Origin of the sequence: Dielma fastidiosa, from assembly GCF_003475485.1 — a bacterium.
GTDB lineage: Bacteria > Bacillota_I > Bacilli_A > Erysipelotrichales > Erysipelotrichaceae > Dielma > Dielma fastidiosa.
In genome coordinates this window covers 113,647-171,317 of sequence record NZ_QRQL01000001.1, presented here as the reverse complement: position 1 = coordinate 171,317, position 57,671 = coordinate 113,647, and the positions used below count along the sequence as shown (strand labels likewise).

Sequence of the window (57,671 nt, the reverse complement as noted above, 5' to 3'; positions counted from 1 at the left end):
GTCTTGGTAAAGACAAAAAGAAAGTTTCTGTTTACCCACAAGCATAAAAAGTCCCCGAAAGGGGATTTTATTTTTGAAGCAAGAAAAGAGGTGCGAACATGTTTGTTGATCGCGTAAAGTTAAAAGTAAAAGCTGGCAAGGGCGGCGATGGTATCGTTGCGTTTCGCCGTGAAAAGTATGTACCGCTGGGCGGACCAAGCGGCGGGGACGGCGGCAAGGGCGGCAGTGTTATCTTTCAGGTAGATACCGGAAAGTCGACATTGCTGGATCTTCGTTATAACCGCAAGATCGTCGCTGAGGACGGCGGCAAGGGCAAGCCAAAGAAAATGCATGGCGCTGACGGTAAGGATACCATTATCAAGGTACCGCCGGGAACGTTGGTAAAACGTGAAAATGGCAGTATTCTCGCCGATTTGACCCGGCCGAATCAGCAGGCGGTCATTGCTGCCGGCGGTAAAGGCGGCCGTGGTAATTTCCATTTCAAATCAAGTGTTAATTCAGCACCTGAATATAGTGAAATGGGTACCTTTGGTGATGAATATGATATTCAGGTAGAATTAAAGGTATTGGCAGATGTCGGCTTAGTCGGTTTCCCATCCGTTGGTAAATCAACGCTGCTTTCCGTTGTTTCAAAAGCCAAGCCGGAAATCGCTGATTATCATTTTACGACCATCACGCCCAATCTCGGTTTAGTTCAGGTTGCTGACGGCCGCAGCTTTGTTATGGCAGATTTACCGGGCTTGATTGAAGGAGCCAGTGAAGGCAAGGGGCTTGGTATTCAGTTCTTAAGACATATTGAACGCTGCCGGGTAATTATTCATATCATTGATATGGGGGCCAATGACGGCCGTGATCCTGTTGAGGATTACCGCATCATTAACAATGAATTGGCTTCCTATGAATATCGTCTGATGGAAAGACCGCAGATCGTGGTTGCTAACAAGATGGATTTAGACGCCGCTGCGGATAATCTGCGCCGGTTTAAAGAAGCCTATCCGGATGTTGAGGTATTTGAAACCACAACGATTATTGCGGAAGGCTTGGACCCAGTATTGTATCGGGCTGCTGATTTACTTGCCGTGACTCCGGAATTTCCAATGCACAGCGAGGTTGAAGATCAAGAGAGCGAAGGGGTGCTTTATAAATTTGAAGAACCTGAAAAACCGTTTGAGATTCGTAATCTCGGCAATGGCAAATGGCAGATTGCCGGCGAAGAAATTGAACGTGCATTTAATGCGACACGTTTTAATTCTGAAGAAGCCGATCAGCGTTTTGCTCGCAAGATGCGTGTACTCAATGTCGATCAGGCACTGCGTGATGCTGGCTGTCAGGACGGCGATATTGTAGTTATCTGCGATACAGAATTTAATTTTATCGATTAAGGGTGAGCAATCATCCTTTTTTATTGCCTGAAAGCGAAAGAAACACTTAAAAGGCTATGTAAGTTTTTGCGGGGCGTCCCGCAAACCTGCATGAAATCAGGGGATGCGCGCGGACAAATGGGGCCTTGCGGAGACCAAACCTTGGGGGCCTGCATGCTTATCCCGAACCCAAGGAAATGAGCTTCTATCGTTCCGCATGACCGCCTCGGCGTGAGACTGGCCCCGTCTCATGCCGGGGCTATTTTCATGCGCGGCGGGAATTCCAATCCCACGATTGAAAACAACTAGATAGCATAGTGCGCCAAATGATGTGTGCTTAAATCAGCCTGACAAACTGGAATTTAGAGTCTTATTTGCTCAATAATATGTTTTGTGTTTTCTCCTATGGACTTTGTTCCATCCACTCGTATAATAGGACAGTTTAAAGATTGCAGCCATTCTTCAACAACATTTTCATCTCTAAATTGAACAAGATTAAAGAAGTTGTTTTCCTGCTCATATAAATCTCCACCCGGCAGCATTCTATTACCAAATTTCTGAAAAGAACGGTTTTTAACGCGTTGTAACCGAACATCTTTCGGAACATCAATCAAAACGGCATACTGTAAATAGGGATAGAACCATTCTCCGTAATCCCCTTTTACTGAAGCAAGAACAAAATTTTCATATATTTTAATTTCATCGAAAAGGAGCTTTGTAGCTTCTTCGCGGGTGCGTGGATAAGCATAAATATAATGATGATCCGCCATAGGAAAATACAGGCTTTCGTTATCAATAAAATGAAAATTTAATTTCTCTGCTAAGACTTTTCCCAACGTACTCTTTCCAGTCCCGTTTAGACCACATACAATTATTCCTGTTCCCACAAATTTCTCTCCATTAAATTCCGATTTGCTGAATACGCCTTATAAGCCAAAGGTGTATTTGTTTACATTCTAAAGCTACACCTCATAAAAGTCAAATTTAGAGCGGCATAGTTAAAAACTGTTACTTGTTTCTACAAGCCTTTATAACGCTTTAGTAAATATGGGCGGCATTTGGGCTGCAAATCGTCCAATATATAAACTATACATTTGGCTAAAACCCAGTAACCATGCGCTTTCCAGCTTATTGGGAAGCCTTAACCTGCTGGAAAAATATCTATTTTTTATTACTATCATGGAGTGTAAGATATAAATTATAATGTACAAATTAGCTGTAACAAGATTGTAAATAAATTTCATTTCAAATAGTGAAATATCATAATATATAATTATTAATAGTAAATAAATATTAATTATCATTAAAAGTTGTTGATTTAAATACCTTTATGTGAAATAATTAATTTGACGGAGGGAAAGTCAATGAAAAACAAATTAATCAGTATTCTATCAGTATCAGCCTTAGTGCTAGGACTAAGCGCTTGTTCGACAGAAAACAAAGATCCTAAACCAGAGATTGAGGTCAAGGAGCCGGCTGTGGAAACATTTGCGGCAGAGTATGAAATGAAGGGTACGACATCCAGCGGCAAGCCTAAAAATGATACGTTCATTTTTGAAGGTAAAACTGAAGATGGCATCATCACAGAATTGAATTTTGATATTATCCGCAACAAAGGCAGCGAAGGTGAGTATTCGAAAAAAGATATTATGGGATATTTAATGAATATCTCTGATGCGGCTGTAGAAAAGACAGCAGACGGCTATAAGCTGACAACTTTAACCGCTTATGGTTATGATCCTGCTTATGGTGAAGGTGCGCTTGCGCAGTTCATGGTTTCAGCTTCATGCGATAATCTGACTGACACAACAACATTTAAGGAACTGAATTTCAGGGATGACGCCTTGTCTTCACCGGATAATGCAGTATCTGTAGCGATGGATAAAGCGTTGTTAGCCTATGGCTATCTTGCAAAGGATGGCGGCATCGAACTGAATGAAGAGACATTGGTGAAAGATATTCTCAGCATGCATGGTTTATATGCTGATGGTTCTTATCAGGAAGGATCTAAACGTATCTCATTTGCCGGCTATCATGGCGGCAGAAGCTATGGCGAACAGATGGCAGCCATTGAAGCTTATATTTTAGAAAACAAGATGACATTAGAAGATGTCTACGAAATGTTTAAAACAACAAATCAGGCCAGTGAGCCGATTGAAGAAAGAGACACCATTTCCGGAGCGACAATTACCTTTGTCGGTGATTTCCAGAGAATGGTTTATCTCGCAATTCATGGTGAATTATTTGAAGGTGTGGTAACTCATACAACGACTGACGGTAATACTAAGGTTGAGGTTGTTACCCAAGGCTACGGCGGTGAAATGGAAACCCATATCACTTTTGATGCGGAAGGTAAAATTACCGCAATCAATGTCAGAGATGCTCAGGAAACCGAAAATGTCGGCGGTGTATTAACGGCTGAAAATTCTGATTTCATCAATGCTTTAATCGCTGGTCAAGACGATTTAAGCAAGGTAGATGCAGTGTCAGGCGCTACGGTTACTTCCAATGCAATGATTAAAGCTGTCGAATTGGCTGTAGAATATTATAAAGGTTTATAGAAACAGGAACTCTCCGCACACGCGGGGAGTTTTTATTATCAAGGAATTTTTCTTGTAAATAATGGGTAGAAATCGTATATTATAATTAAAGAGAGGATTATTGGGCTTGACGATAATATTTAAAACAATCTATGTATGTACATGGAGAAAGGGGCATTTTTATGAAAAAACTGTTTCTCGTTTTATGCCTAATCTTATCAGGCTGTACAAAATACGAAGACCCATCTATCAGTGAAAGTCACAAGCTGCCGGAAGAAACCGCAACAAACAGTGAAATTGAAAATAATAATGAAACCATTATCGCACCATCAGCGGATAGTGAGAAAATAGATTATAAAGCAATGCTGGATGCGTTAATTCATGATGAACGCGATCAAAGAGCGGCTGATTTATTTGATGAAATGGTCTCAAGCCGTTATGATAATGCGGTATTCACGGCTGTTTTTACTGACCAGCAGACACAGGTGCAAAGCTTTGATATAAATCAAATCACCCGATTTTTCAGTCTTTTGAAAAATGGTGAAATCATTGCCCTTAACGAATCACAAACGGTAAAGGATAATGACTTAAAAATTGATCTTATCGCATCTAATGCGATGAATCAGCATATTCATTGTCAGTATATTTTTAATGAAACTGACCCATTGCTGATATTAATGGATAATACGGATGAATATCAGATCCATTTAAAATCGGCATTGGATGAGCCGATGTATAATTATTTTCAATTTCTGAAATTAGGAATCGATGTAGATGCTGGTGATGCTGATAATTATGAAAAACAATTTATTAATGAAACCGATATAACAGCAGAATATGATAGAACAGCATATTTATTTAAAGAGGAGCTAAGCTTATCCGAGGGGTTAATCAGAAAATCACACAGTGATACTTATGATCAAAACCCAAATGATCTTAATCGGATTTTAGCGATGTTATTCTATACTGGAGAAATGTCGTCAGCGCCTTCTTTTGATGAGGGAATATTTCGATATATTATCCTGAATCATGAATCAGAACGCATCATCGGCGGTGATGTGGAAGCTCTTTCTGAAATAACTTTTATGCGTGATGGCGTCAAAGAAACAATCAGTTTAGATCGGCCGATTGCCGGGTACAGTATTCTGATGAATGGTGAAGTTTTCCGATCCGCATATCGTCAATTATTCAATCAGGAGTTCAATTGGGATGAATCAAAGTCATATCACAGCGGTGCTTTGGGCCGTGACGGTTATGGCTACTTTGCAGATCATGATCTCTATTATTATGCGTGCTATTGCTTGGGTGCTGTAGGCGGATATGCTGGCTGGAATCTGCTGATTGAAGATGTGTTGGAAAATGATTCTACAGTTAATATCAAGCTGCTTGATTTTTATACAAACTATGATTGGATTAGCAATGATAATTATGCCAAGCTTTATGATAAAGATTGGCAGCCGGTAAGCACTGCGGAGTTAGGGTGGGCAGAAGGCTTACCGCTCAGAAATTTTCTTTTGGATCATCGTGACCGTTTTTTACAATGGGAGGTAAAATTGCTGCATCGAGAGGATGGCAGCTATGCTTTTCTATCAGCGTCGTGCCTCAATCAAAATGAACCTTATATGATGAATGAATCAATGATTGAAATTGTAAAGAAACCAATGGGTCGTATATCGTCAAGTGATTTATATTTGATGCCGCAGTTTACAATATCGGGATTGGATGCTTATTTGATTAATCAAGAAATTGCCGACAGCAGTTCTTCAGTCCGCGGCTTCATAGTCGAAAACGATGATAAACAAGTAACCGTAAAGGGCATCGACCGCTATTTATTACCATTCAAGGATCAGTATCTATATTTTGTGAAGGCTTCTTATACTTACGATAAAACGACTCAGGCATTTATTAATGCAGAGAAGATTTTAGCTTGGAAGCAATACTACTAAATCGAAAAGGGGGATTGTCATGTGGAAACTGCTGCTTTTGCTTGCGCTGTTTATTGGCGGCTGTTCAGGATCAATTAATTCAAATCAAAGAAAAATTGAAAATCATGACTTAAACATGAAAATTGCCAGCCGCTGGATTCAAAAGAATTCTGATATCGATGGATATTCGGATTTTAACTTAGTAAGGGCAACAATTCATTCACCGATTCTGATGCCTGAAGATAATGCTTATTATTTCAGCGATGTGGATTGTTACCGTGATTTTATAGGTTTTTATTGGCGTGATGAACCAAGCAATTTTGACCTGGCCATATATAGTTTTTTCTATACCGGTGAATTTACCAATCAGCCTGAGGAAAATACGTTTAAGTTCATATTTAAGACTACACCATATAATATAACTATGGATAATTCCTATAACATGATTACTGATATCAGTTATCTAGAAAATGGCGAAGAAAAAAATTTTCAATCCGATATTGAAATTGGCGCTGACAGCCGTTTGATAAAGGGAGATGTATTTCGCAATCGCTACTTTGAATTGTTTAATTGTGACGCTCCCTTTGATGAATCACAGAGCTGGTCACTGACAGATTTAGGTACAACCTATGGTTATATTCATGGCGCGGATATGTACTTTTACAGTCACATTGCGGCAGGGTTCGTAATGCCGGGATATTCCGGCTACAATCTTTTAATTGATGAAATGAATGAGACCGGTAATGAAATTGAAGTATCGGCCCTGCTGTTTTACAGCGAAACAGAATTAAATGAGAAAAATGATTGGGATTCGGGAACACATACCATTATTTACAAGGCGGATGGCTCAAGACTCACGCATGCCGATACGCAAAACTGTAATGAAGAATCGCTGAAGGAATGTGTCCTTGCGAATAAGGAAGCTTTTAAACAGGTAACATTGCATATCCTGCATCGTGAGGATGATACGTATGCTTTGCTGTCAGCCAAGATTTTTAATGAAGTTCTTGAAAGAGTAGAGCTGAATGATCCATCTCAGCCCATTATTATGGTTTATCGTGATGCACAAGATTCATGTTTAATCCCGAGTTATAAACAGGCTGTTCCACAGTTCAATCTAAGCGGCAGTGCCGCTTACAATGTGAATAATTATATCAAGAATACATCAGAATATATTGGCTATGAAATAGAAATAAATGATCAACAAGCGATTCTGCGCTGTTATGCGGAAAATGATTATAATACCCCAAGTAACAAGGCGCTGATAGTGAAGCATGAATATATCTATGATCTAACAACAAAACAGCTCCATGATCAACAGGGGTTTGTATATGACATAAAAACGTTTAAGGAATATCTTGAATATAGTAAAGTGCGTTAGGGGGAAGTATGAAAACATTAAAAATGATCCTATGTTTATCCTTATTATTGATTGGCTGCGCTAAAGAGAAAAGTCAGCCGGTCATGAAATATGGCAGCTCACTGACCGAATTGATTGAAAATGATACGGATCAAAGGACCGCAGAGCTTTATCAGCAGCTTGCAAATAAAGAATATGTCTCAACTGCTTTCAGTTATTTTAACAGCGGCATGATGAACAGTGTTGAATTTGATAATGCCGATAAGCTAACCGAACTCTTTGATTTGATTGAATCGGCAATCGTTGATTTGAATTATTATGGCCCCGGCAGAACCATTCAAGAACTGGATGCAACCAATTCCTTCTTTATCATCAGTGCAGTTGATGCGATGGGTGAAACCTCTCAATTTACCCTTTATGCCATTGTACCTCATGTGCTGAGAATTAAAGATAATTCTAAAGATTATCTGATTGATTTAGGCGCAGATTTTAACTTATACTCTTTTTTTGATTTTGTTTATGTAGATACCCAACCGAAGTCAAATGAATTAATGGGTGAATGGATCTGGGCAAATGCCGATACACCAAATATCTACGACAGTGGAAAGGCATTTAAAATTGATGATTGGCAAGCAAATAATTTTTATCTACAGGAAAAAGATTTTAACTATGACAATGATTTAGATTCTTTTGATAAGGCAATGAATGCAATTATCAATTTAGGCAGTGTGCCAATCCCGCCAGAACCCTCTTTTGAGCTGTTTATTTATATCATGAAAAACTATCCGAACATACACGCAATATATCCCGATTTGACGGTTACCAGTGATGAAATTCATTATCTTGATGGTGATGAGGAAAAAATCATTCACTTAGCCGAACCGATTCCTGCAAACTCTACAATCATGAGCGGCGAGCAATTCAGGGCTGCTTATCGTGAATTGTTTGACCGTGAATCAAGCTTTGATGAATCTACTTCATGGTATTATTCACCCCAATGGTTTGTAAGCGGACAATATATTAAGCATGAGGATCTATATGTGTACTATGTTTATGCTGACGGTGCAGTATCTAATGATTATACAGGCTGGATCATGAGGATCAACGATCAGCAGGAAAGCCAGGATATTGTTACAATCAAAGCATCAGTGGCTTATACTGAGATAAAAGGCAATGTTCAAGGCAAAAGTGACTGCTTTCTCTATCGGCAGGATTACTCTTTAATTGATGCTTCAACGATTGATTTATCCCTCAATAAGCTTGATGAGCTTCTAAATGTTTTTAGAGATGATTTATTACTGCTTGAAATTAAATTAAAAGCTCATGCTGATGGAACCTACTCGATTATGTCCATAGAAACATTGAATGAGCGGGATGTAATGCAGGTTATTGATTCCAGTAAGCCAATCATCAATGTCTATAAAGTCTCAGATAATGATTGGACACCAATTCCACAATTCAATTTAAGCGGTACGCTTGCCAGAGAGGTTAATGAACAATTATATTATCACAGCAATTATCAAAAGGATAAATATAAATTAAAAGCTTATGAAGACGATCAACAGGCATATATTGCTGAATATGATAAAACTAAGATAAACGATGAGCCAATCGGCGGCTATCGTTATGATAAAATTACACAAGAGCTTACCGATTTTAATGGTACAGCCATCACTTTTGGTTATCTTGACCAATTCGGTATTACAGAAGATTATCGTTTATATCATGATTTTAATATCGATAACTGCCGTCGATAAGGGGGAATTGACATGAGGAAAATAATGCTGTGTTTACTGCTTATTCTATGCGGCTGTCAGCACCAGAATGAGAAAATTGATGATCCGCAGGATACGAAAGATATTTCTAATGATGAAAACATTCAGCTTAATGCAACATCAAGTGACAGTGATATTGAGAATCAGAACGATGAAAAATCAGAGATATCGTTAGAGGATTGTATAAAAAATGATTTTGACCAACAAACCTTGGATTTATTTAATGATATCCGAAGATATGAGTATGATGAACTCACCTTTGAATTATCAATAGGTAATCGAAAAAAAGCTGAAACCATTGCTGATCCTGAAAAAATCAATGATTTCTTTAAACTGTTTGATATCGCTGAACCCATAAGTTTTAATCAATACTTTCCGGATTATTATAATCAAGATAAAAAGATTCATGCCGATGTAAAATTGCTTACTCAGGATAACGAAGAAATTAATTGCCGGCTCGCGATTGGTTTAGGCTATCCAAGTTTTATCATGCGTGATGCTTCCAATACTGAGTATTTCATATCTTTTTCCAATGAATTTCAAAAAACATTTGAAAATTATTTTGATTTTATTAATCTGGGCGTGAGTTTAAAAGGACCAGGAGAAGTGGGTGCTTATGAAAATCAATTTGCCGAGGCATCAGCTAATACGCCTTATCTAATCAATCAAGATGAAGTTTATCCTCAATTAAACATCGGCGGTGATCTGATTATAGATAATACATTTACCTTTGATGAAACTGATCCGCTGCGAAAAGCTTTATCTTCAGTTTTTATAACAGGAAGTTTTAATGGTACTTTTCATGATATTGGCAAGGCTTATCAGTTTATCATGCTTAATTATCCAACAATACCAATTACCAGCAATTGTTATGAAAAATATGGTGAGACGATAGTGATGGATTTGGGTTATCTGTTGTCTGATCAAACACGAATTATGCCGGGTGATGAATTCCGTGCGCATCTAAAGGAAGTAACCGCACAGACATTTACTGAAGCTGAAATGAGGTTAGCAGGCTATATTGAAAAATATGATTGTTATGAAATACCTCATGATAATGTATTTAGTTATGAAAACTGGCAGATTCTTGTCACTCAGCAAAGCGTTGAAAATGATTTTATATTTGTTGACGCCATAGCTTTCTATACTGAACCAATCATGCTGAACGATCAGCCGCGCATCCTGATTTATGATCAGAATTGGAAACCATTAAAACGTTCAGAATTCAATTATTATGAAGGAATATCGTATGGGGAAGCATTGCTTGCTAATCAAGATCGATTTACGCATTGGACATTTAAAATAAAACAAAAGGAAGATGGTGAACTTATTATGGTGGAGGCGGCTCATGACGCAGTGAACACCAAAAGCGGTTTACTAGATCCTGCTTTGCCCATAGTAAATGTTTACCAAAGTAATGGCTTATATGAAGGGAAATACACATATCCTTCTAACTACCAACAAGCGATGCCGCAATTTAATCTAAGCGGTTATTCAGCCTATTTAATCAATCATCAAATTCAGATGATGCGTGGAACAATTAACGGTTATATCATTGATGAAGATGAGGCAAAAATCGAAGTAAAAGCGATTCGGCGTGATTTAAAGGGCTATGACAACGGCAGTGAATTTGTCTATTATCCCGCAGCGGTATTCATTTATGATAAAGCCAACGGACAGCTGACAAGTGACTTGGATTTGGAGGCTATGAGGAACGTTGAGGTTTTACAATAATGTTTGCAGTTAATCTTATGCAGCGCTCAAAATGTTAATGATAAACCTATAACTCAAAGAGCATTTAGTACCTATTTCACTGCACTTTATAGTATAATAAAATCATTACTTGGAGGTTTTGTTATGAAATTAGTCAGTTGGAATGTCAATGGGCTTCGCGCCTGTGTAACGAAGGGTTTTTACGATGTGATGAAAGCGTTAGATGCTGATATTTTTTCCATTCAGGAATCTAAAATGCAGGAGGGCCAGCATGACTTTGCGGCAGATGGTTATCACATTTATATGAATAGTGCTGAAAAGAAAGGGTATTCGGGAACGATTGTTTTCACTAAGCAGGAGCCGCTTTCTGTAAGCTATGGAATTGGTATTGAAGAACACGATCATGAGGGCAGGGTAATTACCTGTGAATATGAAAAATTCTATCTGGTGGACTGTTACACGCCAAACTCAAAGGAAAAGCTTGCCCGTCTTGATTACCGCATGGTTTGGGAAGATGCCTTCCGCGCTTATTTAAAACAGCTGGAAAGTAAGAAACCAGTTATTTTATGTGGGGATCTTAATGTTGCTCATCAGGAAATCGATTTGAAGAATCCATCAAGCAATCGTCAGAATGCTGGTTTCTCTGATCAGGAAAGAGATAAATTCAGCGAATTGCTGGCGGCTGGATTTATTGATACATATCGCTATCTTTATCCGGACAAGGTTGAATATTCTTGGTGGAGTTATCGCTTCAACGCGCGTAAGAATAATGCCGGATGGCGAATTGATTATTTTGTGATTTCAGATTGCTTAAAGGATGCGGTTAAGGATGCGAAAATTCATACGGATATTGTCGGCAGTGATCATTGTCCCGTTGAATTGGAAATCGATCTATGAGTTTTCTGCATATTTTTGATATGGATGGCACCTTGCTTGATTCTATGCATTTGTGGCGTGATATAGATCATCGTTATTTGGCGATGCATCACATTACTTATACAGATGAACAGCTGGATGTGATTAAGAACATGACCAACCGTGAATGTGCCGATTATTTTATCAAGACCTTTCATATCGATAAAGCCCCGGAAGTGATGATGGCTGAATGGGCGGCGATGGCAAAGGCCAGTTATGAGCATGAACTGCAGCTTAAGCCATTTGCGGCTGATTATTTAAAGCTCATACATCAGCGGCAGGATCGAATGATTGTGGCAACTTCCTGTGATGTCCAATTTGCGTCAGCCGCTTTAAAAAGACTGCATGTGCTGCATTATTTTGAACGCATCATAACTACTCATGAGCTTGGTATCGGTAAAGATAAATCGGCTTTTTTTACTCAATGCGCTAAGCTGATGAACACTGAGCCAAATATGTGCATTGTCTATGATGATTTGAATACAGCCATCTGCAGTGCGGCCGCCGCTGGTATGCAGACGATAGGTGTTTATGATGCCAGTTCTCATGATGACCAGCATTTATTGAAGGAAAATGCGGCAAGGCTGATAAAAAGCTTCAAAGAATTACTATAAGGCGTGGAATGCGCCTTTTCATATTGGGACAAAGATAGACTGTAAAGGCACCTAGTTTCATGATATAATAAGGCAGGTGATAGCATGATAGCATTTGTAAAAGGAATCGTATTCAGAACCTTAAAAGACTATGTAATTTTAGATAACAACGGCATCGGGTATCAGATTTTCACACCCAATCCGCAAAGCTTTCAGTATGGCAGTGAGGTAACCTTATTTACTTATCAGCATGTTCGTGAGGATGCAATCCTGTTGTTTGGTTTTGCTAAATGGGAGGAATATGAGCTGTTTCTCAGATTGATTGAGGTAAAGGGTTTAGGCCCTAAAACCGCGGTTAACATTCTCAGCGTCAGCTCAGCGGCCCGATTGGTTGAAGCCATTGAACAAAATGATGTGGCTTATCTTAAATCGATGCCAGGCATCGGCGCTAAAACAGCCCAGCAGATCGTATTGGATCTGAAGAATAAATTAGTTGTCGTAGAAAGCGAACTGGGCGGTAAAAAAGAAGTGCTCAGCGACAGCCTGCAGGATGCGAATGACGCTTTGTTGGCATTGGGATATAAACAAAGTGAAATCAATAAGGTATTAAAACAGGTGTCAGCCATGGAATATGCAGGCAGTGATGAGGCAATCCGTTTATCACTGAATCTGCTGGCAAACAGAAAGTGAGAGACTTATGGAAGAAAGATTAGTATCAGCTGAAGAAAGCAGTTTTGATGAAGATGCGTCACTGCGGCCTAAAACGTTGGATGAATATATCGGCCAAAAGGATCTGAAACAGAATCTGACGATATTTATTCAGGCGGCGCTGCAGCGGAATGAAGCGTTGGATCATGTTCTGCTTTATGGTCCGCCGGGGTTAGGCAAGACGACGCTTTCTTATATTTTGGCAAATGAAATGGGAACCCAGATTCGTACAGCCAGCGGTCCTTCTATTGAAAAGGGCGGTGATCTGGCGGCGATTCTGTCAACGCTTCAGCCAGGTGATGTTTTATTTATTGACGAGATTCACCGGCTGCCAAAAGCAGTAGAGGAAATTCTCTATCCGGCGATGGAGGATTTCTGCATCGATATCGTCGTCGGCAAGGAATCAACGGTGCGTACAATTCGATTGAATCTGCCGCCTTTTACCTTAGTCGGCGCGACAACACGTGCCGGTGATCTGACAGCCCCTTTGCGTGACCGCTTTGGGATCGTATCCCAGCTGCAATTTTATGATTTGGAGGATCTGTCACAGATCGTTCGCCGAACAAGCCGGGTGATGGGCAATGCTATTGATGAACAAGCTGTATTAGAAATAGCCCGCCGCAGCCGCGGTACACCGCGTATTGCTAATCGGCTGTTCCGCCGTGTCCGTGATTTTGCACAGGTGATGAATAATGGCATCATCGATCAAAAGATTGCCGCTATGGCTTTGGACCGGTTAAAGGTTGATCATCTTGGCCTAGATCATGTCGATCATCAATATCTTAGAGGCATTATTGAACGCTTCAGCGGCGGCCCGGTAGGACTTGAGGCAATCGCTGCTTCTATCGGTGAAGAAGCCATGACGCTTGAGGATGTCTATGAACCGTATTTGCTGCAGATCGGTTTTATTAACCGCACACCGCGCGGCCGTGTTGCGACACCTAAGGCTTATGAGCATCTTGGTATTTCCTATCAAAAAGATCTTTTTGGTTTTGATGACTAAAAAGATCTTTTTTCTTTATCGGTTACTGATAATCATTCCCAAAATACAGCCGATACACAGACAGCAGCACTTTAATATTACGCCAAGAATCGGAAAGAACGCTTTCTCACTGATCAGCAATAATATGATGAGCAGAACCGCCGCTGCCGACAATGCATAGAGGAAAGGCTTGCGGTTAATTTTGATACCGATTATTGATCCGGCACCAAGATAGCATAAACAACCAAGAATCAGTGATGTAAGCTTCATGCTTTTTGGTGAAAAAAGGCCAAAATGGAATAAGAGTGCAAAAATCAGCGATAATAAAAATGTAGATCCAAGCAGGATGCCAAATGAAATTGAAATAGTTATTGCTTTTTGTTTCATGATTCACCTCATTGTAGGATATGAAAAGAAAAATCAATTTATGCTGGGAGGACGTTTATGAGCGAATATTTCACCTTAATCTGGAAGTGTTTCTTCTTTTATTTTGTTATTATTTTTGCCCTGCGCTTAATGGGCAAGCGTGAAGTCGGCGAATTAAGTGTTTTTGATATCGTTATCTATTTAGTTATGTCAGAATTACTGGCATTATCCATCACTGAAGCTGATGATTCCATTTTTAAAGCACTGGTGCCTTTGTTTACCTTGGCCTTTCTGCAGATTCTTTTATCGCAGATACTATTGCGCTTTCAAAAAGTCCGCGACTTTGTCGATGGCAAACCGGTAATTCTGATTGATCATGGCGTAATTAATCAAAAAGCCATGCGCAAGGAGCGTTACAGTATCGATGATTTAATGACCCAATTGCGGGATAAGAATATCGGCACCCCGGAAGAAGTTGCTTTTGCGATTCTTGAAAACAGCGGTTCACTTTCTGTACTGCCCGCCAACTGCAATCATATGAAATATCCTTTTCCTTTGATTCAGGATGGCGTTATGCATCATGAGGTCATGGATACCTTAGGTGTTAATGAAGCCGAGTTATTAAAGCTCTGTAAGGCAAATGGGATTGATAAGATCGAAGATTGCTTTATCTGTCTCTATCAGAAAAATGGTTATTTTATGCTGAAGAAGGCTCCTTCCACAAGTAAAAACTAACTCTGATTGCATGCATGAAAGTAGTAATCAGCATGGAGGCAGTCAATGCCAGCGGCAGCGCTGCTTCATTTAATACAGGTGTTAAAAAGGTAATGATTAAGAGGCGAATGACAGACCCGCTCAGGGTATCAATCATCGCCTTTTTACTTTGTCCAAACGCGTGCAGCATGCTGGATAAAACCGGCTGCAAAGCATAGAAGGCAAATGGCCATGCCAATGATTTTAAATAGGCGGAGCCCAATGTATTATGATAAAACAGATTAAGGCATTGATCGGTAAAAAAGAAGGAAATGGCCGAGCAGCTGAAACCGATCAGCAAACAGATCCAGAAAATAACATTGAAGATTTTCATACCGCGCTTGCGGTTGCCATGGCTTGTCTCATACGTAAAAGAGGGCAGCAACGTGTTGGCCAAGGTGACAGTAATGAATGAGGGCATCGTTAAGATTGGCAGCACATAGCCGTTTAACTGTCCATAAGTGGCAATGATTGACGATGCATTGCTGACACTGAGCACCATCAGCATCGGTTCAAGAAAAAAGGTCAGTGAGCCGATTAATCTTGAGGAAGTCATTGGAATCGATACCCGCAGTATCTCATCAAAGCTGGCCCTATTCAGCTTTAAGATCAATTCGTTAACCGGAAAAGCAGCCGTCCTTTTAATCATGCAGAAGATAAACATATAGAGTGAAGAACCGCATTCACCGACAAATACGCTGAGCATTGCAATTTCGGCCATTCTTACCGGCGTCATAACCGGCGCGTTGGTAAAACTGATCAATAGATAAATAATGCGGAAGATTTCCTCAAACATTTGGGAAGCACAGGCGCTGACATGTTCCTGCTTGCCCTGCAGATACCCTTTAAGCAAGCCGGACAGCGTCACCATCGGAATCATTGGCAGCATCGCTTTCATGACTGGAATTATTTGAGCATCCTTTAAGATGATCTGCGCTAAAAAAGGGATCAGCAGCATAAATAATGTGATAACAATAATATTATTCACAAGTGAAAGGATGATGCTGGTCAGCAAAGCAGATGTTGAGGATTTACTCTGCGCGATCACTTTTGATAAAGCGGCCGGAATTCCCATTTGAGCAATGGTAATAATGAAAACCAGCGTTGGTGATGCCAGGGAATAGATATTCATCGCATCCGCACTCAGCGTCCGGGCCAGATAAATTCTTACAAAAAAGGACAGTACCTTAGCAATCACTGAAAAGATGATTAAAAGAATTGTTGATTGAATTATTTTATTTTTCAAAATTACCACTCCACATTTATGAGTATATGCTATATAATAGACAAGTATGATTGGAGGGGCTTGAATGGAGAAGTTTGATCTTCAGCAAAATTCACAGATTGATTTAGCAATCGCGATTAAAACAAATCAGCTGCGCCGTGAATATCTCGAGTCGCTTACCGCCAAGCAAGTCAGAGATACTTTATTCGGCTTTATATGGTCTCTTCATACGCCTAAGACTTTAAGTGAAGCTGTTGATGACATCTTAAAATTAAATGTCAATGAGGTTGTTGCCTTCCTGTCAAATCAGGCAGTCGTACTGGGAGCGCAGATGAGTTTGGATGAATTCAGTGATTTATTCGAAAGTTCAGGCATTCAGAAATGAATGTTTTTTCTTTTGTGTTAGAATAGAATCAGAGGTATTTATGAAAATAAACAATGAATTAGTAAAGATCGTATTAGATACATATGATCTTGATGAAGAAAAACTGAATGAAATATTTAATGAGCCTGTCTTATCAAATCCATATGAAGCAAAGGGTATCCTAGAATGCGGCCGGATTTTGAAAAAGGTAAAAGATGAAAAAGAAAAGATTCTGGTCTGCGGTGATTATGATGCGGATGGCATCTGTGCGACAGCGATACTGGTAATGGCTTTGAAAAAGGCGGGCATTGAATGCGGCTATTATATACCTGATCGCTTAACTGAAGGCTATGGGCTGAATGTCAACACGGTGAACAATGCGTTAGCAAAGGGCTATAAGTATTTTATTACCGTAGATAACGGGGTAAAGGCCGTTGAGGCGATGCAGGCAATCAGGGCAGCCAATGCAACCTTGATTCTCACTGATCATCACAATTATGATGAAAGTGAAATTCTTTGTGACTGCTTAGTGCATCCTTTTAAGATGGATTCGAAGTTTCAAACGCTCAGCGGTGCTGGTGTCGCCTGTCTGATTGCTCGAATGCTGATGAAAGAGAGCCGGGAGGCGGTCATTCTTGCCTGTGTGGCGGCGATTGCTGACTGCATGCCGGTCTGGGGTGAAACCCGCTCACTGATTCGGCTTGGTTTAAAATATTTGAATCAGGGCTGTTATCCGGCCGTCAATCGATTGAAAAACAATCAGTTTGAACGCTGTGATGAAACGACGATCGGTTTTCAAATTGCTCCTAAATTAAACGTAACCGGCCGTTTGGCTGACCGCGCGAAGGCGAATAATACAGTGCGTTATCTGTTAAGCAATGATGAACGGCTGATTGACAGCGGGGTTGTTCAGATTAATGAATTGAATGAGATCCGCAAACAGATTACGATGGAAATGGTCAGCATTTCTGAACGCCAGCTGAGTGAAGCCTTCTTTCAGATCGTTCATGATGATACATTCCATGAAGGGGTTGTAGGTTTAGTCGCCGGCCGGCTGGCAAATCAGCTAAACAAGCCTTTTATGGTTTTAGCGCATAAGGATGGATTATATAAAGGCAGTATCCGCAGTGTTGAAGGTCTTGATCTGACCACCTTCTTTGACGGCTGCTTAGATTTATTGGAGGCTTATGGCGGACATGCGATGGCGGCGGGCATCAGCTTTAAAGAAGAAGCCTATGAAGAAGTATGTCATTATATTGAAGAAAACAGTCATGATTTTGTATATGAAAAGCCGGTTTTGAACACAATTAAGGTAGATGAAACCATGCTGACATTGGAAAATATTGATGCATTGAATTGTTTAAGACCTTTTGGCACTGGCTTTGAAGCACCGATTTTTGAAGTAAAGGTACAGATTAAAGAAGTGAAAACCATGGGCGGCAACGCGCATCTTAAGATTATCAGTCAGTTAAATAATGAGTATATTTTATTTAATGAAGGCGCGGGCGCTGAGCAGTATCGTCAGTGTACAGAAGTTGGTTTTATGGGAAATGTTTCAATCAACAGCTTCAGAGGCAGGCGCACAGTGTCAATGAATGTCATGGAATCTGTATTTTATTGATGCAAAGCCGCTTAAGTTTTGATATAATGTAGAATATTGAAGGAGGCAGTTTTTATGGATTTAAAAAATTATATTGCAACCATTCCTGATTTTCCGCAGGCAGGAATTTTATTTAGAGATATTACACCTTTAATGGCGGATGGTGAAGCTTTTGCCTATGCGTGCAATGAACTGATTGAATTTGCCCGTCAGGTAGGCGCAGAAGTAGTCGTAGGACCTGAGTCCAGAGGCTTTATCTTTGGCTGTCCGGTATCTTCTGAATTGAAAATCGGCTTTGTGCCGGTACGCAAGCCAGGAAAACTGCCAAGAGAGACGGTTTCTTTAAAATATGATTTAGAATATGGCAGCAATGAACTGCATATGCATGCTGATTCAATTAAAAAGGGACAGAAGGTATTGATCATTGATGACCTTCTGGCTACTGGCGGTACTGTTGATGCGACGATCAAGCTTGTGGAAGCAATGGGCGGGGAAGTTGTAGGCTGTGCTTTCCTGATTGAATTAACTGGTTTAAAGGGTCGTGAAGCATTAAAAGGTTATAATGTTAAATCGTTAATGAGTTACGAGTAAAAGGGGCTTCCCCTTTTTTTCAAAATAGAAATGTGAGGTGACAGGGATGGAAAATAAAAAAGCGACGTTTGACGATATTATGAATGAAGTTAAAAAATATATGGTCAAACCGGAAAATATCGATTTAATTACGAGAGCTTATGAATTTGCCAATAAGATGCATGAAGGTCAGTTTAGAAAAAGCGGGGAGCCGTATGTCATTCATGTAATTCAGGTTGGCTACATCCTTGCCACCCTGCGCTGCGGTCCGCAGACCATAGCGGCTGGGTTGCTTCATGACGTGATTGAAGACTGTGAGACCAGTGATGAAGAAGTCAAAGCGATGTTTGGAGAAGATGTATTAAATCTTGTCGAAAGTGTTACTAAGATCGGTAATATTGAATTCCGTGATGAAAAGGAATATCAAGCCGCCAATCATCGTAAGATTTTCATCGCGATGGCGAAGGATGTCAGAGTTATTTTAATCAAGCTCGTTGACCGGCTGCATAATATGCGTACGCTTCAGTACATGACAGAGGAGAAGCAGCAGCGGATTGCCGCCGAAACGCTTGAGGTATATGCACCGATCGCGCACCGCTTAGGTATCAGTGAAATCAAAAATGAGCTTGAAGATTTAAGCTTCATGTATCTGAATAAGGAAAAATATTATGAGATTGCTCATTTGGTTCAGGTTCGCAAGGCTGAACGTGATGAACAGGTCAAGCTGATGATCAATGATATATCGGCGCTGCTTGATGAGCATCATATCCAATACCGTATCTTTGGCCGCAGTAAGCATCTTTACAGTATTTATAAAAAGATGACCAATAAGCATAAACGGTTTGAAGAAATCCTCGATCTGCTGGCGATTCGCATCATTACCGATAATGAAACGAGCTGTTACGAAATTCTCGGTTATATTCATGCGACCTACCGGCCGATTCCAGGCAGGTTTAAGGATTATATCGCCATGCCGAAGATGAATATGTATCAGTCGCTGCATACGACCATCGTCGCTGATGAGGGCCATATCTTTGAGGTTCAAATCCGAACGGAAGAAATGGATGCTATTGCTGAAAAGGGTATTGCTGCGCATTGGCGCTATAAAGAGTCGCTGAACGGCGGCAAGGAAGTTCCGCAGAAGGAAATTGAAGAACAGCTGGCATGGCTGAAGGAATTCTCTGTAATGACAGGGGAGGGTGTCAGTGAAGATGCCATGGAATATATGAATCTTCTGCAAAAGGATATTTTTGAAGCGAATGTCTATGTGATGTCGCCGAAGGGCAGAGTTATCGCACTGCCTAATGGCTCAACGCCGATTGACTTTGCTTATCGTATTCATACCGAAATCGGCCATAAAACAATCGGTGCCAGTGTTAACGGCGGCATTGTACCGTTGAACTATGTTTTGAAAACCGGTGATGTCGTATCGATCCGTACCAGCAACCAGTCTGCCGGACCAAGCGAGGACTGGCTGAAAATCGTTAAGTCTACGCATGCCCGCAATAAGATCCGTCAGTTCTTCATCAAACAGGAAAATGACCGCAAGCAGGCGGACGTTGATAAAGGCCGCGAGATGCTGAGCGATGAGCTTGTTAAGCGTAATCTTGACCCGGCACTTTACATGGATAAAAAACATTTGGAAGCCTTGGTAAGCAACCTCACCTACGCTTCACCGAATGACATGTATTATGCAATAGCTACGAAGTCACTGTCTGCTTCAACGTGTGTTGAACGGATGCTGACACATAAAACCTCGACGATGGGTAACGATGATCTCGTTAAAATGTTTAACCGTCAGGAAACTAAACGCCGCAATCCATTAAATAAGACAGGCGTTAAGGTAGCCGGTATTGATTCAATCTTAGTATCGCTGGCTGCCTGCTGCAACCCAGTGCCTGGTGATGCCATTGTCGGTTATATTTCAAAGGGGCAGGGTGTGAAGGTACACCGTGCTGACTGTCCGAATATTGCCAACGAAACAAGGCTCATCGATGTTGAATGGGAAGATGTGATTGACAATAAGGAATATGAAGCTAAGCTTGTTGTTCATTCCACCGACCGCAATTATCTGCTGAGTGATATTGTGACGGTGGTATCCCAATGCAAAGCGGGTCTGCTGCACGTTGATTCAAAGGTAGATGATGATAAAGTGACTGCCACTACTAAAATGAGTGTTGTAGTCAAGGATAAGGAACATCTGCGCAATCTGATCGCCAATCTGCGGAAAATCAACAGTGTGCGTACCGTTGAACGAGTGATTCAATAATTAAAGCTTTCTAAGGCAGTACTGAAAAAGTGCTGTCTTTTTCTTTGTATAAATGATTAAAAAGCCGCTATGCTAATTAAAAACCGATAATTCTAAAATATTTACATATATTATTGATATTGTACGTACATTTTAGTATAATACGGGTAAATAAGAAGCTGAAAGGATAAAAACATATGAAAGAATATCTAGATTTATTTCTTATCTTTGCACGGATCGGCGCGGTAACCTTTGGGGGCGGTTATGCGATGCTGCCTATTCTGCAGAAGGAAATCGTACAAAGCAGGGGATGGGCAAGCGATGAGGAGATTATGGATTATTATGCGATCAGTCAGTGTACACCTGGCATTATCGCGGTTAATACCGCTATCTTTATCGGTTATAAATGCAAAAAAGAATTCGGCGCGATTGCCGCCGCCTTAGGCATGGTGTTTCCATCAATTGTGATTATTTTAATCATCGCGATGTTTTTAAGCAATATTATGGCTTATCCAATGGTGCAGATGGCTTTCTCAGGTGTGCGGATCGCGGTGGGTGTATTGGTTGTTCATGCGACGGTAACGCTGTATAAAAAGGGCGTTGTTGATCTTGCTACCTTCATTATTTTCGCTTTAGTCTTCCTTGTTTTAATGTTCACCTCGATTTCACCAATACCGGTTGTTGTCACCTCAGCAATCCTGGGTATTTTGCTGCATGGCAGAAAGGATAAACAATAATGACACTTATCACTTTATTTCTTGAATTCTTTAAGATTGGTCTGTTTTCTGTCGGCGGCGGTTTAGCAACACTGCCATTCCTCTATGATTTAGCGGATCGTTATGATTGGTTTACCCGCGTGCAGCTCATTGATATGATTGCTATCTCTGAAAGCACACCCGGTCCAATCGGTGTAAATATGGCCACCTTTGCCGGTTATAATACAGCGGGTATCATCGGCGGCATCACTGCCACAATGGGCATCGTTGTGCCGGCGCTCTTAGTGATCATCACGATTGCCAAGGTTTTGGATAAGTTTAAAGACAATAAGTATGTACAATCCGCATTCTACGGCATCCGGCCGGCTGTTGCGGCTTTGATTCTGGCATCTGCATGGAACGTTATCCAGTCTACACTCTTTCATGCGGGATCTGATCTTTTGGCGTTTTTTAATTGGCCGGCACTGGCTTGCTTTGCCATCTTATATATCCTGCTTGTAAAATACAAAAAGCATCCAGTTATTTATATTGCCCTAGCTGCAATAGCGGGTATCTTCATCCCATTTTAAATTAAAAAGATTCATCACGTATAAAATGATGAATCTTTTATTTTGCTTAATTAAAAGATGAAAATGTATATTCATAAAGATCGGAACGATAAAAGGAAGATGTGTAATAGAAGGGAATCGTAGTATCAACATAACGAATCGAAATACTGTTCAGGATCGCCCGATTGGTAGTCTGCAGAATTCTAAGCTGATCCTCATTTCCTTCCATAGCCCGAAGTCTTGTCAAGAAGCCAGTTATATCATAACCCAGCGATTCAATATAGCTTTCCAGTGATTTATCCAAAACGCTTAAATCAAAATGCTCAATGAACTTACGTGGAATATACGTATATTGCAGGGCAATCGGCGTATTATTGCCGGTTCTGAGCCGGACTAATGCATATAGTTCCTCACTGGCTTCAATTTTAAGCTCTTTGGCCACCTCAGGAACTTCTTTTGCCTTAATAATTTTAAATTCTAAAAGCTGACTGCCCGGAACCATGCCGATACTTTGCATATCCTCAGTAAAGCTTTTTTTCTTTTGAATATTGCGGTTAACCGGATGCCGGGATACAAATGAGCCTTTGCCGGGGGTTCTTTCGATAATGCCCATCAGTGCGAGATCAGAGAGGGCAGAGTGAACGGTCTGCCGGCCAAAATTAAATTTCTTTGATAATTCTAATTCCGATGGGATTTGATCGCCGATTTTGAAATGCCCATTGACGATTTCGGTCAGCAAATAATTTTCGATGATTTGCTTTTTAGATGTTTTCTTTGTTGTATTCATATTCCCTCCATAAACTTATATATCTATTTTAACCTATTTACACTTAAATTTATAGGTTTATTTGTAATTAAGTAAGGGTTTTCAAATATTCGTACATTTATTGTGCGTAATTATGATAAATGTATGGACATATTAAAAAATTAATGCTATGATTTGATTAAGCAAAGGATTAGACAATGAAAAAGAGGAGGATAGCAGGGGTTGACAAGACAAGGATAATTCTTTGATAGACGTAATTATACGGAGGTAAAATATGAGTATTACTACAACTTTTATTATTAGCTTAATTACCGGCCTAGCCTATTTACAGCGAAGAGTATTAGGTGACTGCCAGTTAGAGAGACCTTTGGTTTTAGGACCAATCATCGGTTTGATTTTAGGTGATTTCGGCACCGGCTTATTTGTCGGAGCTTCATTAGAACTTGTCTTCATGGGTGCTCAGGCCATCGGCGGCTCAGTACCTTCAAACGTAGCGATTGCCAGTGCTTTAGGTACTACCGCGGCTATTTTGAGCGGTACTGGTTTAGAGGGCGCCATGGTCGTAGCGCTGCCGGTTGCGGTAGTCGCCAGTACCTTTGAAACCTTTGCCAAGGCTGCCTGCGCATTCTTCATGCATGCTGCTGATACTTATGCCAATAAAGGTGATTGGAAAGGTATCTCAATGATGATGTGGCTAGGCAATGGCTTGCATTTCTTAGCTTATTTCATTCCAACTTTCTTAGGTTTATATTTTGGCGCTGAATATGTTACCAACATCATGAACAGCATTCCTGCCAACATCATGGCGGGGATCAGTGCCGTAGGTGCGTTATTGCCGGCTTTAGGTTTCGGTCTGCTGCTGAATAATCTGAGCACTAAAGAATATATGGGATATTTCTTTATCGGTTTTGCGATGGTAGCGTATATTCCAGCCTTTGGCGTAATGGGTGTAGCCTTCATCGGCATCGCATACTGCGCGGTCTATGTATTTAATAAATTGAATAAAGCGGAAGGAGATCTGTAAGATGGGAGAAAAAGTTACTTTAACAAAAAAGGATTTAAATAAATTATTCATCCGTTCAAATGCGATTCAATCCGCCTTTAACTTTGAACGTCAGCAGGCACTGGGCTTTGAATGGGCAATGATTCCTGTCATCAATAAATTATATCCGACAAAGGAAGAGAAAATTGCCGGTTATAAACGTCATATCGGTTACTTTAACTCACATCCATGGACCTGCGGGCCGATCTTTGGTATCGTGGCATCAATGGAAGAGAAAATGGCAAATGGCGATGAAATCAGTGAAGAAAATATCCAAGCCGTAAAGGGAGCCTTAATGGGACCGCTGGCGGGTATTGGTGATTCCTTGTTATGGAGTACCCTGCGTCCGATTACTGCCGGTATCTGTGCTTCCTTGGCATTGAGCGGCAACGGCATCGCACCATTGGTATTTGTTATCATTATGAATGTGATTCACTTTGGTATGCAATACTGGGGCGTTCATATGGGCTATAATCTTGCTGATCAATTTATGGATAAGATGGAAAGCATGCAGATCAAAGTATGGATGGAAGCGGCAACGATTCTTGGCTTATTTGTTGTCGGCGGCTTAACTGCTACATGGCTGAATGTTACAACTAAATTAACTTATAATGTTGGTGACGCTGCCATTTCTTTACAATCAACGCTTGACGCGATTCTGCCTAAAATGCTGCCATTAGTATGCACACTGGCCGTATTCGGACTGCTGCGCAAAGGCAAGAGCACGACTTGGGTGATGATGGCCATTGTGGTTGTCGGTTTAGTCTTAGGCTTCTTCGGCATCCTGTAATTATAATTAAACACGGAGGACAAATATATGGGTATTGAATTAGTGAGAGTCGATGATCGGCTCATCCATGGACAGGTAGCTATTGGCTGGACACGGTCAAGAGGAATTAATACAATTCTGGCAATTGATGATCCAACTGCCAAAAATAAGATGCAATGTCAGTTAATGAAAATGGCTACGCCTCCGGGTGTTACGCCATATTTCTTAACAATTGATGAAGCAGCTGAAAAAATTCTAAATGATACATACAAGAATAAAAAAGTCATGATCCTTGTGAAGGGGCCTGCTGAATTAGCGGCATTGATTGAAAAAGGAATCGAAATGAAGGAAGTAAATATCGGTAATCAGCGTTCAGGTGAAAACAAGCTTCAGTTAGCAAGTCAGATGTTTGCGACAAGGGAAGAACTTGAAATCTGGAAGGGAATTGCCCAAAAGGGAATTAAATTATATGCCCAAGGCGTTCCCGGCGGCGCTTATGTCGATGTTAATGACGCATTAAAGAAATACTAACAAAAGATAGGAGATGTAAAATGAAGTTTAACGCAATGGATCAGCCCTATCAGCTAAGCCGTTACAGTGTTACGGCCCAGCATGGTATGGTTTGCAGCAGTAGTGCGTTGGCATCTTCTGCAGGATTGGAAATATTAAAAAAGGGCGGGAATGCCGTCGATGCCGCAATTGCGGTGGCGGCTGTTCTCACCGTCGTAGAACCCGTCAGTAATGGACTGGGCGGCGATGCCTTTGCGATTGTCTGGATGAAAGATAAAATGGTTGGCTTAAATGCATCTGGTTATAGTCCAAAGGAAATCTCCATCGATAAACTCAAAGCAGCCGGTTATAATAAAATGCCAAAGCACGGCTGGCTTCCGGTCACAGTTCCTGGTCAGCCTAAAGCATGGGCAGCGCTTTCCAAACGCTTTGGCAAGCTGAGCCTTGAAGACGTGTTAGCCCCCGCTATCCGTTATGCTGAAGAAGGCTACCCGGTTTCTGCTGTAGTTTCCGTTTTGTGGGACAAATATGTTCGTCAGGATTCTAAACTGTTTAAAGATAATCCCATTTTTGATGAATGGTTTAAAACCTTTACCAAAAATGGTGAGCCTTACCAATTTGGTGAGATCGTTAAATTTAAGAATCATGCGAAGACTCTGCGTTTAATTGCGCAAAGTAATGCTGATGCTTTTTATAAGGGTGAAATAGCCGATCAGATTGATGCGCAAAGCAAACGTGACGGCGGTTTTATCCGCAAGGAGGATCTGGCTGAATATGATGTTGAATGGGTCGATCCGATTCATGTCAGCTACCGCGGTTATGATGTTTGGGAAATCCCGCCGAATGGTCAGGGAATTGTTGCCTTAATGGCATTAAATATACTGAAAAATTTTGAGTTCACATCAAGGGATGACACCGATACCGTTCATAAGCAATTCGAAGCGATGAAAATGGCTTTCTCAGACGCTTATGCGACAGTTACGGACAGTAAGGATATGAAGGTTGATTATCGTTATTATCTCAGTGATGAATACGGTAAGAAACGGGCGGCTGAAATCACTAATCAGGCTCAGCAGCCAAAACCGGTAGAACCGCCGAAAAGCGGTACGGTTTATCTGTGCACTGCCGATGATGAAGGAAACATGGTCTCCTACATTCAAAGCAATTATATGGATTTTGGCAGCGGCGTTGTCATTGAAGATTACGGCATCGCCTTACAGAACCGCGGGCATGATTTTTCCTTAGATCCTGCCAGCATTAATGCTCTGGCACCAAGAAAACGCAGTTATCATACAATCATTCCGGGTTTTCTGACCAAAGACGGCAAGGCCTTGGGACCTTTTGGTGTAATGGGCGGTTATATGCAGCCGCAGGGTCATGTGCAGGTTATGATGAATCTGATTGATTTTCATCTGAATCCGCAGATGTGTCTCGACGCGCCGAGGTGGCAATGGAAAGAGGGCATACGTTTCGATGTTGAACCGGATGTTCCTGAAGCATTGATAGAAGCGCTGAAAAAGCGCGGGCATCAGATGGTTGCGGCGGAAAATAAGCTGTCTTTCGGCCGGGCTGAAATGATTTTAAGAATGGAAAATGGTGTCTACATCGGTGCCTGCGAATCACGTACCGATGGCAGTGTCGCCAGTTACTAAGAAAGAAAGACTTTAAGAGTCTTTTTTTCAAAATAATCAATCTTTGATAAAGGATGTGAAACGATGAAAGAAATATTTAAAGCCGGCAGAATTTACACTGAACAGCGGATCATGGATGATGCTTATTTGGTTGTTGAAGACGGTCGGATCAGTGAACTGCTTGATGATTATACTGGCATGCTGCCGGTGCATGATCACACGGATAAAATTATCATTCCAGGTATCATCGATATTCATTCCCATGGCTGCATGGGCTATTCCGCAACGTGTAAAGACATGGATGAGGTATATGGGTTTACCAAGGCCATTGCCGCAACTGGTGTCACTGGCGTTTTCGCAACCACTCAGGAATTTGACAGTATGGCTAAGGTTGCCGATGTGATTGATTCCGGGATTGTTAAGGGAGCGCGCATTCTTGGCATACAGGCTGAGGGGCCTTTCCGCCATCCTAAATATATGGGTGCCAGCAAAGGCTTTAACTGGCCTAAGCCAAGCGTTGATTATGCGAAACAAATGAGAGAAGCGGCCAAGGGTCATTTGAAATATATGTCAGTATCGACAGACCTTGAGGGAATTGAAGCCGTTATGCAGTATTTACAGAGTCAAAACATTCGTATTGCTGCCGGTCATACCGATGCTGATTATGAAGAAATGAAAAAAGGTTTTAAAATGGGTGCTACCAGTATCTCTCATTTCGGCAATGCGATGCGGCCGATTCATCAGCGCAGCGGCGGTGCCATAACCGCCTGCTTATTAGATGAAGATATCATTCTGGAAATCATCTGCGATCATGTGCATCTGGCTCCGGAAATCATCGATTTATATTTCAGAGTCAAAGACAGTGAGCATTTTATTCTGATTTCTGATTCTTCAGAGCTTGCCTGTATGCCGGCGGGCCGATATTATGCAAGAGGCAAAGAACGCATCGTAACCGAAGCGGGGCACATTGTGCTTGATGACGGCACGATCAGCGGCAGCGGAAAGTATGTTTTATATGATATGCGCAATCTGATCTTTAAACACCAGATGCCTGTGGATAAAGTGATTAAAATGGCTTCGCTGCAGCCAGCCAAATATTTTCATTTAGAAGAAAAGAAAGGCAGTATCGCAATCGGCAAGGACGCTGATTTTGTCATTCTCGATCAGGATTGGCATGTTGTTCAAACATATGTCGAGGGAATAAAACAGTATGATAGTCAAATCGATACACAACTGATCAATCCTGCCATGAAGAATCTGCTGGCTGTTTAAAAACCTAAAAATTAATCAAATTTAGGGTTGACAATTCTGAAAGCGCATACTATTATAGACAATGTAAATAGGTTAGTTACTCTTTGAGGCTTGTCCTAGAACACAAATATTTTTTGTGTTGCTGGCGGCATCGAAGAGTTTTTTTTATAGGCGGGTGAAACTATGAGAGTGATTAAAAATATTCATAACAATATATCTTTATGCCTTGATTCTAAGGGGAATGAAGTAATCGCATTTGGTAAAGGGATCGGTTTTAGAAAGCCGCCTTATGATATCCCTGTTTCGCAGATTGAACGTACTTTCTATAACGCGAATCCCATTCTTGTCGATACTTTATCACAGATTCCAGAAGCAATTATTCAAGTCAGTACCGATATTATTGACTACGCAAATCAATTGCTGAACGGTAAATTTAACGATAATCTGATATTTACACTGGCAGATCATATTATGTTCAGTATGAAACGTCAGAAAGAGCATATCAATATCAATCTGCCGCTGGCCCATGAGGTCAAGCATATGTATCCAACGGAAATCAAAATCGGTGAATATGCGTTAAAAGTCATAAAAGAAAAACTAAATGCCGAGCTGCCGAAGCAGGAAGCGGCGATCATCACCCTGCATGTGATTGATTATGGTCTGGTTGATAATCAGCTGACCAACAGCAATAGTCAAAGCAGAATCGATCAATGCGCGGAAATCGTAGAAGAATGTATGAATTTAAAAATCGATAAGGAAGGGTTTAATTATTCAAGATTTGTTTCGCATATGTATTATTTATTAGATCGTGTCGCAAACAACAAAGAAATTAAAACACAGAATCAAAAGATGTTTGATCAATTGATACTTGAATATCCCCAAACTTATGAATGTGCAATAAGAATATGTAAAGCATTGGAAATTAAACTCAATGATGAAGAATTGCTGTATTTAATTCTGCATGTAAATCGTTTAAGCAGCAGAGAAGAAACCCTTTAAGTTTTTTACGAACCATTGGCGCCGATGAATTCGAAAAAAATAGATAGCTGTAAGGAGGAAACACAAAGTGGCTAAAAAGAATTATGATGAATTATCTGAAAAGATTCTGATCGGAGTAGGCGGCAGGGAGAATATTGCCCGTGCTTATCACTGTATGACGCGTTTGCGTTTAGATGTAAAGGATAAAGGCTTAGTTAATACAGAAGCGTTGGAAAAGCTAAGCGGTATTGCCGGCTGTCAGTGGAATGGCAGTCAGCTGCAGATCATTGTCGGACAGGAGGTCGATGATTTGTATGTGAATTTCTGCAAGACTGCCGGCATTGACGCGGAAAGAAAAATCGAAGAGAATTTAGACAAAGAAAAGAAAAAATTCAGCATCGGTTTAATCTTTCAAACATTATCCGCAATTTTATTACCGGTCATTCCTGCTTTAGCCGGCGCTGGTATGATCAAGGGTCTGTCTACGATTTTAACTTCTTATTTAGGGGTAGATGCAGCCTCAACATTTATTACAGTCATGAATATGGCGGGCGATTGTGCCTTCTATTTCTTACCGTTCTTAGTTGCCTGGTCAGCATCAAAGCGTTTTGAAACCAATACGGCATTAGCCATTTCACTGGCAGGTGTACTCTTATACCCAACGATGACAGCCGGTAATACAGCCGGTGCAGAAGCAATGAGTTTGTTTGGTATGCCGATTCCATTTCCAAGATATTTTGGCAGTACGATTCCTATTATCTTAACGGTGTGGGTGTTAAGCTATGTATATAAGTATATCAATAAATTTATGCCAAAGAGTCTGCGCATCGTATTTACACCTACACTTGTCTTATTGATTATGACGCCATTGACCTTAACCGCAATCGGTCCGCTGGCGATGTATATTTCAACACTGCTAGTTGGCTTATTCAATTTCCTATATGGCTTATCGCCGATTATCGCAGGAACAATTATCGGCGGTACACGATTGTTTGTCGTTATGACCGGTATGCATTTATCGTTAAGCACAATTTGTTTAGGCAATATTGCAGAGCTTGGCTATGACTGGCTGCTGCCGATGCATACAATGGGAACTCTTGCACTATTCGGTGCTTGTATGGGTGTCTGGGTAAAAGCTAAAAATACAGAAAACAAACAGATTGGTGCTTCCACAGCGATTTCATCCTTTATCGGAATTACCGAACCTGGTATTTATGGAGTTTTCCTGAAATTTAAAAATGCGATGCTGGCGACAATTGTCGGCGGTGCTGTCGGCGGCGCTATTGTCGGTATGTTTGGCGGCCGTGCCCTGGCATTCGTTAATTCATGTATTCTGTCAACACCGGTATTTATGACTGAAAACTTCTGGTGTGTAGCACTTGGCATGTTTGTCTCGGCGGCCATTGCCTTCTCCATGGTTATGGTTCTGGGCGTTAATGACGATAAATAAAACTTAATGATTGCGGGAAGGAGGAGAGCTATGAGTTTGTTAGGTTTATTTAGTAAAAAAGAAAAACTGCCTGAAGTATCCAATCAAAATCTAGTTGCGGTCGTGAAGGGAGAAATGATCGCGCCGGATCAGATTGAGGATAAAGTCTTCGCGAATGAAACATTAGGCAAAACAATTGGTTTTATTCCAAGTTCAAATGAATTTGTATCACCCTGCAATGGTACCTTAGAGGTAATGTTTCCAACCGGTCATGCTTTTGCGATCCGGATGCAGGACGGCACGGGTGTGCTGGTGCATATCGGTATCAATACCGTTGATTTGCAGGGCCGCGGCTTTAAAGTATTTGCTAAACAAGGAGCCAAAGTACAAGCGGGGCAAAAAATCGTTGAGGCTGATTTAGCCGCAATTCAAGCTGCTGGTTATTCAATGACCACGATGCTGATCATCACTGAACCAACTAAAGATGAATATGTATTTTCATCATTCGGTCTTAAAGAAAAAGCTGAAATCATTTTATAAAAGGAGGAGTTAAATGTATACCAATCAAAGCGAATTAAAATTTCCTCAGGGCTTCCTGTGGGGCGGCGCTACGGCCGCAAATCAATGTGAAGGAGCATGGGATATCGACGGCAAGGGAATGACGATTCAGGACTGTCTGGAATTCAGAGCTGGCAATATTTCCAATATGACTAAACAGTTTGCTTTTACTTCTGAGGATTTAAACAAAGCGCAGAGCGTGAATACAATCAATTATCCTAAACGCAGAGGTATTGATTTTTATCATCATTATAAAGAAGATATCGCTTTATTCGCGGAAATGGGTTTTAAAGTTTATCGTATGTCGATCTGCTGGTCAAGAATCTTCACTGACCCTGAAGATGAAACACCCAATGAAAAGGGAATTGAATTTTATGTTAATGTTTTAAAAGAATGTAAAAAGTATAACATTGAACCTTTGGTGACCTTATCACATTATGATGTACCTGTCGCATTAATCAAGAAATACCGCGGCTGGTACGGCAGAGAATGTGTCGGTTTATTCGTTAAATACGCGAAGGTATGCTTTGAACATTTCGGGCCCTATGTCAAATACTGGTTAACCTTTAATGAGGTTGATGCGATGCTGCGCCATCCGGTAACCAGCGGCGGTCTGATTGAGGATCAGTTTGAGGATGTGCCGTTTGAACAGGCGATGTATCAGGCAATGCATCATCAAATGATTGCCAGCGCGTTAGCGGTTAAAGCCGGTCATGAATTATACCCTGACGCGCAAATCGGCTGTATGATGACCAAGCTGTGTTTTTACCCTTATACGTGCAAGCCGGAGGATAATCTGGCGACTCAGCAGCGAATGAGAAGTATTTACCGATATGTAGACATACAGGTATTTGGTGAATATCCAATCTATCTGAAGAAAGAAATCAGCAATAAGGGATATACGGTTAAATTTGAAGAAAATGATGAACAAATATTAAAAGAAGGAATTGTAGATTTTGTCAGCTTTTCTTACTACATGACCTCCTGCTGGGCCGCGGATACGAATGGCTTGGAGCTTTCGCCGGGCAACACGTTTAACGGTGTTAAAAACCCATATCTGCCAAGCAGTGAATGGGGCTGGCAGACAGATGCTTCCGGCTTGCGCTATTCTTTAGTGGAATTATATGATCGTTTCAGGAAACCGCTTTTCATTGTTGAAAATGGGTTAGGCGCCAGAGATACGGTTAGCGAAGATGGTCATATCCATGATCCTTACCGTAAAGCCTATCTGAAGGAACATGTCTGCGCGATGAGTGACGCGATTAATCTAGATGGCGTTGACTTGATGGGCTACACATGGTGGGGCTGCATCGATCTGTTATCGGAATCAACAAGAGAAATGTCAAAGCGTTATGGCTTTATCTATGTTGACTTGGATGATTATGGCAGCGGTACCGGCAAGCGGATCAAGAAGGACAGCTTTGATTACTACAAGCAGGTCATCGCATCCAATGGAACGATGCTTGAATGATGAAAATATTTGTCAGTGATCTGGATGGTACGCTGATTGATCAGTCGCTGCAAAACAATGATGCAGTGAAAGCCTGTGTGCAGCAGATCCTGCATTCAAAAAATGAGTTAGTAATTGCCACCGGCCGTTCAATGCATGGTATAAAGGTTTTGAATTTTTATGACGCGCCGATTTATTTCATCATCATGAACGGCGCGATACTTTTAGACCGCAATAAAGCGGTGCTTTATAAAAAGGCGATTGATGAACGGGTGGTACGTGCTGCTTATCGCCGATATCCCAATGATAATGTAGAATATATCACCCAAAACAAAACATTTATGGCCATCTCAAAAGAAGCATATCTGATGAATTATGGCCAATGGGATGCCTGGCAAAAGAAAATGAGCGGCAATGATGAACAGTTCCAGTTCATGTTATCACACTATGTCTTTGATGCGGATATCAGCCAAATTAAAGATCAAGTGGTGAAAATAAATATTTTGGAGATGGATGCGAAAAAATATAAAGAGAAAGAAGCTTTTTTCAAAACCTTTGATGAGGTCGTCAACAACCCTTTTGATACTCATGTTTTAGAACTAACCGCAGCCGGTGTCACAAAGCAAAGCGCGATGGATATGCTGCTTCAGCTTACCGGTTGGCATAAGGATAACATCTATGTCTTTGGTGACGGCGATAATGATGCGATGCTGTTAGCGGCCTATGATCATTCCTATGCCGTCGATAATGCGTCTGAAAAAGCAAAAAACAGTGCTAAATATATTATTGGCAGCTGTAAAGATAACGCTGTTATCAATCAGATTGCTCAAATTATGACCTTGTAATTTTCTTTTCTTTGGCTGTGTGCAGCCTTAATGATTAAGTCTTGACAAAACCTTCAAAGATGGTAAACTTATAGTAAATCCTATGAATAAGCGTGTTTTAGAAGTCATGCGAAGAGAGAAGGCGGTTGGTGTAAGCCTTTGTTGAGTTCTGAAACTGGACACTTTGGAGGAGCTGTTCTGATAAGGTTCAGCCGTTAATTCCGCGTTAGGGAACAAAGTTGCAGCATTCGTGCTGAACTAAGGTGGTACCGCGCTTATGCGTCCTTAGATGAGGGCGCTTTTTATTTACCAAAAAGGAGAAATAGTATGAGTAATTATCAAATGCCAAGAGGCACTCAGGATATCCTGCCGGCAATGTCATCGAAATGGCACAAGCTGGAAGACTTACTGCGTCAGTTCTGTTATGTCTATGATTACAGTGAAATCCGCACACCGATCTTTGAACACACAGAAGTATTTAAACGCGGCAATGATTCATCAGATATGGTGAACAAGGAAATGTATACGTTTATGGATAACGGCGGCCGTTCGTTAACTCTGCGGCCGGAGGGAACGGCTGGGGTTGCCCGCAGCTTTGTAGAGAATAAACTGTTTGGCAGTGCGGATCTGCCGGTTAAAATGTATTACATGGGACCGCAGTTTCGTTATGAACGTCCGCAGAAGGGAAGACAGCGCATCTTCAATCAGTTTGGTGTTGAGGTAATCGGCGCTAAAAATCCGCTGCTTGATGTTGAAGCCATCTCTTTAGGCTGGTCAATCCTGTCTGCCTTAGGCTTGTCAGATTTGAAAGTCTTATTAAATACATTGGGTGATGACGAATCACGGGATGCCTACCGAACAGCTTTAAAGGAACACTTTAAAAAGGATATTTCTTCCATGTGTTCTGACTGTCAGCGCCGTTATGAACAAAATCCGTTAAGAATTCTGGATTGCAAGGTTGACGCTGAAGCTGAAATTATGAAAACCGTACCTAAGATTCACGACTATCTGACCCCTGAATCAAAGGCGTATTTTGATGCTGTATGCGCTGGCTTAGATGCGCTGGGAATTCCCTATGTAATTGAAGACCGCTTAGTGCGCGGTTTGGATTATTATACACATACAGTCTTTGAGGTTGTTTCCGTGAATGAACAGATGGGTTCACAAAGCACTGTCTTAGCCGGCGGCCGTTATGATGGTTTGGTAGAATATTTCGGCGGTCCGCAGGGCATGTCCGGCATTGGCTGGGCAATGGGCATGGAACGAATCCTGATTGCTCTTGAAGCAGAAGGCATCGATATGAGTGATCCTGAGGAATTAGATGCCTATGTGCTGTGTCTTGATGAAAGTGCTGCCTTAGAAGCCTTTAAAATCACGACTGAATTAAGAGCTGCCGGATATCGCTCAGATATGGATTATCTGAACCGTTCCTTTAAGGCTCAGTTTAAAACGGTAGACCGCAAGAAGGCAAAGGCTGCTATCTTGATCGGTGAAACTGAAGTTAAAAATCAAAGTGTCACGATTAAACGCATCGATGATCAAACACAGGTCAGCGTGCCGATGAGCGATTTAATTGACGCCATGGATTCAATGTTTGCCATGGAGGATGAACACGAACATACTTGCACATGTGGCGAGGGTAACTGCACATGCGGCAATCATGAATAGGAGGATCAATAAATGAAACGTACACATAGCTGCGGCGAATTAAGCATGCTTGAAGCAGGACAAAATGTCACTCTGATTGGCTGGGTAGCCAAACGAAGAAATTTCGGATCATTAGTTTTTATCGATTTAAGAGATCGTACCGGCATTACACAATGTGTCTTTGATGAAACGATTTCTGATCAGATTACATCTGTCCGCAATGAATATATCTTGGAAGTAAGCGGCAAAGTCTGCGAACGTAAGGATAAGAATCCTAAAATGGCAACCGGTGATATTGAAATCATCGTTGAAAAAGTAACCATTATCAACAGTGCTGAAACAACACCTTTATTGATTGCGGATGAAACCGACGCTTTAGAGGATACTCGTTTAAAGTACCGTTATCTTGATTTAAGAAGACCAGTGATGCAGAAAAAGCTCATCGAACGGGCACAGATTACCCGTGTGATGCGCCGGGTGCTTGATGATCAGGGCTTCATTGAGATTGAAACACCGATTCTTGGTAAATCTACGCCGGAAGGGGCTCGTGATTATCTGGTTCCTTCACGCATTCATCCGGGACAGTTCTATGCGCTGCCGCAGTCTCCGCAATTGTTTAAGCAATTGCTGATGGTTTCCGGCTTTGAACGTTATTACCAAGTAGCCCGCTGTTTCCGTGATGAGGATTTACGTGCTGACCGTCAGCTGGATTTTACACAGTTTGATATTGAAACTAGCTTTATGAGCGAAGATGAAATTATTGAAATGACTGAAAACATGCTTAAGGCAGTGATGAAGGAAGTTAAGGGCATCGATGTTAAAACACCATTCTTGCGCATGACATGGCATGATGCGATGAATAAATATGGCAGTGACAAGCCGGACAACCGTTTTGGCTATGAACTGCATGATCTCTCAGATCTGTTTGTTAACTGTGAGTTTAAGGTATTTAAGGATTGTCTTGCCAATAAGGGTGTAATTAAAGCAATCTGTGTTGATCATCAAAGTCATATGACACGCAAGGACATTGATCATGCTACTGATTTTGCTAAGAAATATGGCGCTAAAGGGCTTGTTGTATTAAAGGTGCTTAATGGCACGGTAGAAGGCAGTGCAGCCAAGTTCTTTAATGAGGATGAAAAAGCAGCGATGATTAAAGCGATGAATGCTCAGGAAGAGGATGTAATCTTTATTGTCTCTGACAAATGGAAGACAGCCTGTGATGTATTAGGAGCATTGCGCGGTTACTTTGCGAAAGAGAAAAACCTGCTTGATGTGAATACATTCAGCTTTTTATGGGTTACTGATTTCCCATTGCTTGAATATAACGAAGAAGATGGCCGCTATTATGCGATGCATCATCCATTTACAATGCCAAAAGCTGAAGATCTGCCGCTTTTGGATACCGATCCAGGCGCGGTTAAAGCTGCCGCTTATGACATTGTCTTAAATGGTTATGAGCTTGGCGGCGGTTCACTGCGTATTTATGATCAAAAGCTTCAGGAAAAGATGTTTGAAGTATTGGGCTTTACTGAAGAAAAAATTCGTTCAAGCTTTGGCTGGTTTGTTGATGCCTTCAAATACGGAACACCTCCGCATGGCGGTTTGGCACTTGGCTTAGACCGTGTTGCGATGATCTTGACTGGTTCAGATTCTATCCGTGACGTTATCGCATTCCCGAAAAACGCCAATGCCCGCTGTCCGATGTGTGAAGCGCCTGACAGTGTAGATCCGGCACAGCTTGAGGAACTGCATATTCGTATCAATCAAGAATAAAATCCGCTTATGCGGATTTTTTGAAAGGAGCATTATGAAAGAAAACAAATATGATGATGAACAATTTTTCAAGAAATACAGTGAGATGGACCGCTCTTTAAAAGGTCTTCAGGGAGCCGGCGAATGGCCGGCACTGGAAAAACTGCTGCCTGATTTTGAACATAAACGTGTGCTTGATTTAGGCTGCGGTTATGGCTGGCACTGCATCTATGCGGCTCAGCACCATGCCGATCAGGTAATCGGTATTGATCTCTCTGAAAAAATGCTGGCCGTAGCAAGAAGTAAGACACCCTATGAGCAGGTCAGCTATCAGCGTGAATCAATGGAAGATTTCACGTTTGCGGATGCATCCTTTGATATTGTATTAAGCTCACTGGCTTTTCACTATGTCAAGGATTTTGACGCCTTGGCAGCCAAAATCAGCCGCGTTTTATGCAAAGACGGCATTCTGATATTCTCTTGTGAGCATCCGCTTTTTACCGCTGAAGGAAAGCAGGACTGGTATTATGATGAGGACGGCAGCATTTTACATTTTCCGGTTGATAATTACTTTATAGAAGGGGAACGCAAGGCAATCTTCTTAGGTGAAGAAGTCACAAAATATCATAAAACATTAACGACTTATCTGAATACATTGCTGAATCACGGCTTTGAACTATTAAATATCGTTGAGCCAAAGCCCAGCGATGAGATGCTGGAAAGTGTCGCAGGCATGAAGGATGAACTGCGGCGGCCAATGATGCTGATCGTTAAAGCCAGAAAAAAATAAGATATAGCGCCCGCTATGTCTTTTTCTTTTCTTCACTCAGCAGCTTTTCCATATGCGATAAAAAGCAGCGGGCAGGCGGTGCAAGAGTATCCCGACTTTTATAAGTAACGACAATCTGGGTATAAAAGCTGTCTTCGGCAATAGGAACCGCGGCAAGGTTATCACTCGCAAACATCGGCAGCAGGGAAGCCGGGACAAGGCCTACGCCCATACCGGCTTTTGCCCAGCAGTAGGTCGTTCTCGCATCATCATTTAAACAAGCCAGCTGCAATTCACAGCCGGCATCCGCAAAAGCTGTTCTGACCAGCTTTTCAAAACGGCGGTAAATGATTAATGGGTGCTTGCTTAATTCCTGAATGGTAATTGACTCATGCCCGCAAAGCGGCTGGGTAGAAACCGCAAGCATCGCTTCACTTTGCAGATGCAGCTTAACGACATCATCTTTAAAGGGCGTTCTGACGATTGCCAGATCAAGCAGCCCTTTTTTTAATTCCTCCAATAATTCAAAAGTATTGCCCTCAAACAGCTGAAAAGTAATCAGCGGATATTGTTGATGAAATTGATCCAGCTGCTGATTCAATAAGACGGATACGGCTGATGAGATCACACCGATCCGCAGGGTACCGCTGACATGATTGCCGGCTTGCTGCAGCTCAGCTGCTGCCAGAGAGCTTAGCTCAAGAATCTGCAGCGCCCGCTTATAAAGCTGAAGCCCTGCTTCGGTGCAGACACACTGGCGTGAACCGCGCTGAATCAAAGTAACATTTAGTTCCTTCTCAAGATTGCTGAGCTGATACGATAAGGGCGGCTGTGAACAATGCAGCCGTTTAGCGGCTGCTGATAAGGTGCCTTCTTCTACGATGGCGGTAAAGACTTCAAGCTGATGCAGATCCATAGTTCCTCCTATACACTTTTTGAATAGTATGTATATAAATTAAATAATATTCATATATTATCGGATATGCTACTATGATAACTGGAAGAGGATAAAAAAGCAAGGGAGAGAAGTTATGAAAAAGCTGCTTATCTATTTAAAAAAATATCAGAAGGAATTAGTATTAGGCCCGCTGTTTAAGCTGGTCGAAGCAATATTTGAACTGATTGTGCCGTTAATTATGGCTGCCATCATCGATCAGGGAATCAAGGGGCATGATCTGCCTTTAATTCTTTATTACGGCTTGCTGCTGGTGCTGCTGGCGGTTGTCGGTCTAGCCAGCTCATTGATCTGTCAGTATTTTGCAGCACTGGCCTCGCAGGGCTTCGGCACCGACCTTCGCAATGCCATGTTTGCCCATATTCAGTCACTTTCTTATTTCGAAGTGGATCAAATCGGTACACCCTCCTTGATCACACGCTGCAACAATGATATTAATCAGCTTCAGTTAGCGGTTGCGATGATGATACGTCTCGCTCTGCGGGCACCTTTTTTAGTTCTTGGCAGCTGTATCATGGCTATGCGCATTGATTGGCAGCTGGCTTTAGTCTTTCTGATTGCGGCACCGCTGATTGCCATTGTTCTGTATCTGATCATGAGCCGCTCTATCCCATACTACCGCTCTATTCAAAGCAAATTGGACAGACTCTCTTTGCTGACCCGTGAGAATCTTGACGGAATCAGGGTAATTCGGGCAACTTCAAACCAGGAACATGAGCAGCAGCGGTTTACCCTGGCAGTTGAAGAACTTTTTGATACTTCAATTAAGGCTGGTAAAATTCAGTCTAATCTGAATCCGCTGACTTATTTGATCGTAAATTTTTCGATTCTGGCAATTATCTATTATGGTTCACATCGCGTCTACGGCGGATCGCTGACACAAGGTGAAATTATCGCCTTTGTCAGTTATATGACACAGATGCTTCTGGCTTTGAATGTGGTCGCTAATTTAGTTGTGATATTTACTAAAGCGGCCGCCAGTGCCAACCGAGTGAGTGAAGTGCTGAGCTTAAGCTCCTCAATTCAATTTAACGATCATCAGCCATTGGCAAAGGATAGCGAAGCAGCTGTGATGATGAAGCACGTTTCCTTCCATTATCCAAACAGTGAGGAGAATATTTTAGAGGATATCAGCTTTACGCTGAAACCCGGTGAGGTATTAGGCATTATTGGCGGTACCGGTGCTGGTAAATCCACATTGATTCATTTAATCAATCGTTTCTATGACATCAGTGAAGGTGAGCTGACCCTTTACGGCAGAGATTCCAAAAGCATTTCCGAGGATGAGCTTCGCGGTTCAATAGGTCTGGTGCCGCAGAAAAATATTTTGTTTACCGGTACGATCCGTGAAAATATGTGCTGGGGAAAGCCTGATGCTGATGATGAAGAAATATGGGAAGCATTGCGTGATGCTCAGGCGGCGGATTTTGTGATGCAGCAAAAATCTGGCTTGGATACGCTGGTGAATCAGGGCGGCCGTAATTTCTCCGGCGGTCAGCGCCAGCGGCTTGCAATCGCCCGCGCATTAGTTAAAAAACCGGCGCTGCTGATTCTTGATGACAGCTCCTCAGCCCTTGACTACGCAACCGATGCCAAGCTTCAAAAAGCCTTAAAGCTAAAAGGCAAAAAGCGTTCCTTGATACTCATTTCACAGCGGGCAAATTCACTTCGTTATGCTGATCAGATTTTGGTGCTTGATGATGGTAAAATGGCTGGCTTGGGTACTCATGAGGAGCTGTTGAAAAGCTCACCGGTCTATGTTGAAATCTGTGCTTCACAGTTGAGTGAGAAGGAGATGAATAATTTATGAAAATAATGAAACGGCTGATGCGCTATCTGCTTCCATACAAACATTATCTGCTGCTGGCAATTCTTTCGGCAATTTTGAGTGTGACAGCATCACTTTATGCGCCGATCATTATCGGTCATGCGATTGACTGCATCATTGCGATAGGTAATGTGGATTTTAGTTTAATGTCACACTATTTAGCTCAGCTAGCCTTTGTTTTGATTGTTTCTGCCTTTTTTCAAAAAACGATGATGCTGGCGACCAATCAAATGACCTATGGCAGTATCCGTGATTTACGGCAGTCAGCATTTCAAAAGTTTTCACGGCTGCCGCTTAAAACGATTGATAATCATTCACGCGGTGATTTAATTGCCCGTATTATCGCTGATATCGACATCATTTCCGATGGCTTGCTGCAGACCTTTTCACAGCTTTTTACCGGTCTTGTAACCATTGTCGTCACCTTGCTTTTCATGGCTTCAATCAATCGGCTCATCATGCTGTTAGTTGTTGTATTAACGCCGTTATCCCTATGGCTGACAAGCTTTATAGCCAAAAGAAATTATCACTACTTTCGCTCACAGTCAAGACTGCGCGGTGAGTTAAGCGCGAATATTGAGGAAATGGTTGGCTCAATGAAAGTAGTCAAAGCATTTCATCATGAAGCGGCCGCCCAAAAACAGTTTGAAGAAATGAATCAGCGGTTATATGACAGCGGTGTTAAAAGTCAGTTTTTTTCTTCAATAGCCAATCCCGCCACGCGTTTCATTAATGCTCTGATTTATGCGTGTGTAGGGATTAGCGGTGCTGTTCTTGTCTTTAATGGGATGCTGACAACTGGCCAGCTTTCTAGTTTTTTAGCCTATGCCAACCAATACAGTAAACCCTTTAATGAGATTACCGGTGTTGTGAGCGAGCTGCAGAATGCCTTTGCTTCAGCCGCCAGAGTTTTTGAATTGCTTGACAGCGAGGAAGAAATCGCTGATAGCAGTGAAAGCTTGCCTTTAAGCAAGGGTCACGTACAGCTTGATAAGCTGAAATTTTCTTATACCAATCAGCCCTTTATTGACGATTTCAGTATTGATGTAAAAAGCGGCCAGCATATTGCGTTAGTGGGTCCCACCGGCTGCGGCAAGACAACCTTAATCAACCTGCTGATGCGCTTCTATGAATTGGAGGGCGGATCTATAAAAATCGACGGCGTCGACATCCGCACCGTCAGCAAAAAAAGCCTGCGTTCTCAGATAGGGATGGTGCTGCAGGATACTTGGCTGTTTTCCGGTACGATTCGTGATAATATTGCTTATGGTAAGCCCAACGCAACCGATGAGGAAATCATTGCCGCCGCCAAAGCGGCCTATGCCCATAGCTTTATCAAAAGACTTCCGCAGGGCTATGATACCCAGATAAGTGAAGGTGATAATCTCTCCGCCGGACAGAAACAGCTTCTATGCATTGCCCGCATCATGCTGATGCAGCCCTCAATTTTAATTTTAGATGAAGCAACCAGTAATATTGACACCCGAACTGAGGTCAAGATTCAGCGGGCCTTTGATAAAATCATGGCTGGGAAGACCAGTTTTGTGGTCGCTCACCGCCTTTCTACCATCAAAGAAGCAGACTGTATTTTAGTGATGAAGGATGGCCGGGTGATTGAAAAAGGGAACCATGAGACATTATTGAATCAGCATGGTTTCTATGCCTCATTGTATGCTTCACAATTTGTCCAATCGTGATTAAAGCTGCTTTTCTATCCCATAACGTTTGAACTATTGCTTTTTTTGTCCTACAATAGATAGAGAAACAGGGGTGATGCAATGACCTTAAATGATATTGTCCGGCTTAATATAATTACAATATTAAAATCACGGGGTTATTATAAAAATAAACGCCTGACCCTGCCAATGGATATGAAATATCTCTATTCTACCTTATCATCGATTATTAAGGGCAGCGGCGGGATGACGCTGAATACCTTGGAAACAGTAGCACACGCATTGGATGTTGAAGTAGCGGAATTAATCCGCTGGGAATAAATGGAGAACGTTATGTGTAAAGAATGTTATGTTGCAGACAGCCGGTGTACACCGCTTTTAAAACCATTAGATTGTTTAAAAAATCATACCCAATACATTTGCTCTACCTGCGGCCGCTGCATCTGTATTGAAGCAGATCCTAAACGCTCTTTGCAGCGCTGGAATTTTCCTTTCAAGACATTGGAAATTGCGAAGATGTATCTGCGGGCGGCAGATTATACTGCAAAAAAAGCCTGCGGAATCTATCAGATAGAAAACAGCAGGGGACAATCCATTTATAAAATATTTACCGGCGCTGATGATTTGCAGCTTTATCTGAATAAGCATAAGGATAAAAGCTGCTCGGCGATGGCGCCTGTCTATACGGCAAAAGAATTCATTGCCTATCCAAACACACAGGTACGCCGCCTGAGTGATGAAGAAATTGAAAAATATCTGTCAGAACGCTGACAGTTTTCTTTTTAGCTAAAATAAAAGGCAGGCATCGCTGCCTGCCACCAAAAGGTGAGACCTTTTCCCTGTATATACAGGTGGGCATCCTGTGTAAGTTTTTAGGATTCCTGCACTCGTGCAGGCATTCACACCAAAATACAACGTCCGGATTCCCTTATCTCAACTTGTAGGAAAAATTTTATACCTTTTGGATAATCTTATTATATCTTAAAAAAATCTAAATAATACTCTTGACTTTTAGGAAATGTTTAGAAATTTTATTTCGTCACACTTTCTCATCTCAAAACAAGCATCAGGAAAAGGCCGCAAATCGTTTTCTCAACATGCTTCTTATTTTATGTTATAATAAAGCAGAAGCCATGAGGTGAATAAATAATGGATGGAATTCTTTTAATTAATAAAGCGGCCGGCATGACAAGTCATGATGTCGTGTTTAAATTACGAAAGCTGCTGAATACTAAAAAAATCGGTCATACTGGAACGCTTGATCCGGATGCGACAGGTGTTCTGATCGTCTTAGTCGGCAGAGCCTGCAAGATTTTGCCGTTTTTGGAAAATACCGATAAAGAATATATCGCTCAGCTTATGCTGGGTCAGACAACTGATACTGAAGATATTTGGGGCAAGGTGCTTGCCACCGGTGAAATTAAACCAATTGAGGATTTTGAAGGCTTATTGAAAAGTTTTGAGGGCAGACAGAAGCAGCTGCCGCCAATGGTTTCATCAATTAAGGTGAATGGGAAGAAGCTTTATGAATATGCCCGCAGCGGCGAGGCGGTAGAACGGCCGCTCAGAGACATTGAAATCTATGAAACCCAAGTGCTGGATGCCAAAGAGCTGCGTTTTCGCGTAGCTTGTTCAAGCGGTACTTATATTCGTTCGCTGTGCCGTGATTTGGCTGAGAAAAGCGGAAATCTGGGCTGCATGAGCTCATTAGTGCGCAGTAAGGCAGGTCATTTTACCTTGGCTCAATGTGTCAGCCTTGAGGATGTCGCTGAAGGCAATTACAAACTGCTGCCGATGATTGAAGCATTAAAGCATCTGCCAATGATTACACCGGCCAATGAAGCTGATATAAGAAACGGCAAGCGGGTGCAATTAAACTGCGATGAAGCGCAGGTCGTGATGATCAGCAACGATGAAGTGCTGGCTGTCTATGAACGTGAAAAAGAAAATATCTATCGCTGTGTGCGGGGATTATGGTAAGGAGAGAGTTATGGAAGTAATAAGAATGGGGATCGGTTCGATTCAATCATCGCCGGTACCGTTATCGGCTTGTATCGGATATTTTGACGGTCTGCATTTAGGCCATCAGCAGCTGGTAGCCAACGCAATCGCAGCTGCCAAGGATCATCACTGCCAAAGCGCGCTGATCACCTTTGATCCTGACCCTTGGGCAGTATTAAAAGATCTTCAGGATATCGACCATTTGACAACGATGGCAGAACGCATTGAATTAGGCGCTAAGCTGGGCATTGAAAAATGGATTATATTGGAATTTACAAAAGAGCTGGCCGCGTTAACGCCGGAAGCTTTTTTAAATCAGATTTTGATTCCGCTGAATCTGCACACATTAGTCTGCGGCTTTGATTATCATTATGGCTGCCGCGGGCAGGGGAACGTCGATACACTGAAAAAACAGAGTATTTTTGATGTCAAGGTAGTTGCGGAGGTTGATTATGCGGGGGAGAAGATCAGTTCCACAAGAATTGAAAAAGCGATCAGTGAAGGCGATATGGTTTTGAGTGAAAAACTTTTGGGACGTCCTTACAGCCTGCATGGCAGCGTTGTGCGCGGCAATCATGTCGGCACCAACGTACTGGGCTTTCCAACTGCCAATTTAGCTCTCAGCGATCATTATGTGATTCCTAAGCGCGGTGTCTATGTTGGCGCCTGCCGCTGTAAAGGTGAATTGATAAAGGCGATGATCAACATTGGACATAACCCAACATGCAACCATCGTGATGAGCTCAGCGTCGAAGCCCACCTGATCGATTTCAATCAGGATCTTTACGGTCAGACGATTACGCTGTATTTTTATGAAAAGCTGCGTGATGAAGTAAAGTTTGCCAGTGCTGATGAGCTGATTGCTCAGTTAAACGCTGACCGGCTCAATACAAAGAATTATCAAAGAAAAGAGGGAATGGCATGCGTTTAAGTATCTTTGATACCATTGATTCCACGCTGGCTCTGCTTGATGAGCGAAATGATCTTTATCATGAATTGGAGCAGCAGCTGAAATCAGATCTTTATGCTATTTTTGAAGCAGACGCGGAAATGATCGTCGATATTTTTTCACGTGTTAAGACGCGCGAGAGTCTGCGTGAAAAAATCATCCGCAATCGTTTCTATATCAACTATGACAACAGTGAGGATATTCTCGACAATCTTTCTGATTTGATTGGTGTCAGCATCGAATGCCGCTTTATTGAAGAAGAATATAAGGTACTAAAACGTCTGCGTGAATATTTCATCGTCCCTGATGAAGCAAGCGGTTATTTTTATAATGAGAATCATCCTGAGCTGTTTTTAGATACTGCTTCAAGACAGCCGCAGGTTCAGAAAAATGGTTTTTCAATTTATCGGATTGATGGTTTTATCATGCATAACGACATGAAGATCAACTTTGAACTGCAGATTAAAGCACTGGTTCATGCGTTTTGGGGTGATATTGAACATAAGCTCGTTTATAAGAATACAAATTATTATGTCTATGATAGTTTTATGGTTGATATTCTCTCCTCAATAAAAGCGAATCTGACAATCATTGACCGCCAGCTCAGCATCATTTACAATCAGATGCAGAATTCAAGTATGAGTGATGTTTCAATCAGTGAGAAGAGTTTTGAGAAAATCGTTACAAAGGCGATTAATGATCTCTTTGCGATGAAGATGAATGAATCAATCGGCTTTACGATTAATTTAAAGAGTACCAGTTCAATTTTAGGTCATTATATTTTTATCAAGGATATCCGTCATTCCTCAATGAATAATGACCGCATCTCGCTGTTATTTAAAACGTTTAAGAAAGTGAATAATTCACAGATGGATTTTGAAAATGAAATCGTACTGGATGGTGATTTCAGTTCAAATGACCCATTTATTCAAATTCTCGGTGAATATCTTGTTTCAGTCATCAATATAGATTATGACTGGTATGTTTTCTTCAAGATGCTGTTTTTTATTGAACCAGGCAATAATACTGAAGATTTTGTTTTATTCCTTAAAGTCATCAAAAATTATTTGGTCGATGATTATTGGCTGAAAACCAGCTTTGTAAGATTAAGCATGAGTGAAAGCGTCATGGTCCAAGATGAATGTGCGGCCATTCTGGCGCGTTCCCTGGTTGCTATTAAAACGATAGCGATCATCGATGATGACAAGATGATTGCTGTTAATAAAGCTTTTGTTTTATTCATTCAGGAGCTGGAAACCAGAGTCATTAATTACAGTGATTTCATGAATTATAAAGAAGCTTATTATCATGATTGGTTAAATCGGATGAATCATATTTTTAATCGTTAGCATAAACCTTTGCGCTGCGGCATAGGCTACAGTAGCAAAGGAGGTTTGCTTATGAATCGACAAGCCATTGCGTTTATCTCTTTGTTTTCCTTGATACTGATGCTTTCCGTCTATTATGTAAGTATGGATAACGATGATGTAGCCGTCATTCAGCCGCAGGATCATGAAGTGGTTTCAACGCTGAGCGATGGTTCACAGCCTTTAAAGGATCAAATCAATGAACAGGATCAAAGTGAGATCCAAAAGCAGAAGGAAATTCTTGGTACTAAGGGTGACAGTGAAGAAAAATCGGAAGCGCTGGATGCGATTGCCAAGCTAGAAAACAAACAGAAGCAGCAGCAGGAATATGAAGCACTGCTTAGTGAACAGGGCTTTAAATGTGTTGTAGAGATTGATGAGAGTGTGGTCAGAGTAACGGTTTATGAACAGGGAAAAGATCTGAATCTGGCAAATCAGATCATGAATCTGCTTTATGAAAAGGTCGGAAATGAAAAAACAATCGAAGTATCTTTTAGTTGAAATGTCTTAGGACATCAAGTATAATACAGGTAGAAGGTGATAATTATGGCTCAGGAATACATCGCAGTAAAACAGAAAAATGATTTAGGTTTAATCGCTATCAGCAAGTCCGTTTTTCAAACGATTGCCGAGATAGAGGTAGAGGAAGAGGAAAATGTGGCTTTAGCTGAGGCAACGCCATTTAAGAGTCCACTGGGTTGCAAGATTACCGATGACCGTCTTTACTTGTCCGTAGATATTAAAGTGATGTATAATGCAAATGTAAATGAGATTTGCGCAAAGCTTCAAAATAAGATCTATGACTCGATCAAGCACATGAGTGAATATGCGCCGGATGTGATTGATATTAAGGTTACAGGCTTTTTGTTCTAGTCATTTTTCAAAAATACTCCTTTGGGGGTATTTTTTCGTTATATAGGAAATTTCATTTTCTAGCATCAGAGCGCCATGAAGGAAATCATTTTCTTGTTTCTTTACTAATTAATGATACAAAAAAGTCTATTTATGATAAAATAGATAAGATGAATGGAGGAATCTTATGAATAACAGACATCAGCTACGCGAAAGTGCGATGACATGTCTTTATCAATACTTCCTGTTGAATAAGGATATCAAGCAGATCGTTTTTGAAAATAGTGAATCAAATGCTATTGATCCGTTTTTATACACGGTTACTATTGATGCAGTAGCGAATAAAGACTTTTATATTAAAAGAATTAATGAAACTTTGAGTGATGATTGGGAATTTGACCGTTTGGGCTGCGTTGAAAAAGCAATCTTATTGATGGCTGCCAGCGAGCTTGATTTTGAAACAGCTCAAAAACCGATTGTGATTGATGAGGCCGTTACCCTTACTAAAAAATATTGTGACGAAGACGCTTATAAATTGATTAACGGTGTATTGGATCAGCTATGAGTCAGGCAATCTGGAGTATTTCCTCATTAGTACGTTATATTAAAGCTTCATTAGATCGTGATATGAATCTTCAGTCAATTTTGATTAAAGGGGAAGTTTCCAATTTTACCCATCACCGCAGCGGTCATTATTATTTTACATTAAAAGATAACAGTTCCCGCATCAGCTGTGTGATGTTTGCATCTAATGCCCGCCGCTGTCCGCTGCAAATTAAGGATGGCATGAAGGTATTGGTAAGTGCGAATGTTTCAATGTATGAACCGCAGGGTAATTGTCAGCTTTATGTGCTGCAGGTACAGCTGGATGGTATCGGTGATTTGTATATGCAGCTTGAGGAAATCAAACGGCGGCTGAATGCGGAAGGACTTTTCAGTGAGACACACAAAAAGATGCTTCCTGAATATCCGATGAATATTGGCGTTATTTCAGCACGTACCGGAGCCGCTACCCAAGATGTCTTTACAACGATCAAAAGACGGTGGCCGCTTGCCTCTGTCTTTTTTTATCCTTGTCTGGTGCAGGGCAAAGAGGCGGAAGCTGATTTGATTAAAACACTGAAATCAGCTGACAGCAATCATCATGATTGTATTTTGGTTGTCCGCGGCGGCGGTTCTATCGAAGATTTATGGTGCTTTAACTCAGAAGCGTTAGCGCGCTGTGTTTATCAGTGTCAAACAGTGATCGTAAGCGGTGTCGGACATGAAACGGATACGACGCTGATTGATTATGTAGCTGACCGCCGGGCTCCAACACCTACCGCGGCTGCTGAATTGATCACTCCCGACCGCCGTGATGTAAGCGAACGGGTTAACGTTTATCGGCAAAGGCTTCAGCGCTCAGTTGCTTCACAGCTTCAGCAATGCACACAGGCATACAATCGTATCAAGGCTAATAAACTATTAAGTGAGCCCTTAAACTATATTCAAAATGATGCGATGCGGCTGGCGATGGATGTACAAAGACTGGAGAAGGTCGTAAGTATGGGAGAGCGTGAACGCTATAAGCTCAATCAGCTTTTTGAGGCGATGAGCAGCAGTGGGCGTCAGCTTTGCCTTGAAAACCGGCATCTGCTTTCTCAGATCAGCATTCAATTGCGGCACAGCATCGATGCGGTTAGTGAAGCGCGGAAATTGGAATTAAAACGCAGTGCTGCTTTGCTGGATGCTTTTAGTCCATTAAAGGTTGTAGCCCGCGGTTATTCACTCACTTATGATGAAAATCAACATCTGATTGGTTCAATCAATAATGTAAAAAACGATGATTTATTAAAGATCCGTGTCAGTGATGGCAGCATTCTGGCTCGGGTTGAAGGAAAGGAGATTATCAATGAGTAATGAAATGCCTTTTAAACAGTCCATGCAGCGGCTTGAAGAAATTGTATCGCTGCTTGAAAAGAATGAAATTGAATTAGAAACAGCGATTCAATATTTTGAAGAAGGCTTGAAGCTTGTGAATCAGTGTGATCAGCAATTAAAGAATTTTGAAGAAAAAGTAACGGTATTGATGGACACATACCAAAAGGATAATACCAATGAATAATTTTGATGAGCTGTGTACAGCCTTTTTAGAACAAATCAAGCCTTCTGCCGTTAAAGATGCGATGCTCTATTCCTTCTCTGCCGGTGGTAAACGGCTGCGGCCTAAGCTGCTGTTTGCGGCGCTGGAAAGCTATGGCATTCGTGCTGAGAGCGGCCTGCGCTTGGCGGCGGCCATTGAGATGATTCATACGTATTCATTGATTCATGATGATCTGCCGGCAATGGATAATGATGATTTAAGGCGCGGCAAGCCTACCTGTCATAAGCAGTTTGATGAAGCAACCGCTATTCTGGCAGGTGACGGCTTACTTACCGAAGCTTTTTATTATGGCGCAACAGCTACTGCTGATCCGGCGAAGAATGTCAGAATTGTCTGCGCGATGGCTAAAGCAGCCGGTGCCAACGGCATGATTTTGGGTCAGGCGCTGGATCTTGAGGCGGAAAAAAAGACTGCCTGCGCTCTGTCTGAGCTTGCTGTTATTCACCAGGCGAAAACCGGCGAATTGCTGACTCTGCCTTTGATTTGTGCCGCTATTATTGCTGATCGTGATGAAGATATTGAAGCGTGGCAGACATTTGGCGCTAAGCTTGGTTATTATTTTCAGATTCAAGATGATATCCTCGATTTAAGTGTCAGCAGTGAAGAGCTTGGTAAAAGTACCAGTGATCTTCATAATCATAAGCAGACCATGGCAACTTGTTTAGGGATTGATGAAGCTAAAAAATTGGCCGAAGCATGTTATGAAGAATTAAATCAGCTATGTGATAAGCTATCACAGCCTGAACCGATTCGTGCCATTCTTTTAACACTGCATCATCGAAGACGATAAAAAGGAGTGTGAATGCTGATGAATATTGAAGAAATCAAAGGTCCGGAAGACATAAAAACAATGTCTGTCAAAGAACTTGAAGCACTTTCTTCAGATATAAGAAAGTTTTTGATTGCCAGTATTGCGAAGACGGGCGGTCATCTTTCCAGCAACTTGGGTGTCGTTGAGCTGACGGTTGCCCTGCATTATGTATTTGATTCTCCGCGTGATAAAATAATCTTTGATGTTGGTCATCAAAGCTATGTGCATAAAATTCTAACCGGCCGGGCGCCTGCTTTTAAGACGCTGCGGCAGTTTAAAGGTCTTTCAGGCTTTCAGAAACGCGCTGAAAGCATTCATGATCCATGGGAAGCCGGGCATTCCAGCACCGCTTTGTCGGCAGCGCTGGGAATGGCGGTAAGCCGTGATCTGAATCATGAGGATTACTGCGTCGTACCCGTTGTTGGTGATGCGGCGATGGTTGGCGGTTTGTCCATTGAGGCCTTAAATGAAATTGGCTCGGAACAGCGGAATATGGTCATTATATTTAACGATAATAATATGTCGATATCGCAGAATGTCGGCGCTTTAAACGAAACCTTTACGCGGCTGCGGACTTCCAAGCCATATAATGATTTGAAACAGGATATCAGCGGCGCATTATCGACTTCTAAGGCTGGCGAGTCGGTGCTGAATGTCATGCGCAATGTTAAGAATACGGTAAAGAAAAACATTTCGACGAATTCATTTTTTACGGAATTGAATCTTGATTATATCGGCCCCGTTGACGGTCATGATATTAAAAGTCTGATTAAGACATTAAAAATAGCGAAAAAGCACCGCGGACCGATCGTGGTTCATGTGATCACCAAAAAAGGGAAGGGATATTCCTTTGCGGAAAATGATACAAGCGGTAAATGGCACGGTGTTTCCCAGTTTAATATTGAAACCGGTGAAGTGCTGAATCGGCTGCCGGAAAATCATTGCAGCTGGAGTGAAATCATTGCCAATACAGTTTGTGATCTGGCTAAAACCAACGATCATATTGTGACCTTAACACCGGCGATGATATCCGGAAGCAAGCTTGAGAAGTTCTTTTCGCTTTATCCCGAACGTGCCTTCGACTGCGGAATTGCCGAAGAACACGCGGCGGTATTTGCGTCTTCTCTGGCCAATGCCGGACAGCGGCCTTTTTTAGCCATTTACTCCTCCTTTATGCAGCGGGCCTATGATCAGCTGAATCATGAGATGGCGCGCATGGATCTGCCGGTGGTCATCGGGATTGACCGCTGCGGTTTAGTCGGTGAGGATGGCGCAACTCATCATGGTATCTTTGACATTCAGCTGCTTCGAGCCCTGCCTAATTTTATCCTCTGCGAACCAAAGGACGGCGAAGAGGCTCAGCAGCTGCTATATACAGGCTTTAATCAGCAGCATCCCTTTGCGATTCGATATCCGCGCGGCAGCAATGTCTATCAAAAGGTCAGTGAATATCAAAGTATTCCTATCGGATCATGGACGCGCTGGCGCTTTAATCAAGAAAGCAAGGCAATTGTAATTACCTATGGCTGTGATGTGGATCGGGTGATTTCTAAGGCAAGTATTAATGAAATTCCAATTACAGTTATCAATGCGCGTTTCTTTAAACCTTTGGATGCTGAGATGCTGAAGGAATGCGCGCAGACTAAGCTGCCTGTTATCGTCTATGAGACTGATATCTTAAGCGGCGGTTTATCCTCAGCCATTCTTGAAACATGCAATGATCTGGGCATCAGTATGCCGCTTGTCCGCATTGGGATAAAGGATCACTTTGTGGAACACGGCTCACTGCCGCAGCTGCGCAAAGTTGAGAAAATTGATTTAACGACTTTATTTAATAAAATTACGGAGTTGATACATCATGCGGATTGATCAGCTGTTAGTCGCTCGTAAATTCTGTGCCAGCCGTGCTCAAGCCCAAGATGCTGTCAAAGCTGAACGGGTAAAGGTTAACGGTAAAACGATTATTAAATGTTCACAGGATTTTGATGAAAACGCCGATATTGAAGTGAGTGCGGCTGAATTGGCGTTTGCTTCCAGAGCCGGTCTTAAGCTTTATCACGCATTAATGGATTTTGAACTGAATGTTAAGGATCGCATCGTCCTTGATGTAGGGGCTTCGACCGGCGGCTTTACTGATGTCTGTCTGTCTCAGGGGGCGGCTCATGTTTATGCCTGTGATGTCGGCAGCGGCCAATTGATTGATAAGCTGCGTCAAGATCCGCGGGTCAGCAACATGGAGAACATCAACTGCCGCTATCTTGAAGCGAAGATGTTTGATCCGTTGCCTGATTTTGTGTGCATGGACGTTTCTTTTATCTCAATCCTATCAATCATGCCGGCAGTCTTATCATGCCTGAAGCCGGAATATGAAATGGTCTTGCTGATTAAGCCGCAGTTTGAAGCGGGGAAAAAGGATATCGGTAAAAATGGTATCGTTAAAGATTTAAAGGTGCATCAGCGGGTGCTCATGCAGACGATTGACGGCCTCCTTCAGCTGAAAATCTATCCTCAGAAGCTGGCAAAGTCTAAAGTATGCGGCCGTGACGGTAATCAGGAGTATGTTGTTTACTGTTCCTCAACACCTTCACATAAGGTTTTTGATTATCAAAAAATCGTTAAGAGCTGATTGTTAATGATAACGCAGAGTGAGCAATCACTCTTTTTTTCTGAAACTTTATCAATGAGAAATTCAATATAAAAATATGTGTAAAACGGTGCCATTTATTGATAAATAATGGTACAATAACACATATTAAGAGAATTGAAAGGAGAAGCTATGCTTAAAGAAATTTATGTAAAAGACTTTATCCTGATTGATACTGCCGCTTTGCAGTTTACCAATTCAATGAGTGCGTTTACGGGTGAAACGGGTGCCGGCAAAAGCTTGCTGATTGATGCGATCGCACTGCTTAAAGGCAGCCGGTGTAATGCATCGATGGTTAAAAAGGGGGCTGAGAAAGCTTTGGTTGAAGCTGTTTTTGAATTGGCTGCCGATCATCATTCATTAAGCTTATTGAATGAGTATGGCTTTGAAAGTGACGATAATACATTTATTGTTACCCGTGAAATTAACAGTGAAGGCAAGAGTACAGCGCGTATTAACCATCGCACGGTGCCGGTGTCAATGCTGAAGGAAATTATGGAGAATATCATTGATATACATTCTCAGCATGATACGCAGTATTTATTAAACAGCAAGTATCATACGACATTGTTAGATCAATATCTCAATGATTTTGAAGCTTTGCAGCAGGTACAGACAGCTTACCGCGAATATGCGGATCTGAAGCATGATTATGAAATGGCAATGAATCAGACTTATAATGAAGATGATCTTGAATTCTTGCTTTATCAGGTGCGTGAAATTGATGAAGCCGCAATCAGTGCTGATGAGGAGGAACAGCTGATCGATGAGCAAAAGAAGATGATGGCTTTTGAAAAGCTGAGTCAGCGTTTAGCAAACGCAATTGATGCGCTTGACGGTTCAAACCGCGCCAGTGAATCCTTGTATGAAGCGGTTCATGAATTATCTTATTTAGAGGAGTTTAACGATATAAAAGGGCAGCATGAAGTCTTGAATGATCTTTATTATTCGTTAAATGACGCGCTGGATAGTCTGAAGCAGATTTATAATCAGCTTGAATATGATGAAGAACGCAACAATGAGATTCAGGAGCGATTATTTGTCATAAATAATCTAAAACGTAAATATGGTTCCACTATCGCCCTGATTCTTGAAAAACGTGATGAATTAAATCGTAAGATTGAAATGATTACTCATCGTCAGGAGTTTATTGAACAGCAGGAAGCGCTTTTAAAGCAGGCGCTTGATCGTTATAGTGCTGTTGCCCTTGCTTATTCTAAAAAGCGTCAGAAAGCGGCTAAAACGCTTGAGAAAGAGATTTGCAAGGAATGTGTTGATCTATATCTTGAGCATGCGCGTTTCTCGGTTAGCTTTAAAGAACAGGCGCCTTCAATCAATGGCATTGATAAGATTGAATTTATGATTTCAATGAACCCTGGTGAAGATATGAAACCGCTCGCCAGTGTTGCCAGCGGCGGTGAATTATCACGTCTGATGCTTGGCATGAAGATCATTTTCACCAGACTGCAGGGCATTGAAACCGTAATTTTTGATGAAATTGATACGGGCGTATCCGGCAAGGTAGCCTTTGCAATCGGCCGTAAAATGGCTGAACTGGCGAAGCATACCCAAGTGTTCTGTGTTACTCATCTTGCTTCGGTAGCCGCCTGTGCAGCAACGCAGTATCTTGTTGAGAAAAATCAGCAAAAAGCCTTTACGAAGACATCTATCCATGCGCTGGATGATGAAGAACGGATTCGCGTTTTAGCGATGATCGCCAGCAACAGCGATAGTGAACCCGCCCTTTCAGCCGCGCGCGAACTGCTTCATAAGGCACAGTCATAAAATGGTTTGTTAAAGAAAATATAACCCAGCAATCAGCCTCCACACTAACAAGGGAGGCTGATTTTAATGAAAAAATTACTGGCATTAAGCTTATCTTTATATCTATGCACCACGCTTCAGCTTTCTGCAAAAGAAGTCCAGCTCGGCGGCGATACGATCGGTATCCAAATCACCTATGACGGCGTCATGATTACCGGTACTTATACGCTTGAAATCGATGGCATGAACTATAATCCTGCCGATCAGGATATCAGACCTAAAGACTTGATTCAGGCCGTAAATGGTGAAACGGTCACCACGATCAAAGAATTAAGCCGTCAGCTTGGCTTAGCCGCAGAACAGAAGGAAGCTGAATTAACCATTCTCAGAGACGGAGAAACAATTAAACGCAAACTGCTCATTCAAATGATTAATTCACAGATCCGCACCGGTTTATTAATAAAAGATGAAACGCTCGGCATCGGTACCCTGACTTATATCGATGAACAGACACAGACCTTTGCCTCATTGGGTCATGAAATCATTGATGCAGATACCAAAGAGAGCATTCAGGCTGATTCGGGAACCATCTATGAATCACAGGTTCAGTCCATACGCAAGGCTAAAAATGCGCAGGCCGGCGAGAAAAACGCAAAAATCGATTTTGAACAGCCGCTGGGTATCATCACCAAAGTAAATCGTTACGGCGTGTTTGGTGAAATCGTCGGCAGCAGCTCACAGCCCTTGATTCAGACCGGTACCCAGCAGGATATTCATCTAGGCGAAGCAAGCATCTTTACCGTTTTACATGATGATGTTATTGAAGAGATAAAAATCAACATTACCAAAATTAATCAACAGGACAACCAAGATATAAAGGGCATTGAATTTGACGTTATCGATGAACACTGTATCAATGTCAGCAACGGTATCGTTCAAGGCATGAGCGGTTCACCCATTGTCCAAGATGATCTGCTTGTTGGGGCTGTAACTCATGTGGCGACAAGCAAGCCGCAGAAGGGTTATGGCATCTTTATTGAGTGGCTGTTGATGGAGAGTGAGAATGAGACGACAAACGTCGACAATTAATGACGAATTATGTCAATTTCATTCCTTTTTTTGTACAAAAACAGCAAAAATATGAGAATATGTATGAATTCTGAGCCCCTTTCGACAAAATATTATCAAAAATTTACGTTTAAGTTCTATAATAATATCTATGAGCTAAAAAAGCGGAGGGAATAGTTATGAGTGAAAAGCTAAGTGTTTACATTGTTGACAACAACTCAGAGTTCAGCAATCGGATCAAAGATGAGATCAGAAAATCATCGTCCTATGTGGTTGTCGGCAGTGCTGTCAATGGGGAACAATGCTTGAAAGAAATGAGTAATCGCAGCGTTGATTTACTGGTTCTTGATTTAATTATGCCTGTGAAAGACGGTTTGCAGGTATTAAGAGAAATGAAGGATCATCATATGAGTGCCAAGCATATCCTGTGCATGACATGTTTTATCAATGATATGATGATGCAGGAATTAAACAATTATCAGATTGATTATTTATTACAAAAGCCCATTAATTTTTCTGATTTTGTACAGAAGCTTGATATGATATCCAAATATCAAACCAAACAGACCATACCGAGCCGGCCCGTACCCGTTGTTGATAACAGTGAACGTGATAAGCTTCAAAAACTGGAGCTTGAAAGCGATATCACAAATATCCTTCATGAGATTGGCATCCCAGCACATATTAAGGGATATATGTATCTGCGGACAGCTATTCTTGAAACATATCTTAACATGGACTTTTTAGGTCAAATCACGAAAGTGCTGTATCCTGAAATAGCCAGAAAATATTCTACTACTGCATCAAGGGTAGAAAGAGCGATTCGCCATGCTATCGAAGTAGCTTGGAGCCGCGGCAATATTGATATCATCAATGAAATTTTTGGTTATACAATCAATGCTTCTAAAGCGAAACCGACGAATTCTGAATTTATCGCGATGATTGCTGATAAGCTGCATCTTGATCATAAGAAGAAAAATCGCAATGATTCAATGAGTTGTTACCGTTAAGGTTTATTCTTCTTCTTGAATTTGCTATAATGGCAGTTAAGGAGAAAAATAAATGGGAAAAGTATTATTTCATATTGATTTAAATGCATTCTATGCGAATGCTGAAATATTGCGTAATTCAGCGTTGGCTGATCAGCCGATAGCGGTATCCGGTATTAGTCGGCGCGGCGTGGTATGTACGGCTTCATATAAAGCGAGGGAATACGGAGTGCGCTCTGCCATGCCTTTGCAGCAGGCATATCAGCTTTGTCCGGATTTGATCGTATTGCCCTGTGATTTTAACTGGTATGAAGCATGTTCGCAGCGGTTCTTTCAATTTATCCGGCAATTTACGCCCTTTGTAGAACCGGCAAGTATTGATGAATGCTATGCCGATATGAGTGAGACCATCAAAAAGTTTGAACGGCCGCTTGATCTGGCATGGCTGATTCAGCAGCGCTTATTAAATGAAATCGGACTGCCCTGCAGCATCGGTGTCGCGCCAAATCGATTTTTAGCTAAGATGGCAAGTGATATGCGTAAACCGATGGGTATTTCTGTCCTACGCATCCAGGAAGTACCTAAAAAGCTATGGCCGTTAGATATTCGTGAGATGCAGGGAATCGGTAAGAAAACAGCGCCGCTGCTGATTGAAAACGGTATTCATACGATTGGTGATTTTGCTGATCCGGCAAATGAGCGCAAAATCATGCAGCTGTTAGGTAAAAATGCCTATACCAAGATTTTAAACGCCCGTGGTCAGGATTCCAATAAGCTATGTTTTGATACCTCTTATCAATCAATCTCACAGTCTACGACATTAGATAAGGATATTAATGATTATGATGAGGTAAAGAATGTATTTCGCAGACTGGCAGCTTCACTTTCACAGCGCGCCCGCCATGAAAACATAAAAGGGAAGCATTTATCGGTATCAATCCGATACAATGATTTTTCTACGATTGTACGCTCATGTTCTTTAA

55 protein-coding genes, 1 other RNA gene and 1 other annotated feature (2 of these 57 only partly in view) are annotated in these 57,671 nt (G+C 41.6%); of the genes, 50 read left to right on the top strand and 6 right to left on the bottom strand.

All coding sequences use genetic code 11. The features are described 5' to 3' along the window. Positions 1–47, top strand: partial view of a 50S ribosomal protein L27 gene (rpmA, locus tag DWZ33_RS00920; RefSeq protein ID WP_022937753.1) — the end only. The gene continues 238 nt to the left of window position 1, outside the view; 47 of the gene's 285 nt are visible here — the last part of the coding sequence; the start codon falls outside the window, past its left edge; it ends in the stop codon at positions 45–47. A 51-nt stretch (positions 48–98) separates the two neighbouring features. Then, entirely contained in the window at positions 99–1,382 is a 1,284-nt protein-coding gene (gene obgE / locus DWZ33_RS00915) for a GTPase ObgE (RefSeq protein WP_022937754.1), read from the top strand. Between the two features lie 341 nt (positions 1,383–1,723). On the opposite strand, the gene DWZ33_RS00910 is transcribed toward obgE, so the two are convergent. Continuing rightward, positions 1,724–2,248 carry an AAA family ATPase gene (locus tag DWZ33_RS00910; protein ID WP_022937755.1) on the bottom strand — a complete coding sequence of 175 codons (525 nt, stop codon included), beginning with the start codon at positions 2,246–2,248 and terminating at the stop codon, positions 1,724–1,726. A 477-nt stretch (positions 2,249–2,725) separates the two neighbouring features. Between DWZ33_RS00910 and DWZ33_RS00905 the strand changes: the two genes are divergently transcribed. The 9 genes from DWZ33_RS00905 to ruvB all read left to right on the top strand — a co-directional run bounded on the left by DWZ33_RS00905 (position 2,726) and on the right by ruvB (position 13,893). Beyond that, entirely contained in the window at positions 2,726–3,922 is a 1,197-nt protein-coding gene (locus DWZ33_RS00905; protein ID WP_118453490.1) for an FMN-binding protein, read from the top strand. A gap of 161 nt (positions 3,923–4,083) precedes the next feature. Next, the gene (locus DWZ33_RS00900; protein ID WP_118453489.1) at positions 4,084–5,847 is read left to right on the top strand and encodes a hypothetical protein; all 1,764 of its coding nucleotides are present in this window, start codon (positions 4,084–4,086) and stop codon (positions 5,845–5,847) included. Positions 5,848–5,866: 19 nt separating this feature from the next. Continuing rightward, entirely contained in the window at positions 5,867–7,207 is a 1,341-nt protein-coding gene (locus DWZ33_RS00895) for a hypothetical protein (protein WP_118453488.1), read from the top strand. Between the two features lie 8 nt (positions 7,208–7,215). After that, the gene (locus tag DWZ33_RS00890) at positions 7,216–8,943 is read left to right on the top strand and encodes a hypothetical protein (protein ID WP_118453487.1); all 1,728 of its coding nucleotides are present in this window, start codon (positions 7,216–7,218) and stop codon (positions 8,941–8,943) included. A 12-nt stretch (positions 8,944–8,955) separates the two neighbouring features. After that, entirely contained in the window at positions 8,956–10,695 is a 1,740-nt protein-coding gene (locus DWZ33_RS00885) for a hypothetical protein (RefSeq protein ID WP_147352862.1), read from the top strand. A 123-nt stretch (positions 10,696–10,818) separates the two neighbouring features. After that, positions 10,819–11,571, top strand: coding sequence for an exodeoxyribonuclease III (locus DWZ33_RS00880; protein WP_118453485.1), 753 nt, complete (start codon positions 10,819–10,821; stop codon positions 11,569–11,571). Further along, positions 11,568–12,203, top strand: coding sequence for an HAD family hydrolase (locus tag DWZ33_RS00875; RefSeq protein ID WP_118453484.1), 636 nt, complete (start codon positions 11,568–11,570; stop codon positions 12,201–12,203). Before DWZ33_RS00880 ends, DWZ33_RS00875 begins: the two co-directional genes overlap by 4 nt. Before the next feature lie 84 nt (positions 12,204–12,287). Then, positions 12,288–12,872: a Holliday junction branch migration protein RuvA gene (gene ruvA / locus DWZ33_RS00870; protein WP_022937763.1), complete on the top strand. Its 585-nt coding sequence runs from the start codon at positions 12,288–12,290 to the stop codon at positions 12,870–12,872. A 7-nt stretch (positions 12,873–12,879) separates the two neighbouring features. Then, a complete protein-coding gene (ruvB, locus tag DWZ33_RS00865; protein WP_022937764.1) occupies positions 12,880–13,893 on the top strand; it encodes a Holliday junction branch migration DNA helicase RuvB in 1,014 nt (337 codons plus the stop codon). A gap of 15 nt (positions 13,894–13,908) precedes the next feature. Here the strand turns inward: ruvB and DWZ33_RS00860 are convergent, their stop codons facing one another. Beyond that, a complete protein-coding gene (locus tag DWZ33_RS00860; protein ID WP_118453483.1) occupies positions 13,909–14,259 on the bottom strand; it encodes a DUF3792 family protein in 351 nt (116 codons plus the stop codon). Positions 14,260–14,316: 57 nt separating this feature from the next. Here DWZ33_RS00860 and DWZ33_RS00855 point away from each other — a divergent pair, with 57 nt between their 5' ends. Continuing rightward, positions 14,317–14,973, top strand: coding sequence for a DUF421 domain-containing protein (locus tag DWZ33_RS00855; RefSeq protein WP_022937766.1), 657 nt, complete (start codon positions 14,317–14,319; stop codon positions 14,971–14,973). Here the strand turns inward: DWZ33_RS00855 and DWZ33_RS00850 are convergent. Next, positions 14,936–16,237, bottom strand: coding sequence for an oligosaccharide flippase family protein (locus DWZ33_RS00850; protein ID WP_118453482.1), 1,302 nt, complete (start codon positions 16,235–16,237; stop codon positions 14,936–14,938). The two genes, DWZ33_RS00855 and DWZ33_RS00850, sit on opposite strands and share 38 nt — an antisense overlap. Before the next feature lie 64 nt (positions 16,238–16,301). Between DWZ33_RS00850 and DWZ33_RS00845 the strand changes: the two genes are divergently transcribed. From DWZ33_RS00845 to DWZ33_RS00820, 6 genes are all read left to right on the top strand, one after another. Then, positions 16,302–16,601, top strand: a complete 300-nt coding sequence (locus tag DWZ33_RS00845; protein ID WP_022937768.1) for a post-transcriptional regulator — start codon at positions 16,302–16,304, stop codon at positions 16,599–16,601. Between the two features lie 40 nt (positions 16,602–16,641). After that, a complete protein-coding gene (locus DWZ33_RS00840; protein ID WP_182425455.1) occupies positions 16,642–18,201 on the top strand; it encodes a single-stranded-DNA-specific exonuclease RecJ in 1,560 nt (519 codons plus the stop codon). A gap of 54 nt (positions 18,202–18,255) precedes the next feature. Further along, positions 18,256–18,771, top strand: coding sequence for an adenine phosphoribosyltransferase (locus DWZ33_RS00835; RefSeq protein ID WP_029473419.1), 516 nt, complete (start codon positions 18,256–18,258; stop codon positions 18,769–18,771). 46 nt (positions 18,772–18,817) lie between these two features. Continuing rightward, positions 18,818–21,019: a RelA/SpoT family protein gene (locus DWZ33_RS00830; protein ID WP_118453480.1), complete on the top strand. Its 2,202-nt coding sequence runs from the start codon at positions 18,818–18,820 to the stop codon at positions 21,017–21,019. Positions 21,020–21,195: 176 nt separating this feature from the next. Then, on the top strand, positions 21,196–21,735 hold the full coding sequence (locus DWZ33_RS00825; protein WP_118453479.1) for a chromate transporter: 540 nt from the start codon (positions 21,196–21,198) through the stop codon (positions 21,733–21,735). Beyond that, positions 21,735–22,283, top strand: a complete 549-nt coding sequence (locus tag DWZ33_RS00820) for a chromate transporter (protein ID WP_022937773.1) — start codon at positions 21,735–21,737, stop codon at positions 22,281–22,283. The genes DWZ33_RS00825 and DWZ33_RS00820 overlap by 1 nt, the downstream gene beginning before the upstream one ends. A gap of 46 nt (positions 22,284–22,329) precedes the next feature. On the opposite strand, the gene DWZ33_RS00815 is transcribed toward DWZ33_RS00820, so the two are convergent. Then, positions 22,330–23,049 carry a GntR family transcriptional regulator gene (locus DWZ33_RS00815; protein ID WP_022937774.1) on the bottom strand — a complete coding sequence of 240 codons (720 nt, stop codon included), beginning with the start codon at positions 23,047–23,049 and terminating at the stop codon, positions 22,330–22,332. 253 nt (positions 23,050–23,302) lie between these two features. Between DWZ33_RS00815 and DWZ33_RS00810 the strand changes: the two genes are divergently transcribed. The 13 genes from DWZ33_RS00810 to DWZ33_RS00750 all read left to right on the top strand — a co-directional run bounded on the left by DWZ33_RS00810 (position 23,303) and on the right by DWZ33_RS00750 (position 37,662). After that, on the top strand, positions 23,303–24,052 hold the full coding sequence (locus DWZ33_RS00810) for a PTS mannose/fructose/sorbose/N-acetylgalactosamine transporter subunit IIC (RefSeq protein WP_022937775.1): 750 nt from the start codon (positions 23,303–23,305) through the stop codon (positions 24,050–24,052). Between the two features lies 1 nt (position 24,053). Beyond that, positions 24,054–24,860 (top strand): PTS system mannose/fructose/sorbose family transporter subunit IID, encoded by an 807-nt coding sequence (locus tag DWZ33_RS00805; RefSeq protein WP_118453478.1) that lies wholly within the window; start codon positions 24,054–24,056, stop codon positions 24,858–24,860. Between the two features lie 27 nt (positions 24,861–24,887). Further along, positions 24,888–25,370, top strand: coding sequence for a PTS sugar transporter subunit IIB (locus tag DWZ33_RS00800; RefSeq protein WP_118453477.1), 483 nt, complete (start codon positions 24,888–24,890; stop codon positions 25,368–25,370). Positions 25,371–25,390: 20 nt separating this feature from the next. Next, positions 25,391–27,001, top strand: coding sequence for a gamma-glutamyltransferase (ggt, locus tag DWZ33_RS00795; RefSeq protein ID WP_118453476.1), 1,611 nt, complete (start codon positions 25,391–25,393; stop codon positions 26,999–27,001). 63 nt (positions 27,002–27,064) lie between these two features. Then, positions 27,065–28,252 (top strand): N-acetylglucosamine-6-phosphate deacetylase, encoded by a 1,188-nt coding sequence (gene nagA, locus DWZ33_RS00790; RefSeq protein WP_118453475.1) that lies wholly within the window; start codon positions 27,065–27,067, stop codon positions 28,250–28,252. 162 nt (positions 28,253–28,414) lie between these two features. Then, complete coding sequence (locus DWZ33_RS00785; RefSeq protein ID WP_118453474.1) at positions 28,415–29,230, top strand: PRD domain-containing protein; 816 nt, start codon at positions 28,415–28,417, stop codon at positions 29,228–29,230. Between the two features lie 67 nt (positions 29,231–29,297). Next, a complete protein-coding gene (locus DWZ33_RS00780) occupies positions 29,298–30,659 on the top strand; it encodes a PTS transporter subunit EIIC (protein WP_118453473.1) in 1,362 nt (453 codons plus the stop codon). 30 nt (positions 30,660–30,689) lie between these two features. Further along, entirely contained in the window at positions 30,690–31,178 is a 489-nt protein-coding gene (locus tag DWZ33_RS00775; protein WP_182425453.1) for a PTS sugar transporter subunit IIA, read from the top strand. Positions 31,179–31,191: 13 nt separating this feature from the next. Then, on the top strand, positions 31,192–32,667 hold the full coding sequence (locus tag DWZ33_RS00770) for a glycoside hydrolase family 1 protein (RefSeq protein WP_118453471.1): 1,476 nt from the start codon (positions 31,192–31,194) through the stop codon (positions 32,665–32,667). Beyond that, positions 32,664–33,491 carry an HAD-IIB family hydrolase gene (locus tag DWZ33_RS00765; protein WP_118453470.1) on the top strand — a complete coding sequence of 276 codons (828 nt, stop codon included), beginning with the start codon at positions 32,664–32,666 and terminating at the stop codon, positions 33,489–33,491. The genes DWZ33_RS00770 and DWZ33_RS00765 overlap by 4 nt, the downstream gene beginning before the upstream one ends. 73 nt (positions 33,492–33,564) lie before the next feature. Then, positions 33,565–33,760, top strand: a binding site (T-box leader). 37 nt (positions 33,761–33,797) lie between these two features. Further along, positions 33,798–35,138 (top strand): histidine--tRNA ligase, encoded by a 1,341-nt coding sequence (gene hisS, locus DWZ33_RS00760; RefSeq protein WP_022937785.1) that lies wholly within the window; start codon positions 33,798–33,800, stop codon positions 35,136–35,138. 12 nt (positions 35,139–35,150) lie between these two features. Next, entirely contained in the window at positions 35,151–36,893 is a 1,743-nt protein-coding gene (gene aspS, locus DWZ33_RS00755) for an aspartate--tRNA ligase (protein WP_118453469.1), read from the top strand. 34 nt (positions 36,894–36,927) lie between these two features. Further along, complete coding sequence (locus DWZ33_RS00750; protein WP_118453468.1) at positions 36,928–37,662, top strand: class I SAM-dependent methyltransferase; 735 nt, start codon at positions 36,928–36,930, stop codon at positions 37,660–37,662. Positions 37,663–37,675: 13 nt separating this feature from the next. On the opposite strand, the gene DWZ33_RS00745 is transcribed toward DWZ33_RS00750, so the two are convergent. Then, positions 37,676–38,557: a LysR family transcriptional regulator gene (locus tag DWZ33_RS00745; protein ID WP_022937788.1), complete on the bottom strand. Its 882-nt coding sequence runs from the start codon at positions 38,555–38,557 to the stop codon at positions 37,676–37,678. A 115-nt stretch (positions 38,558–38,672) separates the two neighbouring features. On the opposite strand from DWZ33_RS00745, the gene DWZ33_RS00740 reads away from it, so the two are divergent. The 4 genes from DWZ33_RS00740 to DWZ33_RS00725 all read left to right on the top strand — a co-directional run bounded on the left by DWZ33_RS00740 (position 38,673) and on the right by DWZ33_RS00725 (position 42,871). Continuing rightward, positions 38,673–40,406, top strand: coding sequence for an ABC transporter ATP-binding protein (locus tag DWZ33_RS00740; protein WP_118453467.1), 1,734 nt, complete (start codon positions 38,673–38,675; stop codon positions 40,404–40,406). Then, a complete protein-coding gene (locus DWZ33_RS00735) occupies positions 40,403–42,121 on the top strand; it encodes an ABC transporter ATP-binding protein (protein WP_118453466.1) in 1,719 nt (572 codons plus the stop codon). The genes DWZ33_RS00740 and DWZ33_RS00735 overlap by 4 nt, the downstream gene beginning before the upstream one ends. Positions 42,122–42,202: 81 nt before the next feature. After that, the gene (locus DWZ33_RS00730) at positions 42,203–42,421 is read left to right on the top strand and encodes a helix-turn-helix domain-containing protein (RefSeq protein WP_022937791.1); all 219 of its coding nucleotides are present in this window, start codon (positions 42,203–42,205) and stop codon (positions 42,419–42,421) included. 12 nt (positions 42,422–42,433) lie between these two features. Then, the gene (locus DWZ33_RS00725) at positions 42,434–42,871 is read left to right on the top strand and encodes a hypothetical protein (protein WP_118453465.1); all 438 of its coding nucleotides are present in this window, start codon (positions 42,434–42,436) and stop codon (positions 42,869–42,871) included. A 66-nt stretch (positions 42,872–42,937) separates the two neighbouring features. On the opposite strand, the gene ssrS is transcribed toward DWZ33_RS00725, so the two are convergent. Next, positions 42,938–43,046: non-coding RNA, 6S RNA (gene ssrS / locus DWZ33_RS00720), on the bottom strand. A 203-nt stretch (positions 43,047–43,249) separates the two neighbouring features. Here ssrS and truB point away from each other — a divergent pair. From truB to dinB, 15 genes are all read left to right on the top strand, one after another. Further along, on the top strand, positions 43,250–44,080 hold the full coding sequence (truB, locus tag DWZ33_RS00715; protein WP_118453464.1) for a tRNA pseudouridine(55) synthase TruB: 831 nt from the start codon (positions 43,250–43,252) through the stop codon (positions 44,078–44,080). Positions 44,081–44,090: 10 nt separating this feature from the next. Then, positions 44,091–45,032: a bifunctional riboflavin kinase/FAD synthetase gene (locus DWZ33_RS00710; protein ID WP_182425451.1), complete on the top strand. Its 942-nt coding sequence runs from the start codon at positions 44,091–44,093 to the stop codon at positions 45,030–45,032. Further along, entirely contained in the window at positions 45,023–46,399 is a 1,377-nt protein-coding gene (locus tag DWZ33_RS00705; protein ID WP_118453462.1) for a nucleotidyltransferase family protein, read from the top strand. The genes DWZ33_RS00710 and DWZ33_RS00705 overlap by 10 nt, the downstream gene beginning before the upstream one ends. 51 nt (positions 46,400–46,450) lie before the next feature. Beyond that, on the top strand, positions 46,451–46,918 hold the full coding sequence (locus DWZ33_RS00700; protein ID WP_022937796.1) for a SpoIIIAH-like family protein: 468 nt from the start codon (positions 46,451–46,453) through the stop codon (positions 46,916–46,918). A 45-nt stretch (positions 46,919–46,963) separates the two neighbouring features. Further along, positions 46,964–47,290 (top strand): Asp23/Gls24 family envelope stress response protein, encoded by a 327-nt coding sequence (locus tag DWZ33_RS00695; protein ID WP_022937797.1) that lies wholly within the window; start codon positions 46,964–46,966, stop codon positions 47,288–47,290. Positions 47,291–47,456: 166 nt separating this feature from the next. Continuing rightward, the gene (gene nusB, locus DWZ33_RS00690; protein ID WP_022939590.1) at positions 47,457–47,834 is read left to right on the top strand and encodes a transcription antitermination factor NusB; all 378 of its coding nucleotides are present in this window, start codon (positions 47,457–47,459) and stop codon (positions 47,832–47,834) included. Then, complete coding sequence (gene xseA, locus DWZ33_RS00685) at positions 47,831–49,168, top strand: exodeoxyribonuclease VII large subunit (RefSeq protein ID WP_118453461.1); 1,338 nt, start codon at positions 47,831–47,833, stop codon at positions 49,166–49,168. Before nusB ends, xseA begins: the two co-directional genes overlap by 4 nt. Further along, positions 49,161–49,373, top strand: coding sequence for an exodeoxyribonuclease VII small subunit (xseB, locus tag DWZ33_RS00680; RefSeq protein WP_118453460.1), 213 nt, complete (start codon positions 49,161–49,163; stop codon positions 49,371–49,373). The genes xseA and xseB overlap by 8 nt, the downstream gene beginning before the upstream one ends. Continuing rightward, positions 49,366–50,202 (top strand): polyprenyl synthetase family protein, encoded by an 837-nt coding sequence (locus DWZ33_RS00675; protein ID WP_118453459.1) that lies wholly within the window; start codon positions 49,366–49,368, stop codon positions 50,200–50,202. The genes xseB and DWZ33_RS00675 overlap by 8 nt, the downstream gene beginning before the upstream one ends. Before the next feature lie 12 nt (positions 50,203–50,214). Beyond that, a complete protein-coding gene (gene dxs / locus DWZ33_RS00670) occupies positions 50,215–52,092 on the top strand; it encodes a 1-deoxy-D-xylulose-5-phosphate synthase (RefSeq protein WP_420841408.1) in 1,878 nt (625 codons plus the stop codon). Continuing rightward, positions 52,082–52,849, top strand: coding sequence for a TlyA family RNA methyltransferase (locus tag DWZ33_RS00665; RefSeq protein ID WP_118453458.1), 768 nt, complete (start codon positions 52,082–52,084; stop codon positions 52,847–52,849). Before dxs ends, DWZ33_RS00665 begins: the two co-directional genes overlap by 11 nt. Positions 52,850–52,999: 150 nt before the next feature. After that, positions 53,000–54,652, top strand: coding sequence for a DNA repair protein RecN (recN, locus tag DWZ33_RS00660; RefSeq protein ID WP_118453457.1), 1,653 nt, complete (start codon positions 53,000–53,002; stop codon positions 54,650–54,652). Positions 54,653–54,718: 66 nt separating this feature from the next. After that, a complete protein-coding gene (locus DWZ33_RS00655; protein ID WP_118453456.1) occupies positions 54,719–55,720 on the top strand; it encodes a SpoIVB peptidase S55 domain-containing protein in 1,002 nt (333 codons plus the stop codon). A gap of 158 nt (positions 55,721–55,878) precedes the next feature. Beyond that, positions 55,879–56,709 carry a sporulation transcription factor Spo0A gene (gene spo0A / locus DWZ33_RS00650; RefSeq protein ID WP_022939598.1) on the top strand — a complete coding sequence of 277 codons (831 nt, stop codon included), beginning with the start codon at positions 55,879–55,881 and terminating at the stop codon, positions 56,707–56,709. A gap of 52 nt (positions 56,710–56,761) precedes the next feature. Then, positions 56,762–57,671 carry the 5' portion of a DNA polymerase IV gene (dinB, locus tag DWZ33_RS00645; RefSeq protein ID WP_118453455.1) on the top strand. The gene runs 257 nt beyond the window's last position, so the window shows 910 of its 1,167 coding nt (coding positions 1–910); the start codon lies at positions 56,762–56,764; its stop codon lies beyond the right edge, outside the window.

Coding starts and splice junctions, on each gene's coding strand:
- DWZ33_RS00775 (WP_182425453.1), top strand. CDS start 30,690: ATGAGTTTGTTAGGTTTATTTAGTAAAAAAGAAAAACTGCCTGAAGTA.
- DWZ33_RS00655 (WP_118453456.1), top strand. CDS start 54,719: ATGAAAAAATTACTGGCATTAAGCTTATCTTTATATCTATGCACCACG.
- DWZ33_RS00735 (WP_118453466.1), top strand. CDS start 40,403: ATGAAAATAATGAAACGGCTGATGCGCTATCTGCTTCCATACAAACAT.
- DWZ33_RS00750 (WP_118453468.1), top strand. CDS start 36,928: ATGAAAGAAAACAAATATGATGATGAACAATTTTTCAAGAAATACAGT.
- nagA (WP_118453475.1), top strand. CDS start 27,065: ATGAAAGAAATATTTAAAGCCGGCAGAATTTACACTGAACAGCGGATC.
- nusB (WP_022939590.1), top strand. CDS start 47,457: ATGAATAACAGACATCAGCTACGCGAAAGTGCGATGACATGTCTTTAT.
- DWZ33_RS00825 (WP_118453479.1), top strand. CDS start 21,196: ATGAAAGAATATCTAGATTTATTTCTTATCTTTGCACGGATCGGCGCG.
- DWZ33_RS00675 (WP_118453459.1), top strand. CDS start 49,366: ATGAATAATTTTGATGAGCTGTGTACAGCCTTTTTAGAACAAATCAAG.
- DWZ33_RS00890 (WP_118453487.1), top strand. CDS start 7,216: ATGAAAACATTAAAAATGATCCTATGTTTATCCTTATTATTGATTGGC.
- xseB (WP_118453460.1), top strand. CDS start 49,161: ATGAGTAATGAAATGCCTTTTAAACAGTCCATGCAGCGGCTTGAAGAA.
- DWZ33_RS00895 (WP_118453488.1), top strand. CDS start 5,867: ATGTGGAAACTGCTGCTTTTGCTTGCGCTGTTTATTGGCGGCTGTTCA.
- DWZ33_RS00725 (WP_118453465.1), top strand. CDS start 42,434: ATGTGTAAAGAATGTTATGTTGCAGACAGCCGGTGTACACCGCTTTTA.
- DWZ33_RS00875 (WP_118453484.1), top strand. CDS start 11,568: ATGAGTTTTCTGCATATTTTTGATATGGATGGCACCTTGCTTGATTCT.
- DWZ33_RS00745 (WP_022937788.1), bottom strand. CDS start 38,557: ATGGATCTGCATCAGCTTGAAGTCTTTACCGCCATCGTAGAAGAAGGC.
- DWZ33_RS00700 (WP_022937796.1), top strand. CDS start 46,451: ATGAATCGACAAGCCATTGCGTTTATCTCTTTGTTTTCCTTGATACTG.
- DWZ33_RS00840 (WP_182425455.1), top strand. CDS start 16,642: ATGAAAATAAACAATGAATTAGTAAAGATCGTATTAGATACATATGAT.
- DWZ33_RS00740 (WP_118453467.1), top strand. CDS start 38,673: ATGAAAAAGCTGCTTATCTATTTAAAAAAATATCAGAAGGAATTAGTA.
- DWZ33_RS00765 (WP_118453470.1), top strand. CDS start 32,664: ATGATGAAAATATTTGTCAGTGATCTGGATGGTACGCTGATTGATCAG.
- ruvB (WP_022937764.1), top strand. CDS start 12,880: ATGGAAGAAAGATTAGTATCAGCTGAAGAAAGCAGTTTTGATGAAGAT.
- spo0A (WP_022939598.1), top strand. CDS start 55,879: ATGAGTGAAAAGCTAAGTGTTTACATTGTTGACAACAACTCAGAGTTC.
- DWZ33_RS00885 (WP_147352862.1), top strand. CDS start 8,956: ATGAGGAAAATAATGCTGTGTTTACTGCTTATTCTATGCGGCTGTCAG.
- truB (WP_118453464.1), top strand. CDS start 43,250: ATGGATGGAATTCTTTTAATTAATAAAGCGGCCGGCATGACAAGTCAT.
- DWZ33_RS00845 (WP_022937768.1), top strand. CDS start 16,302: ATGGAGAAGTTTGATCTTCAGCAAAATTCACAGATTGATTTAGCAATC.
- DWZ33_RS00855 (WP_022937766.1), top strand. CDS start 14,317: ATGAGCGAATATTTCACCTTAATCTGGAAGTGTTTCTTCTTTTATTTT.
- DWZ33_RS00770 (WP_118453471.1), top strand. CDS start 31,192: ATGTATACCAATCAAAGCGAATTAAAATTTCCTCAGGGCTTCCTGTGG.
- DWZ33_RS00695 (WP_022937797.1), top strand. CDS start 46,964: ATGGCTCAGGAATACATCGCAGTAAAACAGAAAAATGATTTAGGTTTA.
- DWZ33_RS00830 (WP_118453480.1), top strand. CDS start 18,818: ATGGAAAATAAAAAAGCGACGTTTGACGATATTATGAATGAAGTTAAA.
- DWZ33_RS00665 (WP_118453458.1), top strand. CDS start 52,082: ATGCGGATTGATCAGCTGTTAGTCGCTCGTAAATTCTGTGCCAGCCGT.
- DWZ33_RS00860 (WP_118453483.1), bottom strand. CDS start 14,259: ATGAAACAAAAAGCAATAACTATTTCAATTTCATTTGGCATCCTGCTT.
- recN (WP_118453457.1), top strand. CDS start 53,000: ATGCTTAAAGAAATTTATGTAAAAGACTTTATCCTGATTGATACTGCC.
- obgE (WP_022937754.1), top strand. CDS start 99: ATGTTTGTTGATCGCGTAAAGTTAAAAGTAAAAGCTGGCAAGGGCGGC.
- DWZ33_RS00785 (WP_118453474.1), top strand. CDS start 28,415: ATGAGAGTGATTAAAAATATTCATAACAATATATCTTTATGCCTTGAT.
- DWZ33_RS00800 (WP_118453477.1), top strand. CDS start 24,888: ATGGGTATTGAATTAGTGAGAGTCGATGATCGGCTCATCCATGGACAG.
- DWZ33_RS00815 (WP_022937774.1), bottom strand. CDS start 23,049: ATGAATACAACAAAGAAAACATCTAAAAAGCAAATCATCGAAAATTAT.
- DWZ33_RS00730 (WP_022937791.1), top strand. CDS start 42,203: ATGACCTTAAATGATATTGTCCGGCTTAATATAATTACAATATTAAAA.
- DWZ33_RS00835 (WP_029473419.1), top strand. CDS start 18,256: ATGGATTTAAAAAATTATATTGCAACCATTCCTGATTTTCCGCAGGCA.
- ruvA (WP_022937763.1), top strand. CDS start 12,288: ATGATAGCATTTGTAAAAGGAATCGTATTCAGAACCTTAAAAGACTAT.
- DWZ33_RS00905 (WP_118453490.1), top strand. CDS start 2,726: ATGAAAAACAAATTAATCAGTATTCTATCAGTATCAGCCTTAGTGCTA.
- DWZ33_RS00710 (WP_182425451.1), top strand. CDS start 44,091: ATGGAAGTAATAAGAATGGGGATCGGTTCGATTCAATCATCGCCGGTA.
- aspS (WP_118453469.1), top strand. CDS start 35,151: ATGAAACGTACACATAGCTGCGGCGAATTAAGCATGCTTGAAGCAGGA.
- DWZ33_RS00705 (WP_118453462.1), top strand. CDS start 45,023: ATGCGTTTAAGTATCTTTGATACCATTGATTCCACGCTGGCTCTGCTT.
- hisS (WP_022937785.1), top strand. CDS start 33,798: ATGAGTAATTATCAAATGCCAAGAGGCACTCAGGATATCCTGCCGGCA.
- dxs (WP_420841408.1), top strand. CDS start 50,215: ATGCTGATGAATATTGAAGAAATCAAAGGTCCGGAAGACATAAAAACA.
- DWZ33_RS00880 (WP_118453485.1), top strand. CDS start 10,819: ATGAAATTAGTCAGTTGGAATGTCAATGGGCTTCGCGCCTGTGTAACG.
- DWZ33_RS00810 (WP_022937775.1), top strand. CDS start 23,303: ATGAGTATTACTACAACTTTTATTATTAGCTTAATTACCGGCCTAGCC.
- DWZ33_RS00900 (WP_118453489.1), top strand. CDS start 4,084: ATGAAAAAACTGTTTCTCGTTTTATGCCTAATCTTATCAGGCTGTACA.
- ggt (WP_118453476.1), top strand. CDS start 25,391: ATGAAGTTTAACGCAATGGATCAGCCCTATCAGCTAAGCCGTTACAGT.
- DWZ33_RS00820 (WP_022937773.1), top strand. CDS start 21,735: ATGACACTTATCACTTTATTTCTTGAATTCTTTAAGATTGGTCTGTTT.
- xseA (WP_118453461.1), top strand. CDS start 47,831: ATGAGTCAGGCAATCTGGAGTATTTCCTCATTAGTACGTTATATTAAA.
- DWZ33_RS00805 (WP_118453478.1), top strand. CDS start 24,054: ATGGGAGAAAAAGTTACTTTAACAAAAAAGGATTTAAATAAATTATTC.